Raw genomic sequence first — 55,941 nt, 5'->3', positions numbered from 1 at the left:
GCCAGTTGACGGGTCACGCCACGATCCAGGTCCAGCCCCGGCTGCGGTCTGGTGGGGACCACGCAGCGGATGGTCGGGATCGTGACGCGCAGGGTGGCCGAACCGATCTCGACGTCCCCGCCCGCCCAGGCCGTCTCGGGGAACTCCGCGTCCGACTGGCCTACGTCGACGAGGACGTTGGGCCGGAACCGCCGCACGTCGTAGGCCTCGGTGGTCGCCGACAACGACGCGAGGCTTGTCGCGCTCATCAGATGCACGGGCGCCAGATCGACGAAAGTGCCTGGCGGCGTTGAGAACCGGGCGAGGGTGATGATGTCCTTGGTGCTGAACACGGAGGTGTCCGGCAGCGCCTCGGCATCGTCGAGCCCGAAGTCCTTGCGCACCTGCGCTTCGCGGAAGTTCGCCAGCGAGTCCGCCATCGTCATCCGGTGCTGGCTGGTGTCGTCGAGCGGCGGCAGCGCGACCAGTCGCACCTCACGGCCGACAAGCTCGGACAGCAGCGCGTGCACCGCGTCGTCGGAGCTCGAGCACTCGGTGCCATCCGGGAAGGTGACGGTCACCTCGGGCACGTTGCCAGGCCCGGCGTCAGGCCCCGGTTCGGACACGTACGCGGCCGAGCAGCCCAACAGCTTCGGCACTCGTCGCGCCGACGCGGTGACACCGTTCTCGAGGTCGCGGACCGCCCACAGTCGGTCGGCGTGCACACCGCGCCGGTCGACGCGGACCGCGTCGACCCGGTGTCCACCCATGGACTTCACCGGGAATCGCCACAACTGGGATACCGCGACGTCCGCCATCGCGCCTCCTAACGAGATGAAACCACCTGCCGCAGTTCGGAATAAACCTCGGACTCGGTGTCGTACACCCGCACGATCGCTTCGTCGCCGGGTTGCAGGAAGGTCGACTCGCCGAGCTCCGTGTAGCGGGTAGCACCGATGCCGATCAGCACGTTCGCCGGATGTCCGGCCGCCACCATCAGCGCCCCGACGTCTTCCAACGGTGTTTCGGGCGAGCCCTTTTGGTTGGCGAGACGCTCGGTGACCCAGTCGAGGAGCACCTCCCCGTAGTACGAGTAGCCGAGCAGTGGGCTGTCGACGCCGTAGCCGTGCTCGTTGCCGTCGGCGGTGCGCAGGTCGCACACCAGCCGCAGCGTCGACGTCGGCCCGTCGGGCGTGAGATCGCCGACGTCGAAGAACTGAGCGGCCACCCCCTTGGAGGCTGGGCCCCAGTTCTTCTTGTGACTGATCTTCAGGGCGCCCGGCCGACGGATCGAGCAGTCGTTGAATGCGCCGAGGGCAAACGGCTGCAGCGAAACCACCGTGTCGCCCTGCCACGCCACGTGGCAGGCCAGCCCGACCTCGGGTTCGATCTGCAAGTTCAGCGGCGTGTCACTCTCGGGCAACAGAATGCTGTCGTCGGACAGCGGAAACTCACCGAGGAAGCCGTCGTAACCCGGTGCGTACCAAGGGAAGATGCCCTTGGGCGCCGCCCCTTCACTGGACACGTTCACGAAGTCGGCGGCCTCGCCCGCCTGCTCGAGGTGTCCGGCGAAGTTGCCAGCCACCCCAAACCCGAACCAGGACCGGAGTTCCTCCAGGTCGAGGTCGATCGTCTTGAGTTCCGGGACACCCTGACTCATGGCGTAAGTACCGACTTTCCGACGTAGGGCACCAACGCGTCCGGGACGCGGACACTGCCGTCCGGCTGCTGGTGATTCTCCAAGATGGCGACGAGCCAGCGGGTCGTCCCCAGCGTTCCGTTGAGCGTCGCGGCGATCTGCGGCTTGCCGTTCTCGTCGCGATAGCGGATGGACAGGCGTCGCGCCTGGAACGTGGTGCAGTTCGACGTCGACGTCAGCTCGCGGTAGGTCTTCTGCGTGGGCACCCAGGCCTCGCAATCGAACTTGCGGGCCGCCGAGGAGCCCAAATCGCCTGCGGCGGTGTCGATCACCCGGTAGGGCACCTCGATGAGGGCCAGCATCCGACGCTCGAGGTCCAGCAGGCGCTGATGCTCGGCTTCGGCGTCCTCCGGCTTGCAGTAGACGAAGGCCTCCACCTTGTCGAACTGGTGAACGCGGATGATGCCGCGGGTGTCCTTGCCGTAGCTGCCTGCCTCGCGGCGGAAGCACGACGACCATCCCGCGTAGCGTCGCGGCCCTTCGGAGAGGTCGATGATCTCGTCGGAGTGGTAGCCGGCCAGCGGGACCTCCGACGTACCGACGAGGTACATGTCGTCGGCCTCGAGGTGGTAGATCTCGTCGGCGTGCGCGCCGAGGAATCCGGTGCCGGCCATCACCTCTGGGCGTACCAGGACGGGCGGGATGACGAGGGTGTGGTCGTTCTCGGTGGCCAGCTTCACCGCGAGCTGCATGACCCCGAGCTGGAGCAGCGCGCCGTCACCCGTCAAGAAGTAGAAGCGCGAACCGGACACCTTGGCGCCGCGCTCCATGTCGAGCAGGCCCAGTGATTCCCCGAGTTCCAGATGATCCTTCGGATCGTCGATCGAAGGCGGCTCGCCGACGGTGTCGAGCACCACGAAGTCGCTTTCGCCACCTGGCGGGACACCGTCGACGATGACGTTCGGAATCGCCATGTGCGCCGAGGTGAAGGCCGCCTCGGCCGCGGCCTGCTCCACTTCGGCGGCCTTGACCGCTTCGGCGAGCTCCTTGGCGCGCGCCAGAAGTGCGGGTCGCTCGTCGGCGGATGCCGCTCCGACGGCCTTGCTGGCCGCCTTCTGCTCGGCTCTCAGATCGTCGGCGGCGGAGATCGCGGAGCGCCTCGTCGCGTCGGCGTCGAGCAGCACGTCTACGAAGGCGGGATCTTCACCCCGGGCCCGTTGCGACGTGCGAACCCGGTCGGGATCTTCACGCAGCAGCTTCAGGTCGATCACGTATGAAACCCTACGTTTGGCGGGATGCCACCCCAACCCCGGGGCACAGCCTCATAACGCTACAACTGCATCTCTTGTCACACGACTCGGCTCGCCTGTCACAATGGACCAGATGTTGGACGCACCCCACGACGCCGCACAGAGCGCAGACGAGGCCGCCCCGCCGTCGCGCCACCCGGCGTGGTGGCGGAGTCTTCAGGCCGAGTCGACGCGGCGAGCGCTGCTGCTGACGGCGCTGGGCGCACTTCTCATCGCCGGCGTCATCACCGCGATCCCGGGCGGTGGACACGGCGGCCTCCCCGTCGGACTCAACGCAGGCAAGTCCGTCCTCGGCGGCGGTTCGCGCGGAAACGCCACGTTCGACCACGCGGTTCGCGGTACGTGCCTGAACTGGCCAGAGCAGGTTCCTGACGCCGCACAGATCGTCGACTGCTCCGACGAGCACCGCTTCGAGGTCGCCGACCGCATCGACATGAGGACGTTCCCCGGTACCGAATACGGCCCCGACGCCGCCCCACCGTCGGAGGCGCGCATCAGGCAGATCAGCCAGGAGCAGTGCCAGGCCGCGGCCCGGCAGTACCTCGGGGCGAAGTACGACCCCAACGGACGGTTCAGCGTGAGCCTGGTCTGGTCCGGCGACAAGGCGTGGCGGCAGGCCGACGAACGCCGCATGCTGTGCGGCTTGCAGCTGGCCGGACCCGACAACCACCAGCTGGCGTTCGCGGGCAAGGTCGCCGACGTCGACCAGTCGAAGGTGTGGCCTGCCGGGACGTGTCTCGGCATCGATCCGGTGACCAATCAGCCCACCGACATTCCCACCGACTGCGCCAAGCCACACGCCATGGAGGTGACCGGGGCGGTCAACCTCGCCGAGAAGTTCCCTGGCCCCGTGCCGCCGGACGGCGACCAGGACCAGTTCGTCAAGGACGCCTGCACGCGGATGACGGACGCGTACCTCGCGCCCGTCGCGCTGCGCAAGACCACCCTCACTCTGATCTACAGCACCATCTCGCTGCCGAGCTGGACCGCCGGAAGCAAACAGGTGTCGTGCAGCATCGGCGCCACTCTGGGCAACGGCGGCTGGTCCACCCTGCTCAACAGCGCCAAGGGGCCGTTGCTCATCAACGGCCAGCCGCCGGTCGCGGTGCCCGACATCCCCGAGGAACGGTTGGACATGGCGCCGATTCCGCTCCCTCCGGTGGACACGTCGTCCCAGGTGTCGTCGCAGATCGACCTCAGCGACCAGAGCAGCTCGAGCAGCTCCAACAGCCAGGGCAACAACCACCTGCCCGGGCAACAGGCCACCCCCACTCAGACTCAGAGCACGCAAACCCAGAGCACCGAGGCTTCGACTTCGACTTCGACCGCGGGCGCGCCGCCCCCGCCGCAGGGCAACACATTCCTCAACGGTCCGCCGCCCCCGCCGGGACCTCAGGGCGACGGCGGTCTGCCGCCGCAGGACGGACCGGCTGTTCCTCCACCCGCCGGAGATCCCGGCGCGCCGGCGCCCGCCCCCGTCGTTGGCGACCCCGCACCCGTGATTCCGGTCGTGCCGGTTCCGCCGCCAGGGCAGTAGCCGCGGTGCCCGTTCGGATGAGCTCGCACCGGTTCGACGAGCTGGTGTCCGACGCGCTCGACGAGATCCCGCCCGCGCTTGCCAAGGCGATCGACAACGTCGTCGTGCTCGTCGAGGACCGTCATCCCGAGGAGCCCGATCTGCTTGGGCTCTACGAGGGTGTCGCGTTGACCGAACGCGACTCGACGTACTTCGGGTCGTTGCCCGACACCATCACGATCTTCCGTGACGCGTTGCTCGACATCTGCGAGACCGACGGCGACGTGGTTCACGAGGTGACCGTGACGGTGATCCACGAGATCGCCCACCACTTCGGCATCGACGACGATCGTTTGCACGAACTCGGTTGGGCCTGAATCACTTCAGGCGCGGCATCGCGGCTTCGTCGGTGGGCGGTGCTAGAACTAAGGCATGTCCGATGTCTGTCGCGAGTGCCGGGAGGACCTCGACCACTGCCACGGCACCCTGGTTCACCACGCCTCGTTCTTCGTCGAGTGCACCGATGACTGCGCCACCCCAGACGGTCTGCACTCCTTCGCCGTCGACTGCGACGCGGTCGGGTGCACGTGCGCGGTGACGTTCGTCGCCTCGGCCGTGTCCTGAAACCAAGCCGTCCTAGCCCATCGGGTCGGCGCTGTGCGCCACGTCCTCGACCGGATGCTCGACCGGTTCGAACGGCGGCGTGAACGGCCCCCACTGCAGGCAGCTCCAGCGGCCGTCGGTGATCGGGCTCAAGACGACGCACTCGGTGTTGGCGAGGTGATGTTCGATGGCGAAGCCGGGGTCGACGCCCGAGAGCGCGGTGCTGACCAACCGGATCGCGGCGCCGTGGCTCACCACCACGACGTCACCCACCCACGCGTGATCGTCGAGGAAGCGCAGGCGCAGCTGGGTCACCACCGGCAGATAGCGGTCAAGCACCTGCTGGGCGCTCTCGCCGCCGGGCATGGGAACGTCGAGATCGCCCTTCTGCCATAGCCGGTAAGTGGCGTTGAACTCCTCGTGGGCGTCGTCGTCGCTGCGGTCTTCGAGGTCGCCGGCGTGCACCTCGTGGATGCCGTGCAATTCGACGGCGTCCAAGCCGAGGTGTGCACCGATCTCGGCTGCCGTCTGGACCGCACGCAGTGCGGTGGAGTGCGCCAACAGGCCGACGGGATGTTCGAGGGAGCGGCCGAAGGCCCGCGCTTGTTCGTGGCCAAGGTCGGTGAGCGCGGCTCCTGGCGGGCGGGTGTCGAGCCGCCGGGCGACGTTTCCATGCGACTGGCCGTGCCGAACGAGTATCAGTCGACCTGTCATCGGGCGCGCCCCTCTCGAAGTGCGGCCAACCAGTCGGATGCCTCGTCGGTGGCCGGCGGTGTCGCACCGACGGCGGTGCCTGTCGACCATGAACCCAGATATCTCACGTCTGCACAACGTCTGTGAAGCGCTCGGAGTGCCTCGGCGACCGGATCGTCGTCGACGTGCCCGACGAAGTCCAGGAAGAAGAAGTACGTCCCCAATTCGACTCGAGTGGGCCGCGATTCGATGCGAACCAGGTCGATATCGCGGATCGCGAGTTCGGTCATCGCAGCGACCAGGGCACCTGGCACGTTGTCCAGCCGCAAGACGACCGACGTGCGATCCGCGCCGGTGCGCGCGGGCGGCACGCCGGGCGGGCCGACGAGGACGAATCGGGTTCTGGCGTTCGGCTCGTCGACCACCCCGTCGGCCAGCGTGGCCAGTCCGAGCCGCCGGGCGGCGAGCGCGGTGCTGACCCCTGCGTCGGCCCGGCCATCGGCGACGTCGTGCGCCGCGGCGGCGTTGGACGTGGTGAGCACCGTGTGGGCGGTGGGGAGGTGCTCGGCCAGCCACCGCCTGACCTGCGCCTCGGCCACCGGGAAGGCGGCGACGGTCTGCACGGCGGAGGCTGAGGTGCCGGGCCGGACGGCGATGCTGAAGGCGACGTCGAGGGTGTGCTCGGCGAAGATCTGGAGCGGCGTGCCCGCGGCGAGGCTGTCCATCGTCGGCACCACCGAGCCCTCGATCGAGCTCTCGATCGGTGCGCAGGCGTAGTCGGCGGCTCCGCTGCGAACGGCGGCCAGCGCGCCGCCTGCGCTGTCGCACGTCACCGGCACCAGCGGCGACGAGTCGGGGATGACGCCGGCGTCGGCCATCTGCAACAAGGCCGCCTCGGTGAAGGTCCCTTGGGGACCCAGGTAGGCGACGCGTGGCACGGGTCAACCCTATCGGCACCGGGCCCGTCGCCCACCGACCCGCGGCGCCCATTTCGGTAATACTTGCACCGTTCGGTGAGGCTAGCCTAAGTTAGGGTTACCTCATCCGACGGAAGGCAGGCGCGATGATCGGCGACGCAACGGCAGGAACGGCCCTGGTGGCACCCACGACGGCCGAACGGATTCGCAGCGCGTGCGCCCGCGGCGGCGGCGCGATGCTGGCCGCGGAAGGCGCCGATCCCACCCCCACCCCCGTGCACCACCTGCTCGACGACGGGTCGTTCGCGATCATGGTGCCCTCCGGGGCTCTGCTGGCCGGGATGATCGTCGCCTCGGGCGCCTCGGGAATTCAGGCGGTACTCGAGATGACCGACTACGCGCCGCTTCCCCTGCGCGAGCCGGTGCGTTCGCTGGTCTGGATCAGCGGCCGACTGTTCCACGTCCCGCCGTCCGGCCTGTCGGGACTCCTGGACATGATCGCCGAGCAGAACCCGAATCCTGCACTGCTGCAAGTGAACACCGGCTCCGAGCAGGCCGAGGGCGGCGACACGCCGTACACCCTGGTGCGGCTCGAGATCGACTCCGTGGTGGTGGCCGACTCGACGGGAGCCGAGTCCGTCGGCGTCAGCGCCCTGCTCGACGCCCAGCCCGATCCCTTCTGCGCCATGGAATCGGGTTGGCTGCAGCACCTCGAGTCCGCCCACCGGGAAGTGGTCGACCGCTTGGCCAACCGACTGCCGACGCCGCTGCGTCGCGGCCACGTCCGACCGCTCGGGCTCGACCGCTACGGCGTCCAGCTCCGTGTCGAGGCCGAAGACGGTGACCACGACGTGCGGCTGCCGTTCGCCAAGCCGGTCGACGACGTCACCGGGCTCAGCCAGGCCATCCGGATCCTGATGGGGTGTCCGTTCCTGAACGGGCTGCGCGCCCGCCGCATCTGACGGCAGCTACCGTAGCTCCGGTGACGGGCGCGACGGACGAGCTGCTGCCCGACCCTCGCAAACGGGCGATCCGCCTCGAGATCGCCGTCGTCCTCGCCGTCACGTTCGGACTCTCCGCCTACACGGCCTTCGTCAGCCTGACCGAAGCCGTCCTGCTTGGGCTCTCCGGCCAGAAGGTGGCGCTCAACCGCAGACTGTCGCCGATCGACCTGATCAACTTCGCGCTGAACCTTGCGTCGGTCTTCCAGCTGATCGCGTGGGGCCTGCTTGGCCTCTACCTGCTGTGGCGCAGCGGATTTGGTCCCAGTCGCATCGGTCTCGGACGCTTCCGCTGGCGCCCCGACCTGCTGGGCGGCCTTGGCCTCGCGGCGCTGATCGGCGTTCCCGGCCTCGGCCTCTACGTCGCGGGCCGGGCGTTGGGCATCGGGGTCGACGTCGTCCCGTCCGAACTCGGCGACACGTGGTGGCGCATCCCGGTCCTCCTCGCGGTGGCCTTCGCCAACGGCTGGGCCGAAGAGGTAATCGTCGTCGCGTTCCTCATGACGCGGCTGCGTCAGCTCGGCTACTCCCCCGTCGCCGTCCTGGTGGCCTCCAGCCTGCTACGCGGCGCATATCACCTGTACCAAGGCTTCGGCGCGGGCGTCGGAAACATCGTGATGGGTCTCGTCTTCGGGTACGTGTGGCAGCGGACGGGACGGCTGTGGCCCCTGATCGTGGCGCATGGCCTCATCGACGCCGTCGCCTTCGTGGGGTACGCACTGCTCGCCGGGCACCTGAGCTGGCTGGGGATCACGTCCTGACCGCGGGCATCTCCTGCCCGTACATTCAGATCCGTGAGCGACAACCGGCCCGATCCGCGGCAGCCCCGGCCACCGGTGGAGGCGTCGCAGGTCATCCGGCGCGACCCGAACTACCGGCCACCGCCCGCTCCGCCGAGGCGTCCACCCGACGCCACCCAACCGATAGCCCCGCCGCGCGCCCCGGCACCTCGTCTTCCTCCTTCACCGCCACCGCCCCCGCCGAAGTACCGCCCCGCGCCGCCGCCGGCCCGTCGACCTCCGCCGCCCCGTCGGCCACCACCACCGCCCCCCGCTGCCGCGCCGAACACCCGCGCACCCAAGCCCAAGCGCAAGCGCCACTGGGGACGGATCCTGATGGCGGTCCTCCTCCTTGCCGTCGCGTCGACGATCGGCGCGGCCGTCTGGATCGACACCTCGCTGCATCGCGTGCCGGCACTGACCGCGCTGCCCGACCGCCCGCCGGCCGGTAGCGGCACCACGTGGCTGCTGGTCGGATCGGACAGCCGCCAAGGCCTGACCGACGAGCAGCAGTCCGAGCTCGCGACCGGAGGGGACCTGGGCAACGGCCGCACCGACACGATCCTGCTGGTCCACGTGCCGGGCCTCGGATCGAGCGCCCCGACCACGATGGTGTCGATCCCCCGTGACTCCTACCTTGCGATTCCCGGATACGGCGAGGACAAGGTCAACGCGGCCTTCGCACTTGGCGGTGCGCCGCTGCTGGCGCAGACGGTCGAGCAGGCGACGGGACTCCGGCTCGACCGCTACGCCGAGATCGGCTTCGACGGATTCGCCGCCATGGTCGACGCCGTTGGCGGTGTCTCGATGTGTCCGTCCGAGCCCATCAGCGATCCGCTTGCAGGCATCGACTTGCCCGCCGGGTGTCAGGACCTCGACGGCCGCAGTGCGCTCGGGTACGTCCGCTCCCGGGCGACGCCGCGCGCCGACCTCGACAGGATGACTCACCAGCGGGAGTTCATGGCCGCGCTGATGCAACGCGCGGCCAGTCCCACCGTCTTCCTCAACCCGCTGCACTGGTACCCGATGGCGCATGCGGCGTCGGGCGCGGTGACCGTGGACTCCGGCGCGCACGTGTGGGATCTGGCCCGGTTGGCGTGGGCCCTTCACGGGCCCGTCACCACCACGACCGTGCCGATCGGCGAGTTCACCGGCAGCGACTCCGGCTCGGTGGTGGTGTGGGACACGGAGGCGGCGACGCGTCTCTTCCACGCGATGGCGACCGACAGCGCGGTGCCTCAGGACGTTCTTGACACGGGCAACAGTTAGCCAACCCTCGGTTTACTTAGCCCCGCAGCAAACTCGCCCCATCGCCGGCTTCCGCCGCCCGTCAATTAGGGCAACCTCGCCTTAATTAGTCAGACCTTTGATGACAATGGGCACTGACCTGCACTATCGTTCCCCGCATGAGCGAAGCAACAACCCACGACACCAAGTTCCACCACCTGCTGCAGGAGCAGATCCGCATCGAGTTCACCGCGTCGCAGCAATACACCGCGATCGCCGTTCACTTCGACTCCGCCGACCTGCCGCAGCTGGCCAAGCACTTCTACGCTCAGGCTCTCGACGAGCGCAACCACGCGATGATGCTCGTCCAGTACCTGATCGATCGCGACGTCGAGGTGGAGATCCCCGGCACCGATTCCGTCCGCAACGCGTTCACCACGCCGACCGAGGCGCTGCGCCTTGCACTCGAGCAAGAGCGGACCGTCACCGACCACATCAGCCGCCTTGCCGCCGTCGCGCGCGACGAGGGCGACTACCTCGGCGAGCAGTTCATGCAGTGGTTCCTCAAGGAGCAGGTCGAGGAAGTCGCACTGATGACCACGCTGGTCCGGGTCAGTGAGCGCGCGGGCGCCGACCTGTTCCACCTCGAGGACTTCGTCGCTCGCGAGATCGGCGCGGAAGAGGCCGACGCGACCGCCCCCAAGGCCGCAGGCGGCAAGCTCTAAGAGCCGTCAGGTTGGGCTTCGGTCAACCCGTTCTGCAACCAATCCTTGGTGCGGCCCGGGTGATTCGTCGCCACCCAGGCCACTCCGACGTCGCGGCAGTACCGCACGTCCTCGTAGTGGTCAACGGTCCAGCAGTACAACGCCCTGCCATGGGCGGCAGCGCGGTCGACGAGTTCTGGATGCTCGCGCAGCGTGGCGATCGACGGTCCCACCGCGGTCGCACCGACCGTCGTCGCCGCGCTGCCGCCCAGGTACCGGGACGTATCACCCAACAGCACCGTCGGGAGCATGGGCGCCGCCCGGCGAATCCGCCACACCGCGGCCGCAGAGAACGAGATCACGACGGCGCGGGACAAATCGGCCGACGCCGGTGAGGCGATGCCGTACCGGTGCAGCAGCGCGAGAACCTTGCTCTCCACCAATGCGCCGTAGCGCACGGGATGCTTCGTCTCCACGAAGATCTTGACGGGACGCTTCCAGTCGAGGACCAGCGAGATCAGGTCGTCGAGGGTCAGCAGTCCGGTCTCGCCTTGGCCGCCGCCCGCCTGTGCGCTGGAATGCCAAGCGCCGTAGTCGAATTCACGCAACTCGGCGAGCGTCATGTCGCTTACCAGGCCGGTGCCGGTCGACGTGCGGTCGATTCGTCTGTCGTGGACGCACACCAGATGACCGTCGCGCGTGAGCCGCACGTCGCACTCCACCCCGTCGGCGCCCTCCTCGAGGGCGAGCTCGTAGGCGGCGATGGTGTGCTCGGGGCGTTCGGCCGACGCGCCCCGGTGCGCCACCACGAAGGGGTGCCCACCCACTGCCCCGTCGGCCGAAGTCATGCGCTGATGATGCCTGACGCCGCCGGTTCCTTCCGGTCCGACTCAGCGGGTTCCGGGTCGCGGTCTTGAGGTTCGGCGTCCTCGGGGACCTCGACGTCGTTCTCCTGGGTCTTGGCGTCGTCGACGACGACCCACCGCTTCGTGGGCCGCTGGTCGACGGCCCGATGCTCGAACCCCTGATACATCCGCACGGTCAGCAGGAGTGCGGCGAGAGCTGCCAGGAAGGCGATCGTGACGACCATCGTGTTGTTGGCGATGCCCTGCGCGTCGGTGGTGAAGCTGGTCGCGAAGGCGAACGCCGACACCAGGAAGCTGACCCACCACCCGCACCACCACACCACGATGGGGGTGCGCAGCCATGACAGCCGTCCCTCCGCTCTGGCCAACTCGATGACGAACACCGGTGCCCAGAAGAGGTTGACCAACGGCAGCAGGCAGCACACCCACAGCTGCCACGCCGGACGCGGATCCTCGACGTTCGAGCGCGCGTAGGTGTTGGCCCGCCGAACGACCAGCCAGTTGGTCAACACCACTGCGGTGGCGATCAGCGTGAAGAACACCAACACGCTGGCGGCGACACCCGCCCACGTCGCGATACCCGCCACGATCGGGTTGAGCAGCCTCGAACGGTTGTAGAGCAGTAGTCCGTAGTTGGCGATGTGGACCACGATGGCGAAGACCAGCGCCAGCATCGTGACCAGAAGCGTCATCTGGACCATGCGCGTCGCCGTCTTGGGCGGTTCGGCCGCCGGCTCGGGTGCGGCCAGCTCGAACCGGTCCTGCAGCCCCCAGCGCGGAATCACCGAGTACCTGGGCGTCGGTCCCAGCGGCCGGGGCTGACGGCGGGCAGGTGGGGCGGCGCCAGGACGCACCGCGATCCAGCGGTAACCGGCGGGGAGTCGCTGACCCGATCCGGTGGCTCCCGGCTTCGTGCCCGCGGCGGGCCGCGTCGACCACTGCGGTTCCGGCTCCGCCGACGGTGCAAGCAGCGAGCCCTGGCAGCGGGGGCACCAGACACGCTGGCGGTCCCGCACATTCCACCGCGTGCCACACCGTGAACAAACCTGGATCACGCGACCAGCCTACGGTTCCTCAGACGCTGCCCGCAGAGCCGTCGTCGGTGACGACGGCGCGTCCGGCTCCGGCCCACGCGAGCATGCCCCCCGCCACGTTGAGGGGCTCGTACCCGTTGCGGGCGAGGTACTGCGCCACGCGGAGCGACCGGCCGCCCGCATGACACATCACGTAGAGCGTGGCGTCGGTGTCGATCTCAGAGATCCGGGCCGGCACGTCGCCCATCGGAATGTGCTGCGCGCCCTCGGCGTGACCGCGCTGCCACTCGTCGTCCTCGCGGACGTCGAGCAGAACCACCGATTCGTCGAAGGCGACGGGGACGTCGGCGATTTGGGCCTCTCCGACCTGGTCGTCAGTCACTGCGCACTCCTCGTTTCGTCGCGGATCTCACCCCACCAATGCTGGCACGGCGAGAACAGCAATCAGAGGCCTATCCACAGTTTCCACAGGTTCATGCACAGGTACCGAGGCTCGGAAACACCCCTGACCCGGCAAATCCGTCGATGACCCGAAATTGACTGTGGATAACTCAAGACCGCGACGCCCGCTGATCAACAGGGCCCGCGACGCCGAGCGAAAAACGACGCCGAGCTAACGATCCCTGGCAGACGCACGGCGTCTGCGGCAGCAGATTTTCCTGGCCGATCCACAGGCGCTATGATCGCGACCACAAGCAACGTTGTGACAGATCTCACTGGGGCAACAACGTTGATCGCGCAGGTCAGGAGCTTTTGATGGCATCTCATCCACTGGGACCGGGGGCTGTCCCGCCGTCGGAATGGCATACGTCCGCACACGTCTACACGCACAGCCATTTGATGGCGTGCCTGCGGGCGGGACTGATCGCCCTCGCCCTGCTCGGCGTGCTCGCGCTCATCGTCTTGACCTGATCACCCCTGCTACGAAAGAAGGCCGGCTCCGCGCTAAGCGCTGAGCCGGCCTTACTTCGTTGGAGGGGTGATCAGGCGGGTGGGTACACGCCCATGTCCTTGGCCTTCTCGGTCTGCCAGAAGATGTCGGAGATCTCGTCGATCGTCTTGAGGAGCTTCTCGGCGACGGCAACGTCGGTCGACTTCTTCACGTCGCCCGCGCCGTGAACGCCGTCCCAGAACAGCTGGTGCAGGTTCGGGAACTGCTCGAAGTGATCCTTGGTGAAGAAGTCCGCCCACAACACCATCAGGTGGTGCTTGACCTCTTCGGCGCGCTGCTCCTTGATGATGATGGCGCGCGTCTTGAAGTGGTCGTCGTCGGAGTCGTGGAACTTCTTCAGCGTCTTGAGGCAGGACAACGCCTCGATCTTGGCCTGAGCCGGATCGTAGACACCGCAGTACAGGTCGCAGTGGGCATGGGCGGGAGTTGCGTTAGGTAAGAGTCGAGGAAGCATGTATGCAACTTACCCTTTGAGGATGAGCGGCAATCAAGCTCCGCGAGGCTGGCCCCTTCGGATCTTTCGAGTCGACGGCGAGTCCATGCGCCCGACGCTTGGCCCTGGCGAATGGTTGGTCGGATTCCGCGACGGCCGTGAGCCCGAACGAGACCAGATCCGGGTGTTCCGCGATCCGTCGAAGTCGACCCGGTGGCTCGTCAAGAGGGTCGGCGACGTCCACCCGTCCTCCCACGGCGCGGTATTCGAGGCCCGTTCGGACAACCCGAGAGCGCGGTATGCCTCCGACTCCCACGACTTCGGTCCGGTCAGGGCTCGGGGGTCCTATCGCGTCGTGTGGAGGTACGCCGGACGGCAGCCGCGCTGACCTCGCCGGTTTCGGTTGCATTACTGGCACTCGTGTCCTATTGCGTGCTAGCTGCTACCTGCCGCAAGCTTTCGGGACTGACCCACAGCCGTGTCGGGCGGCAATCATGCGCACCGAACGGAGGCAGTGATGGATACCGGATCTCATGGAGCCATCGAAGTCGCACCCTTCCACTCCGGTGGATCACTCAAGGGTTTCGTCGTCTCGGGCCGCTGGCCGGACTCGACGAAGGAATGGGCCCAACTGCTGATCGTCGCGGTCCGGGTGGCCTCGCTGCCCGGCCTGCTGTCCACCACGACGATCTTCGGCGTGCGTGAGGAGCTTCCCGACGAACCAGCGCCGGGGACCGTCGGCCTGGTCATCGCCGAGGGCACCGTGGTCGGCGACGCCGCGATCCCGCCGGGGTACTTCGCCCGCAGGCAGCCACCGGCGTTGTTGATGCTGCACCCACCGTCGGAGACGATGCCGTCGCTTCCGGAATGCGCGGGTGCCGCGTCGGGATGCGTTCTGCTTCCCGGACTGCCGCACCTCGGTCTCGATCACCGAGCGGCGTGGGTGGAGGCGGAGTCCGACGGCACGATCACCTCGATGGTCAGCAGGGTGGGCGTCGACCCGATCACGCATCCGGACACCGCAGTCCTGGCCATGCTGCTCGCCGCCTAACCTGGCCTCCAGCGCTCCCGCCGGCGGCCTTCGGGGCCGCCGCGTACTCGTTTCGTCGACCGATTCGACGGAACCAACCATTGGCTACTGTCACCGCGACGACTGACGCCGCGAAGGATGCTCGCCTCCGTCGGGGACTGACGTGGGCGAAGGCAGCCTCGGTAGCTGCGCCCGTAATCGGCAGCCAAATTCAGGAGCAAATTACCGATGTCGTCGGAGCCGAGCGTTGAACCGATTTCTCAAGGCCGATACGGCCTCCCGCTATTTGGTAGCGAGCACGCCGAGAGACAGGGCAAAACAACTCGAGCGTTATTTTTGGCTTAGCGGCGCTTCGGTTCGGCGCAGTCCGAGCCAGGGATAACCGCTGCTAGAGCACACAGGTAAGGGTAGTAACGTGGGGTGCAACGGACTTTAGGGTGGTTTGCACTTGGTTGTCGGCGGAACTCTCGCTACGATGATCAGCAAATACGCCTCAAGGGACGCCCGCTCGTAACGCTAAGTGGAGGACAGATCGATGAGCATGACTTTTTCCGCCAGGCTGAACCGCCTATTCGACACCGTCTACCCCCCGGGACGTGGCCCCCATACGTCGGCTGAAGTCATTGCCGCCCTCAAGGCTGAGGGCGTCACGATGTCTGCGCCGTACCTCTCCCAGTTGCGTTCGGGCAATCGCACCAACCCCTCGGTGGCGACCATGGCGGCCCTGGCCAATTTCTTCCGCATCAAGCCGGCGTACTTCACCGACGACGAGTACTACGAGAAGCTCGACAAGGAACTCACCTGGCTGGCGAGCATGCGCGACGAGGGCATCCGCCGCATCGCGGCCCGCACCGTCGGACTCTCTCCCGAGGCGCAGCAGGACATCGTCCAGAAGGTTGACGAACTCCGTCGCCAAGAACACCTCGACGACTAGCTCGACGCGACGCTCACCTTGTTCTCGAGCGTCCGGTACTGATCGGCAATCGCGAGGATCCACTCGCGATCCGAATACGACGGCGGCTGGCGTAGCCAATGTGGCCCGGGGAAGGCGGCGTTCGCCGCGTCCCCGGGGTTATCCCTGCCGGCGTTGATCCACTCTGCGATGCGCAGCGCCTGTTCGTCCGGCTCGACGTCGGGCGAATCCGGGTGCTCGTCGTCGGTCGACGCGGCGGCGTCCTCACCGCCGAGCGCGCGGGTGGCCTCGAGGTACAGCGCGTCGGAGATCATCGACATCTGCTCGGCGACCCGGAACAGCAGCGGCCCCCGCGGCCGGACCCCGATGCCGACGTTGGGATGCCGTCGACTCAGCTCGTCGAGCAGGGGCTGGATGATCCGCAATTCGTGACGCGCGCCGAACCAGTCCTCGACGCTGGGGAGCAGCGACCCACTGGCCACGACGAGCATCGCGCAGCCCAGCAGTGTGGCGGCGGCACCGACACCGATGAAGTCGGTGGTGCCGACGGCGCGCAGCAAGAAGAACGCGCTGGCCAGGACCATGAGTACGACACCGATGGTGAACACGAAGAGCGCGCGTCCACGGCGGGTTCGGTTCGAGTGACGTACCCCGGCCCAGACGACCAGGGTCAACGCGAGCATGACGTAGAGCAGCGGCAACAGCCACGACACCGTCATCGCACCGGACCCGAGGTTGCGCCGCAAGTACTCTTCTGGCGCCATCTCGGGCTGCTGCGGCGAGGTGAAGAACGCCACCATCGTCAGCGCCGCGATGAGGGTCGCGATCCCGTACTGGATGACCGCGATGCGGCGAATCGTCGCGGGTTTGCGCTCGGAGGCGGCCGACGTGATCATCACGCAGCTGCCTGCGGCGCAGGCGATCAACGCGACCTGGCTGAGCACCGTGGACACGTTGGGCCATCGGACCAGGGTGTCGATCAGGAGCGTCAGCGGTTCCCAGTTGAGTGCGGCCACCAGTCCGAGGCTGCCGAGCGCGAGGATCATCGCCGCGCTGACCAGGGACTGCTTGTTGACGAGTGCCCAGCCGATGCGCAGGCCGGTTGCCAATCCGAGGAGACCGGCGATCACCCAGATGATCAACCAAACGCCTCTCCGAGGCGCACCTGCACGATCGAGGCGCGGTCCGACGGCAGTCGACCCAACCGATAGATGAGCAGCGCGGCGAAGTCCTCGGCCTCCTGTTCGAGGTCCTCCCCGCTGGGACCCATGCAACCGGTCCGTTGGTTGAGCATGTAGCCGATGAGGTCGGAGCTGGCGAATTCGGTGTGGTCCCTGGCCGCTTCCACCACGGAAATGCCTTCGTGGCCGAGGACGAGGTGACCCAGTTCGTGCGCGAGGGTCCGGTCTCCGGCGGGCAGGCCCTGCTGGATCAGGAACACGTCTCGATCGGCGTACTGCCGCCACTGGCCACACACACCCGACGGCAGGTCCGCCATCTTCAGCTCGATGGGTCGGCCGCGGCTTTCTGCCACCGATTCCACGAGGCGGGCAAGCGATACTTCGCCCCGCCGGGGCGCTAGATCGAGAACCTCACTGACGGCGCGCGTGACGCGACGACTGGCTGGCATCGGATTCCCCTCTCGATGAGTCCACTATTCCCGTCCTTTCGTGCCGAAGCACGGCGAATTCGATCAACTGGTGAACCTGGCGGTGCCGTTGGCGCGCAATGCCTGGCCGGCGCGGGCCTGCCGGAACCCGAGCAGGCCTCCGGCAATGGTGAGACCGAGGATGCCCGTGACGCCGGGCACCGCCACTGCCGCCATCTCCCCGATGCTTGCGGTGCGCAGGTATTCGCCATAGCCGGCTCGGTAGGTCGCGGGCATCGTGCCGTTGCTCGCACTGAAGGCGGGCGGGTTCCGTTCCTGGGCTCGGGGTGGCGGCGCCGGGCTCGCCGTCGCACCCGTTCGGGGTACCGCCGGCCCCGGTCGCGGTGCGACGCCTGGCCCACCCGCTCCACCCACTCCGACGCCGCCAGCGCCGAGCGGGGCGACGACGGCGGGTAGCGCGACCGGCGCGAGGGGCAATTCCGCTGCGGCGGTTGCCAATCCGCCGATCACGTCGGCGGTGGGATCGACGGGCACGACCGGTAGCGCCGGTGACCGCGGGATGCCGACACCGGACGGCGGTGTACCGATGCTGATGCCGCCGCCACCACCGTTGCCGGTACTGCTGCCGTTTCCTGGCGGAAGGGCGGGTCCCGGCGGCATCGGCCAGCACCACGGCCACCACTTCCACCCCGGATGTTCTTCGGGTTCGTCGGCGTCCGAGGCGGGTTCCTTCTCGTCGGACGGCGGGTCGGGCGTCGGAGTGTTCTGGGTTTCGGTTTGCGGCGACGCCGTACCGGTGGGGTTGGCGTCTTTGCTGGGGGCCGTCGGGGTGCGGGTGGTTCCGGTGCCGCCCAGCGGGATGCCGCCACGGCCGTCACCGATTTGCGACGTAGGCCTCGGCGGTTTCGCCTTTGGAGTGGCCGTTGCGGTGGGCGTGACGGTGGCAGTCGCCCTTGGCTCGGAAGGCCCGGAGGGTAGTGCCGGGCTGCCCGCGTCCGTTGGATCGGCCGGTGCGCTTCCGCTGTCGTCGCCCTGAACAGCATCGGGGTCGGCAAAGGCCAGCGCGGCACCGGCACCGCTGACGAACAACCCCGACACCATCAGACAGGCCGCCGCGGCGATGCGAACTCGCGTAGCCACGTGACAACACCCCTCACGACTCCGCAGGGACGCCCCTGCGGCATCCCCGATCGGTGTCGCCGATCAGGGGCAATTCTTGCACAATTACGCCTTGTCGTTTGCTGGCGCTCAGAGACCCACGTCTGGAGATCGGGGCCGGACCGGGACGTCGACGCGAGCGGCGATAGTGTTGGCGACACCAGCGCAGCCACGAGCGCCAGATCACGACGAAATGACCGGGAGGCAGCCGGGATGGGCCTGTTCAGACGGCGGAAGAGCCGGGCTACTCGGCGTGCCGAAGCCAAGGCGATCAAGGCCAAGGCGAAACTCGAGGCACGACTCTCCGCGAAGAACGAAGCGCGGCGCATCAAGGCCGACGGACGACGTCAGGTCAAGGCGATGAAGGCGACCCTCAAGGCACAGCGGGCCAGCGACCGAAACGCCCTCCGGGTGGCCGAGGCCCAGCTCAAGGCGGTCCACGAGGGAAGGCTGCTCTCGGCGTCCCGCATTCGCCGGGTGTTGACCGTCTCACGGATGCTGGCTCCGGTCGTAGTGCCGATCGTCTACCGCGCCTCCGTCGCCACGCGTGGTTTCGTCGACGAGCGGCGCGCGGACCGACTGGGTGTCTCGCTGAGCCAACTCGGTCAGTTCTCCGGAGCGGGTGGAGCACTTTCGGCTCGCATCGCCGGCGCCGAGCACACGCTGTCCCAGGTGGCCGCGAAGAAGCCGAAGGACGCCGAAACCAAGCAGTTCGTGGCGGCGGTGACGGATCGGCTCCGGGACCTCTCGGCGGCCGTGACCGCGGCGGAGAACATGCCGACCCCGCGTCGCAAGGCCGCGCACGCCGCGATCAGTGACCAATTGGACGGAGTCGACGCGGACCTGATGGCCCGTCTCGGAGTGGTCTGATCGGTACCCAACCCCGCCGACGTACGCCTCCGGCGGCGCGCCTCGTTCCAGGGGCCGCGGCGGGGGCGTTGACGGCGACGCTGGCGGTCGCCGCGCACGGGACCGCAGGTGGTGGCCTGCCGTCGGGACCCACCGCGGCCCTGCTGGCCCTGCTGTCGATCACCCTTGGCTCGCTGGTGGCGACCATCCGGGCCACCCCCGACTTCCGGTCTCTCCTTGCCGTCCTCGCGGTCGGACAACTGCTGGGGCATGCCTTGCTCGGCGTCGGCGGGCACTCGCACCCGTCGGTCGAGGGGGCGCCGTCGCTGCTGATGCTCGCCGCTCACCTCGCGGCGGTCGTGGTCGGCTCGGCCCTGATCGCTGCGGGAGGGCGGCTCGCCGCAGCGGTGTCACGCGTGCTCGTCGCGGCAACGCGGTGCGACCGTCACCCCGTCGCCGTGACGTCCTCGACCCCGTTCATCAGTGCCGATCAGCCCTTGCAGTCCTTGCGCTTCCTGTCGGCGACGTTGTCGCATCGCGGTCCACCGGTCTTTCTCGCCCGCTAGCCGAAACGACCATTCGACCCTTTCGACCCTCGAAGGCAACAACCCATCATGAGATCTGCTCACCGGGCGTCCTCGCGCGCCCTCATCACGACCGCCGCCACGGGCGCGGTCATGTCCATCGCACTGCTTGCCGGTGCGGGAACCGCCTCGGCACACGTTCACGTCGACGCCGACGGCGCGGCCCCGGGCAGCACGTCCGTGCTGACCTTCCGCGTCCCCGGAGAATCCGAAACAGGCGCTCTTACAACCGCATTCAGTGTCGCGCTACCCAATGTCGCTTCCGCGCGCACGGAGGTCATGCCGGGGTGGACCGCCCGGCTGGACCGCGACGCCGCCGCGGGCACGGTTCGGTCGGTCACCTGGACGGCCGCGCCGTCGGTCGGCATCTCGTCAGACCAGTTCGCGCTGTTCAACGTCTCGGTGACCCTGCCCAACCAACCGACGGTGACGCTGCCGGCCACCCAGACCTACTCGGACGGCACCGTCGTGCGGTGGGACCAGCCGCCCCTGCCCGGCGGTGGCGAGCCCGAGCACCCCGCACCCGAGCTGAAGCTGACCGGAGCGTCGGCCGAAGGCCACGACGACCACGAACAGCCCGCGGCCCCGATGGCCACGGCAGCCGCAGAGCCGGCCGCCGAACCGGCGTCGGCCCGCCCCGACGACACCGCGCGCTGGTTGGCAGGCGGCGCCTTGGTGCTGGCCGCCGTGGGGGTCGTCGTGGCGCTCACCGGACGCCGCCGGACGTGATCCGACGGTTGACGGCCGCGGCGCTGATCGGTGCGGCGCTCGCGATGGCCGCACTGGCGGGCGCCGGCGTCGCGTCGGCGCACGCCGTTCGCGTGGCTGCCGATCCCGCACCCGACAGTTCCGTCGGCAGCGGTCCGGCGCGCGTCAGCGCGACGTTCAACGAGCGGTTGCAAACCGACTTCGCGGCCATGACCGTCGTCGGACCGGACGGCAACCTGTGGTCGACGGGGCCGGTGGACGTCGCGGGTCCCGTCGCCAGCGTCGCGTTGCTGCCGCTGGGCCCGACGGGCGCCTACACCGTGAACTACCGCGTCACCTCGGCCGACGGCCACGTGGTCAGCGGCTCTTGGTCGTTCACCCTGACGGTGGCGGGAACCGGTTCCCCAGGTCCCAAGGTCGGGAAGTCCTCCGACGAGTCGGACGGGATGCCCGTGTGGCCGTTCGTGGCGCTGGCCGCGGCGATCGTCGGCGGCGGCGCGTGGGTGGCGGTGCGGCGGCGCACGTGAGCAGACGGCGAGCGGCACTCCTCGGCGCCCTGTGCGTCGGGGGTGCCGCCGCGTTGGCGTTGGTGCTTGGTTCGCCTGCCTCGAGCCTGGTTCGCGCGGTCTGCGACGTGGCGGCGGTGGTCACCCTCGGCCTGGTGGTCGTGCCCGCCGTCGACGTCGAGCGCTACCGCGACGAGTTGGCGGCGCGCGCCGCCCGCCCCCTGGTCCTGGTGTCGGCGGTGTGGACGGTCGCCGAATTGGTCCGGCTCGTCGTCGGTGCCGCCGAGGCAGCGGGCTGGTCGGCTGCCCGGGTCGGCGTGCGCACCACGGTCGCGTTCGCCACGGACACCGCGGTGGGCCGGGCGGGGTTGGTGTGTCTGAGCGCAGCGCTGGTGGTGTGCGTCGTCGCGCTGTCCTCGCCGAGGGGCACCCGGCCGGTTTCGGCGCCGGGCGTGCTCGCCGTTGGCGCGGCTGCCATCGGGGTCGCCGGGCGGAGCCTGGTCGGCCATCTGTCCGAGAGCCCGCTGGGTGGGATGGCGGTGGCGGTCCACGCGCTGGCTGCGGCGGCGTGGTGTGGCGTTCTCGCAGGGCTGGTCCTGGTGGTGACCCACCGCGGACAGTGGGCCAGGGTCTTGCCACGGTTCTCCCAGACGTCGACGTGGTGCGTGGTGGTTCTGCTGGTGTTCGGCGTGGTGGGCGCGGCCGTCACGCTGACGTCGCCGTCCGACCTCTACGGCACCGCATACGGGCGCGTGCTGTCGGCGAAGGTGGTCGTCACCGCCGTCCTAATCGTGCTCGCGGCGCGGAATCGAGCAGGCTGGCTGCCTGCCGCACGCTCTCACCGCGCCACGGTCGACGTGTCGCGGAGCCGGTCGCGGGTCGAGTTGGCGGTGATGGCGATCGCCCTGACCTTGGCAGCCGCGTTGGCGGTCACGGGTTAGCCAAATCCGTCAACTGGCATGATGGTCACCGCTGCCGACTACCCATCGCACTGCAAAGGAGCAGCCACTATGGCCGACGAGCAAGATCGACAGGGCCAGTCGCCCGACGATCGATCGCCGGACGCTGTCGCCGAACCGGCCCCGAAGGCACCCGCCACGCCGCCGGCGAAGACGCCGCCAGCCAAGGCAGCCAAGAAGGCCCCGGTGAAGAAGGCTCCCGCCAAGAAGGCCGTACCTGCGAAGAAGGCGCCCGCGAAGAAGGCCACACCGCCGCCTGCCGCGGTCACTCCTCCGCCGCCCGTACCACCCGTACCGTCCCCACCGTCGCCCGCGCCGAATCCTCCAGCGGAGGCCAACGGCGATCGCGCACCGATCTCGCCGGCGAAGGAAGTTGCGGCTCAAGCGAAGTCGACGGTCGCGAGCGCTCCGACGCCCATCCCGCTGCCCGGTCCGGAGTCGTCTCGTCTGCCACTGGTCGTCGCCGTGGCGGCGGGCGCGCTGGCCCTGCTGGTCGTGTTGCTGGCGCGTCGCAGCTCCGACGACGACTGAACTGGTATCCAGCCGTGACCATCGAACCTCGCGCCACCGCCGACCTCGTCGACGAGATCTACCCCGACGTCCGCAGCTGCGATCTGCAATTGCAGAACCTCGGCGGCGCGACGATGTTCGCCGGACCGGTCACCACCGTCCGGTGCTTTCAGGACAACGCGCTGCTGAAGTCCATCCTGTCCGAGCCGGGGCACGGGGGCGTGCTGGTGGTCGACGGCGAAGGATCGCTGCACACGGCGTTGGTCGGTGACGTCATCGCCGGTCTCGCCGTCGAGAACGGCTGGGCGGGCGTGATCGTCCACGGCGCGGTGCGCGACGCCGCCGCGCTACGCACGATGAACCTCGGCGTCAAGGCGCTGGGCACCAACCCTCGCAAGGGCACCAAGACCGGGGCCGGTCAGCGCGACGTGGCGGTGACCTTCGGCGGCGTGACGTTCACCCCGGGAGAGATTGCGTACTGCGACGACGACGGGATCGTCGTCGTCAGCGGCTAACCTCGCCGAGCAGACGTAAAGGGCCCTGACACGCGGCGCGTCAGGGCCCTTTGCGTCTGGTCGCGGGAGTGTTAAACCCCAACGGCCGCAAGGTGTTTGGTGAAGTGCAGAGCCTCGTCGTCGACCTTGCCCTGACGGATCAGCCGGAGGTCGAGCAGGTAGTTCTGCTTGAGCCGCCACGGTGCCCGTGAGCCCGACTTCGGCAGCTGGTCGATGGCCCGCAGGAAGTAGCCCGGCGCGAAGTCCATGAACGGCAATTCGCTGACGGCTGCGCCTGGGTGCTCGGGCACGACTCGGTCGAAACCGTTGTCGTCCATGTAGTTCAGCACACGGCAGACGAATTCCGAGACCAGGTCGGCCTTCAGCGTCCACGACGCGTTCGTGTACCCGAAGGTGATGGCGAAGTTGGGGATGCCGGAGAACATCAGCCCCTTGTAGGTCATCAACGACGTCAGGTCGATCGGCTGACCGTTTAGGGTCGGAGCCAGACCGCCGAGCAGTTGCATGTTCAAACCCGTTGCGGTGACGATGATGTCGGCGTTCAGCACCTCGCCGGAGGCGAGCTTGATACCCTCGGGGACGAAGGTGTCGATCGTGTCGGTGACGACGTCGGCATTGCCCTTGCGGATGGTCTTGAACAGGTCGCCGTTGGGGGCCAGGCAGAGTCGCTGATCCCACGGGTTGTAGCTGGGGCCGAAGTGCTTCTCGACGTCGTAGCCCTCGGGCAGCCGGCGCTTGGCCATCGTCATCAACGTCTTGCGCATGTAGTTCGGGAACTTGCGGGCGAGCTGGTACTGCGCGGTGCTGAAGATGATCGCCTTCCAGCGGTTGACCACGTGGGCCACGTTTTCGGGAAGGTACTTGTTGGCGGCGACCGCGACCGGGTCCACGTCCGGCAACGAGCCGACGTAGGACGGCGAGCGTTGCAGCATGGTGACGTGCCCGGCGCCGCTTTTGACCAGCGCGGGGATCAGCGTGATCGCGGTGGCGCCGCTTCCGATGACGACGATCTTCTTGCCCGCGTAGTCGAGATCCTCCGGCCAGTGCTGCGGGTGCACGATGGTGCCTGCGAAGTCGGCGGACCCGGGGAACTCCGGGGAGTAGCCCTCGTCGTAGTTGTAGTAACCGGTGGTGGCGAAGAAGAACGAGCACGTCTTGGTGACCTCTTCGTCGCCGGTGTCGACGGTGACGGTCCAGCGGTTGTCGGCGTCGGACCAGTCGGCGGCGACCACCCGGTGGTTGTAGCGGATGTTCTTGTCGATGCCGTTCTCTGCGGCGGCGTCCTTGATGTAGGACAAGATTGACGGGCCGTCGGCGATCGCCTTGGCCGACGTCCACGGCTTGAACCGGAAGCCGAGGGTGAACATGTCCGAGTCCGAGCGAATGCCGGGGTACTTGAACAGGTCCCACGTGCCGCCCATGCTCTCGCGGCGTTCGAGAATCGCGTAGGTCTTCGACGGCGAGCGGTCCTGCAGATGCCAGGCCGCGCTGATACCGGAGATGCCGGCGCCGACGATCAGGACGTCGAGGTGTTCAATCATGGCGACACGTTATCAACAGGGTGTCGAGTCAGTCAACACCCTGTCGAATATTTCGACATGCAGTAAAGTGCAGGCCATGACCACTGCCAGCACGGCCCGATCCGGGCGGGGACGTCGCTCGACGCGCCCGTCGGGCGACGAGCGCGAGGCAGCCATCCTCGCGACGGCCGAGCGACTGCTCGAGGACAAGAAGTTCGCCGACATCTCCGTCGACGACCTGGCCAAGGGTGCCGGCCTGTCGCGTCCGACGTTCTACTTCTACTTCCCGTCCAAGGACGCGGTGCTGCTTGCCCTGATCGACCCGCTCATCCAGCAGGCCGACACCGGGTTCGACGGAGCCACGCAGCATCTGCCGACCGATCCGCGACGGGCCTTCCGCGAGGGCATCCGTACCTTCTTCACCGCGTTCGGCTCGCACAGCGTCGTGGCCCGGGCTGGCACCGAGGCCCTGGCCAGCAGCCCGGACTTCCGCGCCGTCTGGTCGGCGTTCATGCAGAAGTGGATCGACCAGACCGCCGCGCTGATCGAGGCCGAGCGGGCCCGCGGCGCCGCGCCCACCACCATCGACGCGCACGACCTCGCCACGTCGCTCAACCTGATGAACGAGCGGACCATGACGGCGACGCTGGTCGCCGAGCCGGGCTCGGTCGCTCGGGATCGCGTCGTGGACACCCTGGTGCACATTTGGCTGACCAGCATCTATGGGGACAGCCAGTAGCTTTCGTCGGGCGTCGATGCGAACATGTGTTCGTGTCCGGTGCGCAGGGGGTGGGCGAGGCGAACATCCTGCACGCCGATCTCGACTCCTTCTACGCGTCCGTCGAACAGCGTGACGACCCGTCGCTGCGCGGCAAGCCGGTGATCGTCGGAGGCGGCGTGGTGCTGGCGGCCAGCTACGAGGCCAAGGCGTACGGCGTGAAGACCGCGATGGGCGGGCGCCAGGCCAAGCAACTCTGCCCGCACGCCATCGTGGTGCCGCCCCGAATGGCGGCCTACACCGACGCCAGCGCCGCGGTGTTCGAGGTCTTCCACGACACCACTCCCCTGGTCGAGCCACTATCGGTCGACGAGGCGTTCCTCGACGTCAGCGGGTTGCTGCGGGTGTCGGGCACCCCGGTACAGATCGGTGCCCGCCTGCGGGAGCAGGTGCGCGACCAGGTCGGCCTGCCGATCACGGTTGGCATCGCCCGCACCAAGTTCCTCGCGAAGGTGGCCAGCCAGGAGGGCAAGCCCAACGGGCTGCTGCTGGTGCCGCCCGACCGCGAGTTGGAATTCCTGCATCCGTTGCCCGTACGGCGACTGTGGGGAGTGGGCGCCAAGACCGCCGACAAGCTGCACGCCCACGGCATCCACACCGTGGCCGACGTGGCGGAGCTGAGCGAGTCCATGCTCGGGTCGATCGTCGGCGGCGGGATGGGCCATCAGCTGTTTGCGTTGTCGCACAACATCGATCGCCGCCGGGTCGTCACCGGTGTCCGACGCCGCTCGGTGGGAGCCCAGCGGGCACTTGGCCGATCGGGAAATTCGATGTCGCACAGTGAGATCGACGCCGTAGTGGTGAACCTGGTGGATCGCATCACCCGACGGATGCGCAAGTCCGACCGCACCGGACGCACCGTCGTGCTGCGCCTGCGGTTCAACGACTTCAGTAGGGTCACCCGGTCACACACCCTGCCGCAAGCCACCGCGTCGACCGAGGCGATCCTTTCGGCAGCAAGGGATTTGGTGGCCACCGCGGGTCCGCTGATCGCCGAACGCGGCCTGACGCTGGTCGGCTTCGCGGTGTCCAACATCGACCGCGACGGCGCGCAGCAGCTCGAGCTGGAGCTGCCGTTCGAGTCCTCCGGCGACAAGCGCAGGACCACGGGCACGCCGGAGCATCTGTTGGCCGTCGACTCAGCGATGGACGAGGTTCGCCGCCGGTTCGGCAGCGCGTCGGTGACGCGCGGTGTGCTCGTCGGCCGGGACCCTGGGCTCGAGATGCCGATGCTGCCGGACTAGCCCTGGAACTAGCCCGCCGTCGTCCAGGCCAGGAGCTTCTCCACCGGCCAGGTGTTGACGATCCGGTCGACGGGGACGCCGTTGTCCAGGGCCCGTTGGGCGCCGTAGCCGAGGAAGTCCAACTGGCCGGGCGCATGAGCGTCGGTGTCGATGGAGAAGTCGCAGCCGATCTCCAGTGCCATGGCGAGCAACCGGGTGGGTGGGTCCCGGCGCTCGGGCCGCGAGTTGATCTCGACGGCGGTGCCGTGGTCGCGGCAGGCGGTGAAGACCTTTTCGGCGTCGAACGCCGATTCGGCCCTGGTTCCGCGGCCGCCCTCGACCAGCCTGCCGGTGCAGTGGCCGAGGACGTCGGCCTGTCCACCCGACACCGCTCGCACCATCCGGCGGGTCATCGCCGCGGAGTCCATCTTCAGCTTCGAGTGCACGCTGGCGACCACGACGTCGAGCCGCTCGAGCAGGTCGTCGTCCTGGTCGAGGGTGCCGTCGTCGAGGATGTCGACCTCGATGCCGGTGAGAATTCGCATGGGCGCGAACGTGTCTCGCAGTTCGTCGATGACGTCGAGCTGCTCGCGGAGCCGGTCGGCGGACAGGCCGTTGGCGACCGTCAGCCGTGGCGAGTGGTCGGTCAGCGCGCAGTACTCGTGGCCGAGAGCCTTCGCGGCGGCCATCATCTCCGAGATCGGGGCCGAGCCGTCCGACCAGTTGGAGTGCAGGTGCAGGTCGCCCCTGAGCGCCGCCCGAATCTCACCGCCGCCGAGATCCATGGCGTTGGAACGTAATTCGACCAACACGTCGGGCTCGCGGCCGGCCCACGCCTGCGCGATGACGGCTGCGGTCTTGGGGCCGACGCCGGGCAGCGACTGCCAACTGTTGGCCTTGCCGTGCTTGTCGCGTTGCGCGTCGTCGAGGTGCTCGACGACGTCGGCGGCCTTGCGGTAGGCCATCACCCGCCGGGAGTCCTCCCGGGCACGGTCCTTGTAGTACGCGATTTGGCGCAGCGCTGCGACTGGGTCCACGAGTCCAGTGTGCCCTTGAGCGAGGACGTCTACTACACCCAAGGGCGCTCAAAATGCCGCGCTGGGCCTCGGCCTGCGGGCGATAGGCTGTATCCGGGAAAAGGGGAGAGAAAACGTGAGCTTGCTCGGGGAAGCGATTGACCTGCTGCGCAAGTATGGCGACGTCATCGGCGACAAGTGGAGCGATCCACCCGGTCCGCTGGACCGCCAGCTCCCCAATAGCGACGCTCTGGGAGCGATAGCCAATTTGGCGGAGTCACCAATAATCATGGCTGCTCAGCTCGCCATCTACGGAATGAAGGTCACGACGGGTTCAGGAGAACCTGAGACTGGCGAAGCATTCGTCACGTCTGAGAAGAAGTACAGGGAGGCTGGCGAACTGCTGGAAAAGACTGAGATCTACGACCCCGATCAGTGGGACGGCACGGCCGCGAATGCATATCAGGCCAAGGCTGCCGACCACCGACATCAAACCTTCGAAGTCGCCGAGGGCGAGAAGGAGATGCGGCCCTTGCTGCAGGCCTTGGGTCAGAAAGTCAAGGAAACCCGTGACGGCCTGCAGGGTCTCATCGACTTCCTCGCACACTACGACACCGCAACCTCCTGGATGAACAGCATCCCCGGCGGTGCAATCCCGAAGGCAATCGCCGACGCGGGCGTTGCCTCGACGCAACTCAGCATGGCCCAGGTGAGCATGGCTGCACTGGTCGCCGAGTCCTATGACAAGGCCGACAAGATACGGGCGGTCGCCAGCCGTTACGAACGCGCCTCTGCGCAGCAGTTGTTCGGAGAGCAAACGGACCCGGAGGGAAATCGCATCGAACTCCCCTGTGGAGAGCCCTTCGGCGATGAGCGCACGAATGGGACCTTGCCGTCGCGCACCGATCCCGACGCAGCCTATAAGCCACCGTTCTATCCGGAACCGCCCGTCTTGCAGCCCAAGTAGATTGACCGACGCCACAACGTGAACGGAGAAGCGCGATGACGAACAACTTGTCGGTGCTGACCGACTTCATCGACGACATCTCAACTAAGCACGGAACTGCCGCCGGGGAGCTCAAGGTCGCCGGCGAAACGGTCAACGATCTGGGGGCAAATGTTCTGGCCACGCACGGCGTCGTGTGTGCGTTGAGCAATATGGCCGTTTCAGAGGTGGAAACAGCAAGAGACGCCGCCGCTGAGAAGCTATGGAAGATGTCACATGACCTTTCGGTGCGGTTGGCGGAGGCGTCGGCGAATTACCAAAATGCGGACTGGCTCGCGGGTCGCGACATCGATGCCTGCCAGATGTGACGCGCCGCGGCCGCACTGGAGGTGCTCGTGATCGCTGAGGGCTCATGGGATGACGAAGACGGAATGGACGACAGCCAAATTGGCAACCGTTCGAATGCACTTTATGAACCGACAGAAATGGAGAGCGACGATCCGAGCCCTACGGTGACATTCACGGCGGCAAATCCTCAAGGCAGTGTCGCGGCGACCGCTGGCCTTGGCGGACGGATTCAGCGAGTCGAACTGACTGCGCGTGCGATGGACATGACGGCAGCCGAATTGGCCGAGGAGATCGTCGTCATTGCGGGCCTGGCCTCGGAGAAGTCGCAAGCGGCTCAACACGCAGTCGCCGTAGAACTCATGCGCTCGATGGGCCACGATCGCGTCAGCACCAGCGGGTACCTCGAATACACCGTCGGGTTGCCGTCTCCCAACACCGCAGAAGCGCGTGCCGCTGAAATCTTCGCGACCCGGTACGCGCGTGACTCCGATTAAAGCAGTCCTGCACCCGGTTGCCTCGATGCTCACGAATTCGACTGTCCCTGAACGCGATCCGCGTGATTCATCCCGTGCCACCTACAGGGGCGTGGATGTCTCGCGCAGCCTTCCGGCATGAGCACGCCACGGGGTGCGCAGCCGAGCCAGCCTAAGCGCCGCCGAACGTGGTACGTGCTGATTGCTCTGGTCGCCGTCACTGCCTTGGCCGTGTGTGTCTTCGTCTGGTGGAAACACGACGGACGTCTCGCTACCCGCGGAACTTGGCACAACACGGGGAATGCTCTCTCCTCGGCGATGCGAGAACAGCCCGTCCCAGGATGGCGCACCTCCGCCACCGATCTCGGACTGCCCGAAACAGGTGACGGAGCTGAACCGAGTCGAATTGCAGAGAGCAACGACACCTTTGGCCCTCGGCCGTTCATCGGCCGGATCGGTGACAAGGCCTTCTTCCTCGCCCGAAGCGGCAGCGCATCGAGCACCCAATGGTGGTTGACCGGAGTCGACGTAAATAGTGGTCAGCCAGTCTTTCCAGCCGTACCGCTGCTCACCGACGTTAAGTTCCCACGGTGCTTCATCAACGGACCAACCGACGTGTTGTGTCTGAGCTATGAACTCTCCGCTACGGCTTGGGTCGTCGATGCCCAGTCGGGCACGGTCCTCTACAACGGACCGACCGACTTGGGCGCCCTTCCCGGGCCCCTCGTCGTCAAGCAGATCGCAAATCACGCCGTCGCCAGCGCAGCCCGCCAAGGTGTCTACGGCATCGGTCACCGCGCAGAGACCACGTGGTTCGTGCCCGGTGATGGAACCGTCGTGGGAACGGCCGACGTCGACACCACTCTGGCCACCCAAGGCTCGACAGACAGGTCGGATTGGAACACGACGGTGTTCGACGTCCGCGACGGCCGCGTGTTGAAACCCGAGGGGCAAGACGGCACCAAACTGGAGACCACCGTGCTCTACCCGGGCGGCTTCGCCGCCGTCGCTGAGGTCGACGACAAGCTCACGGGCGTCCAGTTCTTCGACGAAACTGGAAAGCACCTCGGCGGAGGAATCGAGGGAAGACCCACCACGGACCAATCGGGGACGATCCCGATCGTGGCAGGCTCCGAGGTCAAACAGTCGGCCGTGTTCTCTCCTGGCGGCGGATTGTTGCTCGACATGCCGTCGGGAAACAAATATGTCGTAGGCGATTCGATCCTGTTGAACGAGAGCAACAGTGATGTCTTCTCGATGTGGCGGCAATACGATTTGAACACTGGAATGAAGGGTGCTGCGTGCGACTTCAACATGGGTAACTTCCTCGGAAGTGACGGCACGGTGTTCGTGTTCGAAGTCACCAACCGGATGGCTGGCCTAGTAGCCAAGGCCCGCGACCGCAATACCTGCGAGACGCTGTGGACGCTGCCAGCCGCGGTCGACTCACTTGCTCACGTCTGGCGGGTCAACGACACCCTCGTCCGACTGTCCGACGACGGAACCGAATTGACCTCGCTCGTCGCGCCCGGCTAGCCATGCACCGTGCGGGCGTATATCGCCGGCGCTATCAAGTTCCTGGGTGCATCATGCCGCCGCTCCCGGCGCCGAACGCGTCTCCGAGCGGGGCTACACCCCGGGAATGCCCCTCAGCATTCCGCCCTGCTCGGACCGGCGATGGAAGTACTCCGCCAGCGCCACGACGAGGCACAGGCTTCCGACCGGTTCGTAGGGTGGATACTCGAATTCCACTGTGTAGTCGTAGAAGTCGTTGCCGATGAACTGCATGGTCGTTCGCCGTTCGGTGATCCCCGCGACGACACGGTCGTTCACGTCGAGAATCGTGACAGTCCGCCGGGCATTCTCGCCGAAGGCGCCGTCGACGCGTTGCCAGTCGTCGAACGTCGTGCGCCCCAATTTCTTACCACCGCTCTGAAGCTCGAACGTCCGCAAGCCCGACAGATAGCCGTTGTTCTGCAGCAGCCGACCTACGTCGCGACCCCAGGCGTCGCGCACCTCGAATCGCTCGTGGCGGTCCGACCAACCCTTCACCCGGGGTCGGTGCACGTATAGGAGCGGGGTTCTGTCCGCCCTCAGGATGACGAACTCCCACGACGCCGCCGAGCCACTGCCGAGAATTTGGGCGAGCTGCTGCCACCCGCTGCTCTTTGACGGGACTACTTGCACGCTGCCGACTTCGCGACCGTGCCCGTCCTCGATCGTGCACGCGAGATCGGCGTCCACCCTGGACGGGGTCGACTTCAGCACCAACGTCGATCCGCCCATCGGGTAGCCGTCGCGTCTGCTGCGACGCCAACTCGGTTCGGGGACCGTCACGCTTACAAGACTAGGCCCGCACCCGGGGATCCCGACCACTCAGGGCAACAGCACGCTCCAATACCGTTGCATCCGGGCCGATCTCGACGGCGGCGTCGAAGAGCCCCTCCACCGGACCGGCCGCGGTGAAGCTCGCCAGATGCGCGTGCACCGCCTCGGCCACGTCGTCGTCGACCTCGTAGTCCTGGCCCGTTGCCACAGCCACGTCCCAGCCGTGCACCACGACCTCGGTCAGCCCCACCATGCCGCATACCTCGCCGGGCAGGTCGACGCCGCCGACGCGGGTCATGCCGTCCCACGCGGCGGGATCACGCCACGCGTTGGCGAGGGAGGTCAGGTTCGCCGGGTACTGCGAACGCCAGTCGGCATCCAGCTGGTAGCCGCCGTCGCCGGGTGGACTGTCGGTCAGCTCGCCGAAGTCCTTGCGCGCCGCCGCGGCAAACGCCACGCCGAGCCCGCCCACGTGCGCCACCAACTCGCGCACCGTCAACTTCTCGCACGGAGTGGCCGCGTCGAGCTGGTCGTCCGTCACGCCGGCCAACACGTCGGTGGTCCGCGTACACGCCTTCGAAACCAAGGGGGTCATGTCGTTCATGTCCATACCGACCCGTGCCGCCCAAGAAACTCATCGACGCCATCCAGGATCCGGGTCTAGGGTTGGTTGAGTGCGATTCGCCTTCAAGACATCCCCCCAAAACACCACGTGGTCGGAAATGCTGCCCATCTGGCAGACCGCCGACGACATCGACGTCTTCGAGTCCGGCTGGACGTTCGATCACTTCTACCCGATCTTCTCGGACTCCTCCGGCCCCTGTCTGGAGGGCTGGATCACCCTGACCGCGCTGGCCCAGGCCACCAAACGGCTCCGGGTCGGCGTGCTGGTCACCGGCATCCACTACCGCCACCCCGCCGTGCTGGCCAACATGGCCTCCGCGCTCGACGTCATCTCCAACGGGCGCCTCGAACTCGGCATCGGCGCCGGGTGGAACGAGGAGGAGTCCGGCGCCTACGGCATCGAGCTCGGCACCCTCAAGGAGCGCTTCGACCGCTTCGAGGAGGCATGTGAGGTGCTCACCAGCCTGCTGAGCAACGAGTCGACGACCTTCGACGGCAAGTACTACCAGCTCAAGGACGCCCGCAACGAGCCGAAGGGTCCGCAGCAGCCGCATCCCCCGATCTGCATCGGCGGCAGCGGCGAGAAGCGCACCCTTCCGCTCACCGCCAAGTACGCCGACCACTGGAACTTCGTCGGCGGGACGCCCGCGGAGTTCGCCCAGAAGCGCGACGTGCTCGCGGCCCGCTGCAAGGACATCGGCCGGGACCCGAAGGAGATCACCCTTTCGGCGCACGTCCGCCTCGGCGAGGATCGCAATTACAAGGCGCTGGTGGAAGATTGCGTCGCGTTGGGTGCCGAGGGTCTCGACCTCGCGATCATCTACCTGCCGCCGCCGTACGATCCGGCCGTCCTGGAACCCCTGGCCGAGGCCATCCGCGATTCGGGGCTGCTCACCACACCGTAAGCGTTACGCGTCGTCGTCGACCGCCACGACGTGGACGTGCACGCCCGCGGCCGCAATGCGTTCCAGCTGTTGGGGATTCGCGGTCGAGTCGGTGACCAGATGGTGAATCTCGCTCAGCGGCACCATCTTCGCGAGGGTCACCTTCCCGATCTTGGAGCCGTCGACGGCGACGACGACGCGTTGCGCGTTCGCGGCCATCGCGATCGCGGTGCGCGCCTCGGCCTCGTCGTAGGTGGTGGCGCCGATCTCCGCGGACATGCCGTCGGCACCGAGAACGGCGGTGCCGACGGTGATCACCTGGAACGCGTGCTCTGACATCGGGCCAACGGCCTCAAGGGTATTCGCGCGCACCAACCCTCCGGTGGCGATCACCTTCATGTGCGCGTCGACGGCGCAGTCGGCGGCGATCGTCAGCGAGTTCGTCACGATGGTCATGTTGGGCCGACCCTTGAGCGATCGGGCCACCTCGCCGGTCGTGACGCCGCCGGTGAGCGCGACGGCCTGCGGGCCCGCCGGTATCAGCGCGGCCGCGCGGTGGGCGATGCGTCGCTTGATGGCGACCATGCGATGGTCGCGCAGCCGCACCGGGATCTCGCTGCCGCTGGGGTCGAGGGCCCGTGCGCCGCCGTGGGTGCGGACGAGAAGCCCCTGCTCCTCGAGTTCGTTGAGGTCGCGGCGCAGCGTCGCCACCGACACCTTGAGCTCGCTGCACAGCACCTGGGACGCAACCTCGCCGCGGTCCCGCAGCAGGGACAGCACCTCGCGCATCCGGTCAGTGCGCTTGATCGACATCGCTGAACACTCCTTGGGCCAGGGCGGTCACAATCAGTTTTACTGATCGTTTTGCCCGCTTGTATTGCGCGCTTTGAGCGAGCTTCCCATGATCGATAGATGTTCCGCACGTCACACCCCAGTCAGCGAGTGAGCCAGTGAGCCTGGTCGCCACCGCCGACCTCGTCGCGTCCGCCGTCGCCGGACACACCGCCGTCCTGGCCTTCAACGTCGTCACCGTCGAGCACGCCGAGGGCATCGCCGAAGGCGCGGAGCGTGCCAGCGTCGCAGCGTTGTTGCAGATCAGCGAGAACACCGTCCGGTTTCACGGCGGGCGCATCGCGCCGCTGGTCTCGGCGTGTGCACGGATCGCAGGGCAGTCGTCGGCCCAGTTGGCGATACACCTCGACCACTTCCAGAACGTCGCGCTCATCGCCGAGGCCATCGATGCCGCCGCCGGTCTCGGGGTCACCTCGATCATGGTCGACGCCGCACACCTGTCCTACGGCGACAACGTCGACCGGACCCGGGCCTTCGTCGAACGCGGTCACCGCGTCGGGCTCTGGGTCGAGGCCGAACTGGGCGAGGTCGGCGGCAAGGGCGGAGCACACGACTTCGGCGTCCGCACCGATCCGGCGGAGGCGGCGTCCTTCGCCGGCGCCACCGGGGTCGACGGCCTCGCCGTCGCGGTCGGCAGCTCGCACGCGATGACCACCCGCGACGCCGAACTCGACGTCGCGCTGATCCGCCGGCTCGCCGCGGCGGTCCCCGCACCCCTGGTGCTGCACGGCTCCTCGGGAGTGTCCGACGACCAGCTCCGCCTGGCCACCGAGGCGGGCATTCGGAAGGTCAACGTCGGAACCGCACTCAACGTCGCCTACACCGGAGCGCTGCGCGAGTCACTCGCGGCGAATCCCACGGCGAGCGACCCGCGCCGAGCCTTGGCCGCCGCACGCACCGCGATCGCGGACACCGTTGCCGAGCTGTGCCGTGCGGTCGCACCGCGGCCCGTGCCGAGCGGTGATGCCCGATGACCGACACACTCCGACGCGTCGACTGGTTGGCCAAGACGGTCGCCAGTCACAAGGCCGGTCACCCGGTCGGCGTGTACTCCGTCTGCTCGGCCCACCCCACCGTGGTGGAGGCCGCCATGGTGCAGGCCGCCGCCGACGGCAGCTACGTGCTGATCGAGGCCACGTCGAACCAGGTCGACCAATACGGCGGGTACACGGGGCTCCGGCCGGCCGAGTTCCGCGATCTGGTGCTGCGCATCGCCGACGACACGGGTTTCGCGAGGGACCGCGTCGTCCTGGGTGGTGACCACCTCGGCCCCAACCGCTGGCAACACGAAACATCCTCTGCCGCAATGGACAAGGCCGACGTTCTGATCGCCGCCTACGTCGAGGCGGGGTACTCCAAGATCCACCTGGACTGCAGCATGTCGTGTGCGGACGATCCCGACGTTCTTGCCGACGAGGTGGTCGCCAGCCGGTCGGCACGACTGATGCGCGTCGCCGAGGACACCGCGCACCACATCGGATCACCTGGCCCCGTGTACGTCATCGGCACCGAGGTACCGGTCCCCGGCGGCGCACACGAAACGCTCGACCACCTCACCCCGACACCTGCGGACAGCGCTCGCCGGACCGTCGACGCGCACCGGTCGGCCTTCGCCGAGCTCGGCCTCGGCGACGTCTGGCCCCGTGTCGTCGCCCTCGTGGTGCAGCCCGGCGTCGAATTCGACCACGTCAACGTGTTCGACTACCGCCGCGACGCGACGGTGGAACTGCGCACCGTGCTCGACACCGAGGCCAACCTCGTCTTCGAGGCGCACTCCACCGATTACCAACGCCCCGAACAGCTTCGGGAGCTCGTCGAAGACCACTGGGCGATCCTCAAGGTCGGACCCGGCCTGACGTTCGCGATGCGGGAGGCGCTGTTCGCGCTGGCGATGGTCGAGGCGGAGCTGGTGCCGCGCACTTCGCGGTCGAACCTGGTGGAGGTCGTCGAGCGCCGGATGCTGGCCGAACCCAAGTACTGGGAGGGCTACTACGAGGGCAACACGCGTGAGCAGCGAACCGCCCGCCGATACAGCTACAGCGACCGGCTGCGCTACTACTGGGCCGATCCCGAAGTAGACGCCGCCAGGCTCACCCTCCTGCAGAACTTGGAACGCACGGGCGTGCCCTTGCCCTTGATCAGCCAGTTCCTGCCCGGCCAGTACGAACGCATTCGAGCAGGCCAGCTCGAGCCCGTCCCGCAGGCTCTGGTAATCGACCGGATCCGCGACGCCATTCGACCGTACGCACGTGCGTGCCTGACCACTGGAGCAGCCCAATGACCACGATTCCCGCCCAAGAAGACGGCGGCGCAACCATTCTCGAGATCGGGCAGCAGCCCGACGCCTGGCGCGAGGTGGCCGGGCGTACCAGCGAGGACGCCACCCGCTTCCTCGACGAACTCGTCGCCCGGCCGGACTTGCGGATCATCTTGACTGGGGCGGGCAGCTCGGCTTTCGCCGGTGAGATCGCCGCGCCGGCGCTCCGCCGGCACCTGAAGCGCCGCGTCGAGGCCATTCCGACGACCGACATCGTCGCCGGGCCGCTGAACTTCCTGGAACGCGAAACCCCCACATTGATGGTCTCCTTCGGCCGCTCAGGCAACAGCCCCGAGAGCCTGGCGACCACGGCGTTGGCCGACGAACTGGTCGACGAGGTGTGGCATCTCGTCCTCACCTGCGACCGCGACGGCAAGCTGGGGCAGGCTCACGCCGGCCGGGCCAACTCACTGGTCGTGTTCATGCCGGAGCGCACCAACGACGTCGGCTTCGCGATGACGTCGAGCCTGACCTCGATGCTGTTGTCCTGCTTGCTGTTACTTGGACCCGCTTCTCCCCGTGACGCCGACGTGCTTGCTGCCGCCGCCCAGCAGGTGGTGGACCTTCAACCCGACATCCGCGCGCTGGCCCAGACCAAGAAGCAGCGCTTCGTCTACCTGGGCAGCGGACCGTTGGAGGGCCTCTCCCGTGAGTCCGCCCTCAAGCTGCTGGAGTTGACCGCGGGCGAGGTGGTGACCTACTTCGATTCACCCCTGGGTTTCCGCCACGGGCCCAAGTCCGTTCTGGACGCCGACACGCTCGTCGTGGTCTACGTCTCGACCGACCCCCACACCCGCCTCTACGATCTCGACATCATCGCCGAGATCCGAGGCCAGCTCGGGCAGGACGCCGTCACCGTGCTCAGCACCGAGCCGATTCCGGCCAAATATGGCCCGGCCGTTGTACTTTCCGGCCTGGCCGGGCTTGACGACGCACTGGTGGCGCTGCCCTACATGGTGTTCGCGCAGTACCTCGCGCTGTTCACCTCCCTGGAGTATCGCAAGACTCCGGACAACCCGTTCCCGTCCGGTGAGGTCAGCCGCGTCGTGAAGGGTGTCACCATCCACCCGATGACGGGCGGTGCCGGCCATGCTTAGGTATCTCGGCGTCGACGGCGGAGGATCCAAGACCGCGTTCGCCCTGATCGACGACGACGGTCGGATCCTGGCCCGTGCCACCGCGCCACCGTCGTACTACTTCAACTCCAACTTCGACGTCGTGGAAAGTTCACTTACACAGGGCGTCACGGATGTCTGCGCGCAGGCGGGCATCCTGGCGTCGGACGTCACGGCGGCCTTCTTCGGTCTCCCTGGCTACGGCGAGGCCAGCGCCGACGTCGACAAGCTCGACGCGGTCCCCAGCCACGTCCTCGGCCACGACCGGTATAGCTGCGACAACGACATGGTCTGTGGCTGGGCGGGGTCGCTGGCCGGTGAGGACGGCATCAACGTCATCAGCGGTACGGGCTCCATGACCTACGGAGAGCGCGAAGGCAAGGGCCACCGAGTCGGTGGCTGGGGCGAGCTGTTCGGCGACGAGGGATCGGCGTATTGGGTTGCCACCCAAGGCCTCAACGCCTTCAGCCGGATGAGTGACGGCCGGCTCAGCCGTGGCCCCCTCTACACCCTGCTCACCGAGCGGCTGCAACTCGCAGGCGACCTCGACGTCGTGAGCCTCGTGATCGACACCTGGGGCGGTAACCGCACGTCCATCGCCGCCCTCGCGACGACGGTCTGCCAGGCCGCCCGCGAGCACGACGCCTTGGCGGCGAAGATCCTCGTCGACGCGGTCGACGAACTGGTCACGCTGGTCGACACCACCCGCACCCTGGTCGGGTTCACCGACGAGGAAACCGTGCCGGTGTCGTACTCCGGCGGGATGTTCTCCGACGACGACTTCCGTGAGTTGTTCGTCGGCGCGATGGCGGGCCAGCCCGCCAACTACGACCTGCGACGTCCGCTGCTCGATCCCGCGCTTGGCGCCGCGCTGTACGCCGCCAAACACCGGGGTCAGCCGCTGAGCAGCGATGCGGTGCGCCAATTAGCCGTCAACGCAACGACCTTCGACGAAGTGAGAACGCCATGACCACCACCCCCGCCACCGGTCACACCCGCAGCTGGATCTTCTACGCGACGCTCCTCGTCCTGTTCTGGGGCGTGTGGGGCGCGTTCTCCGCACTCCCCGCGACGAGGTACGGCTATCCCGACGAGATGATCTACGCCATCTGGGCCCTGACGATGATCATCCCCGCCGCGGTCATCCTGCGCGGCCAGCGGTGGGACCGACGCCCGGCCGCCACGATCTACGGCTTGCTGATCGGGCTCACCGGTGCGGGTGGCCAACTCGCGCTCTTCCAGGCACTGACCATGGGCCCCGCCTACCTGATCTTCCCGATCATCTCGATCTCCCCGGCCATCACCGTCGTGATGGCGATGGTGCTTCTCCGCGAGCGCATTCCGGTCCTCGCCGTCGTCGGTCTCGTGATGGCACTCGCGGCGATCGTGCTGTTCACCATCACCGGCGGTGAATCCGAGGGATCGTCGGGGCCGTGGCTGCTGCTGGCGATCGTGATCTGCGTGGCGTGGGGCGTACAGGCGTACTTCATGCGAAAGACCGCGACGCTCGGCATCAACGAGGCCACCACGTTCGGGTGGATGACCATCAGCGGCCTGCTCCTGATCCCAGTCGCCCTGATCTCGCTCGGCGGCATCCCCACCGACTTCCCCTGGCAGGCACCCGCATTGGCCGCAGGCACGCAGGTCCTCAACGCCATCGGCGCGCTGTTCCTGGTGATGGCCCTCGCCCGTGGCAAGGCCTCCATCGTCGCTCCGACCACGAATGCTCTCGCCCCGGCGCTGACCGTGATCATCTCGCTGATCGCATACCAGACGCTGCCGACCCCGTACGGCGCGATCGGAATCGTTCTGGCGCTGGTGGGTTCGACGCTGATGGTCTACGCCGACGAGCGACGAGGTGAGGCACCGACGCCGGCCGTCCTCGAGCCCTCGGCCGACCTTCACGCAGACACGAGGAACCAACGATGAAGCCCACCATCGTCATCATCGGCGCAGGTAGCGTCGAATTCACCCGCGAACTCCTCGGCGACGTCTTCTCGTTCCCCGAACTCGGTTCCGTGCGCGTGGTGCTGCACGACATCAATGCCGAGCGTCTCGAGACGGCCGAGGCGATCGCCAGGGCCACCGCCAGCGCGGCAGGTGTCCAGCCGGAGGTGGTGGCCGTCGCCGACCGTCGGCGGGCACTGGCAGGTGCCGACTACGTCATCAACGTGATTCAGGTCGGCATGCACGACGCGACCGTGCGGGACTTCGACATTCCAGAGAAGTACGCCCTGCATCAGACCATCGGCGACACCATCGGCATCGGCGGCATCTTCCGCGGCCTGCGAACCTTCCCCGTGCTGGCGGGCATCGCCGAGGACATGCTCGAGGTGTGCCCCGACGCGTGGCTGCTGAACTACACCAACCCGATGGCCATGAACGTGACGTACCTGCATCACGTGGCGCCAAAGCTCAAGGTGCTGGGGTTGTGCCACTCGGTCTACTGGACGATGGTGGGGCTTTGCGAGCTCGTCGACGTGCCGTTCGACGAGGTGTCGTATTGGTCGGCCGGCGTCAACCATCAGGCCTGGGTGCTGCGCTGGGAGCGCAACGGCGAGAGCCTGTATCCGCTTCTGGACCAACGCATCGCCGCCGATCCGGAGCTGCGCAGGAGAGTGCGGGTCGACATGTACCGCAGGCTCGGCTACTACCCCACCGAGACCAGCGAGCACTCCAGCGAGTACGTCCCGTGGTACCTGCGCCACCCCGAGGAGGTCGACAGGCTGCGCCTCGACGTCGGTGCCTACGTGCGCATCAGTGAGGCCAACCTTGCCGAATACGCCAGGGTGCGTTCCGAACTCGCCGGCACCTCGACGCTGGACATCGACACCGAGTCGACCGAGTACGCACCCCAGGTGATCCACTCCTTCGAGACCGGAACGCCGCGCGTCATCTCCGCCAACGTGGTGAACGACGGCCTGATCACCAACCTCCCCAACGGGTTGGCCGTCGAGGTGCCAACCCTGCTGGACGCGCTCGGCGCCCACCCCACGAAGGTGGGCGACCTGCCTCCGCAGTGCGCCGCGCTCAACCGAAACTTCCTCGGCCCAGTCGAACTCGCGGTCCGGGCCGCAGTCGACGGGGATCCCCGGTTGGTGCGGGCGGCGGCCATGGTCGACCCGAACACCGCAGCGACGCTGACCGTCGACCAGATTTGGAAGCTGTGCGACGACCTCACCGTCGCGCACGGTGACCTGCTTCCCGAACCGCTTCGCACCACGCTCGCGCCATGAAAATCCAACAAGGAGTGCCGCACATGACCCGATCACGGCTCTGCATCGCATTGGTCGCCATCCTCGCCTTCGTGCTCACGGCGTGCGGTGGCGGCGGCTCGTCGCCGTCGGGCCCGACCGAGATCGCGGTCTGGCACGGCTATCAGGACACCGAGGGTGAGGTGTTCAAGGGCCTTGTCGCCCAGTACAACAAGGACCATCCCGACGTGAAGGTCAGCGAGTTGTACTCCAGCAACGACCTGGTGCTGCAGAAGGTGCTCACCGCAGTGCGCGGGGGTAGCCCGCCCGACGTCGCCTACATGTTCGGCTCGTGGTCGCCGAACATTGCCCAGATCCCCCAGGTCGTGGACATGGCCGACGAGGTCAAGAACCCCGACTGGAAGTGGGACGACTTCTACCCGGCCGAGCGGGAGGCGGCAACGGTCGGCGACAAGGTCGTCGGCGTGCCCGCCCTGGTGGACAACCTCGCGATCGTCTACAACGAGAAGCTGTTCGCCGACGCCGGTGTCGCACCTCCGACGAAGGATTGGACGTGGGACGACTTCCGGGCCGCCGCCGCCAAGCTGACCGACCCGACGAAGGGGCAGTACGGCTGGCTGATTCCCGCCGACGGCAGTGAAGACACGGTGTGGCACTACCTTCCGATGCTGTGGGAGGCCGGCGGCGACATCCTGAACTCGGACAACACCAAGGCGACGTTCAACTCCCCGGAGGGCGTCAAGGCGCTGACCGTACTGCAGCAGATGGCGGTCAACGACAAGTCGGTGTACCTCGACACCACCAACGAGAACGGGCCGAAGCTGATGAACAGCAGCAAGGTCGCGATGCTGATCACCGGTCCATGGGATCTGAGCCAGCTCTCGGACATCTCCTACGGCGTGCAGGTGATGCCGACGTTCGCCGGGGCGAGCGGTGGCCATCAGACGATCGCGGGCCCGGACAATTGGGTCACGTTCGACAACGGCGACGCGAAGAAGAAGGCAGCCGTCGACTTCGTGAAGTGGCTGTCGGCACCCGAGCAGGTCAAGACGTTCTCACTGGGCACCGGTGATCTGCCGATCCGCACGTCGGTCGGCCAGGACCAGTCGGTGCTCACCAAGCTCAACGAAAACGTGCCGGGGACGGCGACATTCGTCGAGAACCTGTCCAACGTGCAGAAGGTCAGGCCTACTGTCGAGCAGTACCCCGACGTCTCAGAGGCGCTGGGACAGGCGATCGTGTCGGTGATGCTCGGCAAGGAACAGCCCGCAGACGCGCTGAATTCCGCTGCCACGGCCGCCGACACGGCGCTGGCCGAGAAGTAGGACGGGAGAGGGCATGCCGTCACTGCTGGGACGACTAAGCCGTACGGACACCGCGGCGGGATGGGCGCTGGCCAGCCCTGCGGCGGTACTGATCGGCATTTTCGGGCTGCTGCCGGTGCTGATGTCTCTGCAGCTGTCGTTCCAGCAGTCCGACCTCTTGCGGCCGCAGACGCCGTGGGTGGGCCTCGCCAACTATCGAAAGCTGGCCGAGGACCCCGTCTTCGTGGAGGCGATCAAGCACACGATCGTCTACACCGCCCTGTTCGTTCCCGGCACGATGCTCGTCGGTCTCTTCGTCGCCGCGGCGATGAACCGGTCGGTGCGCTTCATCTCGGTGTACCGAACGGCCGCCTACATCACCATGGCGGTCTCGACGATCTCGCAGGGCATCATCTTCCTGTGGCTCACCGACCGTGACTACGGGCTGGTCAACGCCGGACTCAACGCCGTCGGGATCTCGTCGCAACCCTTTTTGGCGTCACCGTCGCAAGCGCTGTACGTCATCGTCGCCATGACGATCTGGGGGTGGACGGGGTTCTCGGTGATCGTGTATCTCGCTGCACTACAGGGTGTTCCGGCTGAGCTGCACGAGGCGGCGATGATCGACGGTGCCAGCGCGTTCACCCGGTTCCGCACGATCACGGTGCCGCTGCTCGGTCCCGCGAACCTGTTCCTGCTGGTGTGGCTGACTATCAACGCGCTGCAACTCTTCGACGAGGTGTACGCCACGACTCGGGGCGGACCCTTGCGCGCGACCACCGTCATCGTCTACTACCTGTGGGATCGCGCCTTCGTGCACTTCGACGCCGGATACGCCGCGGCGATGGCCTACGCCCTGTTCGTCGTCATCCTGATCATCACGGCCGTCCAGTTCCGGCTAGCACGGAAGCACGTGCACAACTGATGACGACGACAGAGCTGCCTCCGACGGAAGCCGTTGCGCGCGAGTCGTCCTCGCCCCAGCGTGAACGCAAGTTCAAGCTGCCGTTCAGTCCGTGGCATCTGGTGCTCATCCCGATGACCTTCGTGCTGATTCTGCCGCTGCTGTGGATGCTCGTCACGTCGCTGGAGACCGAGAGCGAAACCAACCGCTTCCCACCGGTGCTGCTGCCCGAGCGGCCGCGGTTCGAGAACTACTCCGAGGCCTGGGCGGCGGCACCGTTCGGACACTTCTTCCTGAACAGCGCGATGGTCACGGTGGTGGTGCTGATCAGCAACCTGGTGGTCTGCAGCCTCGCCGGCTACGCCTTCGCCCGCATCCGATTCCTCGGCCGTGGAGCGCTGTTCGTCACGCTGATGGCGACGCTGATGGTGCCGTTCCAGGTCACGATGATTCCGGTGTTCCTCATCGTGAAGTGGTTCGGCGACAACGTCTGGGAGGGCCTGGGGATCGACCACATCGGGGCGTTGATGCTGCCCAATCTGGCGACCGCGTTCGGCATCTTCTTCCTGCGTCAGTTCTTTCAGACCGTTCCGGTGGAGCTCGAGGAGGCCGCTCGGGTCGACGGAACGTCGCGGCTCGGCGTCTTGTTCAAGATCGTGCTGCCGTTGTCGCTGCCTGCGATGTCCACCCTCGCCGCGCTGACGGTGTTGACGTCGTGGAACGACTTCCTGTGGCCGTTGATCGTCATCACCTCCCAAGATCAGATGACGATCCCGTTGGGGCTGAGCTACTTTCAGGGCGCCCACCGGGTCAAGTGGCCACTGCTGATGGCCGCGAACGTGATGAGCCTGCTGCCGATGCTGCTGGTGTTCATCGGCGCGCAAAGGTACTTCGTCCAGTCGGTCGCCAGTACCGGAATCAAGGGTTGAGGGGATTACGTTGGCAGAAGTCGAGTTTCGAGACGTCGTACGGAAGTACGCGGGCGACGTGGTGGCACTCAAGGGCCTGAACCTCACGGTCGGCGACGGCGAGTTCCTGATCTTGGTAGGGCCGTCGGGGTGTGGCAAGAGCACTGCGCTGCGCCTGCTGGCGGGGCTGGACAAGCCCACCTCGGGCGAGATCAGGATCGGCGGCTCGGTGGTCAACGGGTTGGCGCCCGGTGAACGCGACATCGCGATGGTGTTCCAGAACTACGCGCTGTATCCGCACATGACGGTGTATCGGAACCTGGCGTACGGGTTGCGGCAGCGCCGGACCCCGCGGGCCGAGATCGAGCGGCGAGTCCGCGAGACGGCCGACCTGCTGGAGATCGGCGAGCTCCTCGACCGCAAGCCCGGCCAGCTCTCGGGCGGGCAGCGTCAGCGCGTGGCGATGGGGCGGGCGCTGGTGCGCAAGCCGCAGGCGTTCCTGCTCGACGAGCCGCTGTCGAATCTGGACGCGAAGCTGCGCAACCAGGTGCGCGGCGATCTCAAGCGGCTGCACAGGGAGCTTCCCGTCACGTCCATCTACGTCACCCACGACCAAGTCGAGGCGATGACGCTCGGAGACCGGCTGTGCGTCATGTCCCGTGGCGAGGTGCAGCAGATCGGCACCACCGACGACATCTACAACCGGCCAGCCAACACCTTCGTCGCGGCGTTCATGGGCAGTCCGCCGATGAACCTGCTGCCCGGCGTCGTCAAGGACGGCACGTTGCACGTCGGCGGCGCGGCCATCACCGAGGTGGCGACGCCGAACGGCCCGGTGACGGTGGGGGCGCGGCCGGAGCACCTGGAGGTGCGCACGACCGTGGCCGACGGCACGGTGCCCGCCCGCGTCGACTTCGTCGAGCCGCTGGGTAGCCACGCGCTGGTCACCGCCATCGTCGAGGACGAGCACCGGGTGATCGTGCACGCGCCGGCGGGCACACAGCTGGATCCGGGGACGCGCGTCGGGTTGGCGTTGCCGCGGGAGCGGACCTACTTCTTCGACGCGGTGACCGGCGACGCGCACCGCAGTCGCGAGCGCATCACTCTGTAGATACTGACGGCCAGGTAGATAACTCGGCTAAGCAAACTTTCGCGCTGCAACTACGGCGCGATGGGGTCGAGTTAGACGCCGTACCGGACGAGTTCGGCGGCCGTCACGAGACGCTCGTGCTTGGCCGGAAAGTCGCGGCTGCGGACCGGGTGGCGGAACAGTGACCAGGCCATACGGCCCATTCGCGAGCGAGCGATTGGATTGATGTACACGGTGTTACTCCTGCGGTCGTCTTGCTTCACCGTGGGCCCACACTAGTGCACGAACCCCGAGAATCATTAGACACCTGTGATCTGGCTAACACCAGAGGGCGCGCCGACAAAAGATCGGATGTTTCTGGTGTGACTGGAGTGGTTACTGAGGCGTCCACCGGCGCCGAGATCTGCGTGTTGGTCGCGATCAGCGACCAACCACGACCCGCACGCAGAAGTCGGCGAGCAAAAGCTAGCGCTGGGGAGCGGCCGTCGGCTTGATCGGCGCCGGGAGTGCCGTCCGGCCCATCAGGTGGCGGTCGACGCCCGCGGCGGCAGCCCGGCCCTCGGCAATCGCCCACACGATGAGCGATTGCCCGCGACCCATGTCACCGGCAACGAAGACGCCGGGCACCGAGGTCTGGAAGTCGTCGTCGCGCTTGACGTTGCCGCGGTCGGTCAGCTCGACCCGCAGATCGGTCAGCAGACCCTGCTTCTCGGGGCCGACGAAGCCCATCGCCAGCAGAACCAGGTCGGCCTCCAGCTCGAAGTCGCTGCCCTCGACCTTGGCGAACTTGCCGTCGCGCATCTCGACCTCGTGCACCTTGAGCGCGGTGACGTGCCCGTCGACGCCGATGAACTCCTCGGTGTTGACCGAGAACACCCGCTCGCCGCCCTCTTCGTGTGCCGAGGCGACCCGGTACATCAGGGGGTAGGTCGGCCACGGCGTCGAGTCCGCGCGCTCCTCAGGAGGCCGCGGCATGATCTCGAACTGGTGCACGCTGGCCGCGCCCTGCCGGTGCGACGTGCCGAGGCAGTCGGCACCGGTGTCGCCGCCGCCGATGATGACGACCTTCTTGCCCTTGGCGGTGATCGGCGGTTCGCCGTCCTCGCCGACCACCTGGTCACCGTTCTGCACCCGGTTGGCCCAGGGCAGGTACTCCATCGCCTGATGAATGCCGTCGAGTTCGCGGCCGGGGATCGGCAGGTCACGCCAGTCGGTCGCGCCACCGGACAGCACCACGGCGTCGTAGTTCAGCCGCAGTTGGGCCGCGGTGAGGTCGACGCCGACGTTGACCCCGGTGCGGAACGTCGTGCCCTCGGCCGCCATCTGCTCGAGGCGACGGTCGATGTGGCGCTTCTCCATCTTGAACTCGGGGATGCCGTAGCGCAGCAGACCACCGATGCGGTCGGCGCGTTCGAACACCGTCACCTGATGTCCTGCCCGCGTCAGCTGCTGCGCCGCAGCCAAACCCGCGGGGCCCGATCCGACGACTGCGACCTTCTTGTTGGTCAGCCGATGCGGCGGAAGGGGAAGCACCCAGCCTTCGTCGAAGGCGTTGTCGATGATCTCGACCTCGACCTGTTTGATGGTCACCGGGTCCTGGTTGATGCCAAGGACGCACGACGCCTCGCACGGTGCCGGGCACAGCCGCCCGGTGAACTCCGGGAAGTTGTTGGTGGCGTGTAGCCGTTCGATGGAGTCGCGCCACCGGTCCTTGAAGACCAGGTCGTTCCACTCGGGGATCAGGTTGCCGAGTGGACAACCGTTGTGGCAGAACGGAATACCGCAGTCCATGCACCGGGCCGCCTGGTCCTGCAGCACGTCGTGGGGGAAGTCCTCGTAGACCTCGTTCCAGTCGCGAAGCCGCAGCGGGACTGGCCGACGCTGAGGCGTCTCGCGGTGGGTGTGCTTGAGGAAGCCGCGCGGGTCAGCCACGAGCCGCCGCCATGATCGCGGTGTTGACGTCTTCACCGTTGCGTTCGGCTTCGGCGATCGCGGTCAGGACCGACCGGTAGTCGCGTGGCATGACCTTCACGAAGTGCTTCAGTTGAGACTCCCAATCGGACAGAACCCGTTGGCCGACGGCCGAATCGGTGGCGTCGACGTGCGCTTGGAGGATCCCCTGCAACCACTCGACGTCGTGGTCGTCCAGCCGCTCGAGTTCCACCATCTCGCCGTTGAGGTTGTCGGACAGCGTGCCGTGCAGGTCGTACACGTAGGCGATGCCACCGGACATTCCCGCGGCGAAGTTGCGGCCGGTGGGTCCGAGGATCGCCACCTTGCCCCCGGTCATGTACTCGCAGCCGTGGTCACCCACACCCTCGACCACCGCGTGGGCGCCCGAGTTCCGCACTGCGAAGCGCTCGCCGACCTGACCCCGCAGGAAGGCCTGACCACTGGTGGCACCGAACAGCACCACGTTGCCCGCGATGATGTTGTCCTCGGCGGTGAACTCTGCCGGCGCGGACTCCGACGGCCGCACCGCGATGCGTCCGCCGGACAGACCCTTGCCGACGTAGTCGTTGGCGTCACCGTAGACGCGCAGCGTGATGCCCTTCGGCAGGAACGCGCCGAAGCTGTTGCCCGCCGACCCGTCGAAGGTGATGTCGATGGTGCCGTCGGGAAGTCCTTGTCCGCCATGAATCTTCGTCAGCTCGTGGCCGAGCATGGTGCCGACCGTGCGGTTGACGTTGGCGATGCTGGTCCGGAACTTGACCGCAGACCCGGTGTCAAGGGCCTCGCGGCTCTGCGCGATCAGCTGCTGGTCGAGTGCCTTGTCCAGCCCGTGGTCCTGCTGCGAGCTGCAGTACAGGTCCTGATTCATGAACGCCGAGTCGGGTTCGACCAGCACGGGAGACAGGTCCAGCTTGTGGGCCTTCCAGTGCGCGGCGGCCTGCTTGGTGTCCAGCGCGCCGACCTGGCCGACCATCTCGTTGACGGTGCGGAAGCCCAACTGCGCCATGAGTTCCCGCACTTCTTCGGCGATGAACCGGAAGAAGTTCTCGACGAACTCGGGCTTGCCGTTGAACCGCTCGCGCAGCAACGGGTTCTGGGTGGCGACTCCGACCGGGCACGTGTCGAGGTGACACACCCGCATCATGATGCACCCGGCCACCACCAGAGGGGCGGTCGCGAAGCCGAACTCCTCGCCGCCGAGCAGGGCGGCGACGACGACGTCGCGGCCCGTCTTGAGCTGACCGTCGACCTGCACCACGATGCGATCGCGAAGTCCGTTGAGCAGCAACGTCTGCTGCGTCTCGGCAAGCCCCAACTCCCACGGAGCACCCGCGTGCTTCTGCGAGGTGAGCGGGGTGGCGCCGGTGCCGCCGTCGTGACCGGAGATCAACACGACGTCGGCGTGCGCCTTGGAGACGCCCGCCGCGACGGTGCCGACGCCGTTCTCGGACACCAGCTTCACGTGCACCCTGGCACTGGGGTTGGCGTTCTTCAGGTCGTGGATCAGCTGCGCGAGATCCTCGATGGAGTAGATGTCGTGGTGCGGCGGCGGCGAGATCAGCCCGACGCCAGGCGTCGAGTGCCGCACCTCGGCGACCCACGGGTACACCTTGTGACCCGGAAGCTGGCCGCCCTCACCGGGTTTCGCACCTTGAGCCATCTTGATCTGGATGTCGGTGCAGTTGGTCAGGTAGTGGCTCGTCACGCCGAACCGGCCCGACGCGACCTGCTTGATGGCACTGCGGCGCCAGTCGCCGTTCGCGTCGTGGTCGAATCGGTCGACGGATTCGCCGCCCTCACCGGAGTTGGAACGGCCGCCGAGTCGGTTCATCGCAATGGCGAGCGTCTCGTGCGCCTCGGCGGAGATCGAGCCGTAACTCATTGCGCCGGTGGAGAATCGCTTGACGATCTCCGAGACGGGCTCGACCTCGTCGATCGAGACGGGCGGCCGGACGGCGTCGTCACCGGTGCGGAACTTGAGCAGCCCACGTAGCGAGGCGAAGCGCTCGCTCTGGTCGTCGACCATCTTGGTGTACTCCTTGAAGATGGAGTACTGACCGGTGCGGGTGGCGTGCTGCAGCTTGAACACGGTGTCGGGGTTGAAGAGGTGGTACTCCCCCTCCCGCCGCCACTGGTATTCGCCGCCGACCTCGAGCTCGCGATGCGCGCGCTCGTCGGGGCGATCCAGGTAGGCCAGGGCGTGCCGCGACGCGACGTCGGCGGCGATGTCTTCGAGGTCGATGCCGCCGACCGGGCAGTGCAGCCCGGTGAAGTAGTCGTCGAGCACCTGCTGGCTGATGCCGATGGCCTGGAACAGCTGGGCGCCGGTGTAGGACGCGAGGGTGGAGATGCCCATCTTGGACATCACCTTCAGCACGCCCTTGCCCGCAGCCTTGGTGTAGTTGGCCTTGGCCTGGTCACTGGTGATGCCGGTGATGATGCCGCGGTCCACCATGTCTTCGATGGACTCGAACGCCATGTACGGGTTGATCGCCGCGGCACCGAAGCCACACAGGGCGGCCATGTGGTGCACCTCGCGGGCGTCACCCGTCTCCACGACGAGCCCGACCTGGGTGCGGGTCCGGTCGCGGACCAAGTGGTGATGGACGGCCGAGACGCTCAGCAGCGACGGGATCGGCGCCAGCGAATCGCTCGACTCGCGGTCCGACAGCACGATGATGCGGGCGCCTTCGCGGATGGCCGCGGAGACCTTCGCCCGGACGTCGTCGATCGCTTCCTTCAGGCCCTGCCCACCGCGGGCGACGGGGTAGAGGCAGCGGATGACGGCAGCGCGCAGGCCGTGCTTGTGGCCGCGGATCTCGTGGTCGGGGTCGACGCAGATCAGCTTCGACAGTTCGGCGTTGCGCAGGATCGGGTTGGTCAGCACGATCTGACGACAGGAGTCGGCGTTCGGGTTGAGCAGGTCGCCCTCGGGGCCGACGGTGCCCTGAAGGCTGGTCACGACTTCTTCCCGGATGGCGTCCAGCGGCGGGTTGGTCACCTGCGCGAACAGCTGCTGGAAGTAGTCGTAGAGCATCCGGGGCCTGGCCGAGAGCACGGCCACCGGGGTGTCGGTGCCCATCGAGCCGAGCGCCTCGGCGCCGCTGCGCGCCATCGGCGCGACCAGGAGGTTGAGCTCCTCGTAGGTGAATCCGAAGGCCTGCTGCCGCAGCACCACGCGGTGGTGCGGCATGCGCACGTAGTCGCCGGGGGGCAGGTCGCCGAGGTGGAACAGGCCGGCTTCGAGCCACTCCTGGTACGGCTTCTCGGCGGCCAGCTCCGCCTTGACCTCTTCGTCGGAGACGATGCGGCCCTGGGCGGTGTCGACCAGGAACATCCGGCCGGGCTGCAGGCGCATCTTCTGCACCACGGTCGACGGGTCGAGGTTCAGCACGCCGGCCTCCGAGGCCAGGACGACGAGGCCGTCCTCGGTGACCCAGATGCGCGACGGCCGCAGACCGTTGCGGTCGAGGACCGCACCGATCACGGTGCCGTCGGTGAAGCACACCGACGCCGGGCCGTCCCACGGCTCCATGAGCGAGGAGTGGTACTCGTAGAACGCGCGACGCGCGGGATCCATGCTTTCGTGCCTCTCCCACGCCTCGGGAATCATCATCAGCATGGCGTGGGGCAGGCTGCGGCCGCCGAGGTGCAGCAGCTCGAGGACCTCGTCGAAGCGTGCGGTGTCAGAGGCACCGGGGGTGCATACGGGGAAGATCTTGTCGACGTCGGCGTGGGAGCCGAAGACGTCGGTCTTGATGAGCGCCTCACGCGCCCGCATCCAGTTTTCGTTGCCGGTGACGGTGTTGATCTCGCCGTTGTGGGCGACCCGGCGGAACGGGTGCGCCAGCGGCCACGACGGGAAGGTGTTGGTCGAGAAGCGGGAGTGCACGATGCCCAGCGCGCTGGTCATCCGCTCGTCCTGCAGATCCAGGTAGAACGCCTTGAGCTGCGGGGTCGTCAGCATGCCCTTGTAGGCGAACGTCTGACCCGAAAGGCTTGGGAAGTAGACGGTTTCGCGACCGGGGCCGTCCTGTCCAGGACCCTTGGTGCCGAGCTCGTGTTCGGCACGCTTGCGCACCACGTAGGCACGCCGCTCCAGGTCCATTCCGGAGGCACCGCCGATGAACACCTGACGGAACGTCGGCATCGCGTCACGGGCGAGGGCGCCGAGGGAGGAGTCGTCGGTCGGAACGTCACGCCAGCCGAGGAAGGTCAGGCCCTCGGCCTCGATGATCTTCTCCACCGATTCGCACGCCGCCGCGGCGTCGCGGGACGACTGCGGCAGGAACGCGATGCCGGTGGCGTAGCTACCCTCGGCGGGAAGTTCGAAGTCGACCACCGCACGGAGGAACGCGTCGGGGACCTGCAGCAGGATGCCTGCGCCGTCGCCGGTGTTCGGCTCGGCGCCCTGGGCGCCACGGTGCTCCATGTTCAGCAGTGCCGTGATCGCCTTGTCGACGATGTCGCGGCTGCGACGGCCGTGCATGTCGGCCACCATCGCCACGCCGCAGGAATCGTGCTCGTAGGCCGGGTTGTAGAGGCCTTGTTTGCGGCCTCCCTGCCTCGAGCCATGGTCGCTGGGCGCCATTCCCACCTGCCCTTCACACCTCTACGGAAGCCTGATGCTGACAGCCGTCATGCACGGCTGTTGCCGGCGGGCGATGGGTCGAGCTACGTGCAGCATTGAACGACGGGACTTCCCACTCGCCACGAATGGGGAAACGATATGACAAACCCCGCCTGACATGCCAACTTAGTACAGCCTAACGTGGGAGTTTGCCGAGACGTGCGGGTTCGGCGACGGATTCTGCCGGGCGACGACGAAATCCGTTGTTGCGGTGCGTCGGTGACGGAGTTGGGGTCCGGCTGGGCCGGGACGGCGGCCTGCAGCGGTCATTTCGCGTACCGCCATCTTGATTTGCCATCTAAGGTCATAACGCCGTTGGCGTGCGTAGACACTTCCATGAAAATTTGCTGGCAACCAATTTCGAGCCCTACAAGACCCGTCGGCGGCGCTCCACGGGCGCAGCGGCGCCCCGCCGACCGTGGCGAACGCCGACGCCGTCGCAACGAATACCGCGCACCTGGCCTCGGCCACCCGTGCGGGCACGCGTAGTCCGGTCACCATCGGGACAAGATTCGGCATCGGCTATACCGAAAGCGTTTGGCCGCGTGCGACCCTCGAATGACTGGTAGCGCAACGACGCCCTGCCGAGGAGGCACTCCCATGACCGCACCCACGATGTGGCATCGACTCGCAGCCGAGTTCATCGGAACGTTCTGGCTCGTCCTCGGCGGTTGCGGCAGTGCCGTATTCGCCGCGAAGTTTCCCTCCGACGGCACGGCCCTGGGCATCGGATTCCTCGGCGTCTCACTGGCATTCGGATTGACCGTCCTGACCGGCGTCTACGCGTTCGGCACCATCTCCGGAGGTCACTTCAACCCCGCCGTGACGCTGGGGGCCGCCATCGCCAAGCGCGTCGAATGGAAGGCGTTGCCCGCCTACTGGATCACCCAGGTTGTCGGCGGCGCCGCGGCCGGTGGCGTCATCTACGTCATCGCCTCGGGCAAGGCCGGCTGGACGGCCGAGGGAAACATGGCGGCCAACGGATTTGGCGACCACTCCCCCGGCGGCTACTCGATGGTGGCCGTGTTGGTCGCCGAGGTCGTGTTGACGGCGGTCTTCCTGCTGGTCATCCTCGGCTCGACCGACGATCGTGCACCAAAGGGTTTCGCGGGCTTGGCAATTGGCCTGACGCTCACCCTGATCCACCTCATCTCGATCCCGATTTCGAACACGTCGGTCAACCCGGCACGGTCTACGGCGGTGGCGTTCTTCAACGGCGACGGCGCCCCGGCGCAACTATGGCTTTTCTGGCTGGCGCCCCTGGTCGGTGCGGCGATCGCAGGGGCCGCATACCCGCTGCTGTTCGGCCGCAACGAAGAACTCGCTGATCGACCGGTCCGCGACGACGCACTGGAGGAGGTGAACTGAGCGCACACGTGACTCGGGCCCGCATCCCAAAGGGGATGCGGGCCCGCTCGCGGCTATTTGCTTAACCGAAGATCACTTCTTCTTTGCCTTGGCGGCGGCACCCTTTTCCGAGGTCGCGCCTTCATTCGACAGTTCGCCACCGGCGTTCTCCAGATGCGCACGAACGAACCACTGGAACTTCTCGAGTTCTGCGGCGTGGCCGATCAGCATGTCCTGCGACACCGGATCGAGGTCCTCAAGGGTGTGGATGGCCTTGCGGGTGTCCTCGTTGACTCCGGTGTACACCAAGTCGAGCGCCGCCAAGTGCGCCAGCACCAGGTCACGGCCAACTGAGTAGTCGTCCCAGGTGCGGTCCTTGATGATCGCCCCGGGAGTGCCCTGCGGTGAGACACCCAGTGCGGCGATGCGCTCGGCGGCCTCGTCGGCGTATCCGCGGACCAATTCGACCTGCGGGTCGATCATTTCGTGGACGCCGATGAAGTTGGGTCCCACGACGTTCCAGTGCACGTGCTTCAGGGTCAGGTGGAGGTCGTTGTAGGTGCTGAGCTGCTTCTGCAGCAGGTTGGCGACCTCTCGGGCGTCCTTGTCCGACATTCCTGGAATCGTGAATCCTGCCATGCGTTGTATCTCCCTTTCTCGTGCTTACCAAGACACCTACCCGCCTCCGCCGAGGGTTACACCCCCGCGGCGGTACGCGATCACATCGCTACGCTCGCCACATGACTGAGTCGGCGCGCGGGTTCACTGGTTTTCCAGAAGCCGCCCTCGACTTCTACGACGATCTGGAGATCGACAACACCAAGTCGTTCTGGGAGGCGCACAAGGACGTGTACCTGACGTCCGTGAAGGCTCCGACCGCCGCACTGGTCGCGGCGCTGGAACCGGAGTTCGGCACCGCGAAGGTCTTCCGCCCGTTCCGCGACGTCAGGTTCGCCAAGGACAAGACGCCGTACAAGACCCACCAGGGTGCGTACGTCGGGGCTGGCCCGGCGTGCGGCTGGTACGTGGAGATCGCCGCCCGCGGGGTCCGCACCGGGGCGGGGTTCTACGACGCGAGCTCGACGGATCTGGCCAGGATTCGCGCGTCCATCGTCAACGACCTCACCGGCGACCAGCTCGGCAAGATCCTGGCGAAGCTGACCCGGGCCGGCTTCACGGTCGGCGGCGACCGCCTGAAGACGTCACCTCGCGGGTTCAACGCCGACCACCCGCGCATCGATCTCCTGCGGCATCGCTCGCTGACCGTCACCAAGGAATACGGCTTCGAGCCGATCATCCACACGCCGGAGTTCGTCGACGCGGTGCGTGCCGACTGGCGGGCAGCCCGGCCACTGGTCGAATGGGTCGCCGCCCGACTGGGTGACTAGAGCGCGCGCAGGTTGGGGATCGCCATTCGCGCGCCGAAGCGGGGGTTGCGCGCCAGCCCGCTGACCTCCAGCAGGCGAACCGCCCGAAACCGGTGCGGCCGAAGGGGTTCCAGCAGTTCGAGCATCTCGTCGTCGTCGATCCGATGGCCCAGCAGCGTCGACCCGACGACATTGGACAGGTGGTAGTCGCCGACGGACAGCGCGTCGGCGTCGCCCCAGGCCCGTTGGGCGACCTCGGCGGCGGTCCAGATCCCCACGCCGGGCAGCGTCATCAGGGCGGTCCTGGCGTCCTCCGACGGACGGGCCGACAACTGCTCCAACGCGTCCGCCCGCTGTGCGCAGCCGACCAGCGTCCGCGCGCGCCCCGGGTCGACGTTGGCGAGGTGGAATTCCCACGACGGGATGCGCCGCCACACCTCGGCAGGCGGTGGAACGCGCATGCGTTCCGGGGCAGGACCGGGCGCTGGCGCGCCGTACTTCGTCACCAGCAACCGCCAGGCCCGAAACGCGTCCTTGCCGGCGACGCGCTGTTCGAGCACGGCGGGGACGAGGGCCTCCAGTACCCGACCGGTGCGGCCCAGTCGGAGGTGCGGGACGCGACGGTGCGCGGCGGCGATCGTCGGCTCCTCGGGCGCGAAGCCGGTCGCGTCGTCGTGCACGCCCAGCAGCGCAGGCAGCCGCTCGAGGAACTCGGCGGCACCGTCACCCCACGCCTCGCATTCGACCGTGGTGCGCGCCGACGTGACGATGCGCGCGGTCACCGGCCCGCTGGGCAGCAGGCTGGTCTTCCAGATCGCACCGTCGACCACCTGGTAGCACGGGTCGCCGGGACCGCGGCGCTGCGGGGACAGCGTCGTCGACGGGCTGGCGGGCCCTTCGAAGGTGACGCTGGCGCAACTCGACACCGCCAAAGGCTAACCGACCGAGACGTCGGCCTTGGTGCTGTAGAACGCCACGTGACCTGCGATGGCGTCCACCGCGTCGTACGGCTGCTCGTAGGTCCAGATCGCGTCGTCGACGGTCTGTCCGGCGGCGCTGAGGTGGTAGTAGTTCGCCTCACCCTTGTACGGGCAGTAGGTGGTGGTGTCGCTGCGCGTCAACGCCGACGGCACCACGTCGGCCAGTGGCACGTACTGCACGGCGGGGTAAGTCGACTCCTGAAGGGTCAACGCGGCGTCGGTCTCGGCGACCACCTCGCCGTTCACGCGGACGACGACGTGCTCGCCGGTCGGCGTGACGGTGATGGGATGCGCTTCGGTGGGCTGGAGGACGGTTCGTTCGCTCATTCCCTACCCAACGTTCTCGGACCGTGCCTTGTTTCCGGCGCCGGTCGCTACCATCGCGCCATGACTGAACCCTCGGCGCAGGCGTCTGTGACCATCTCGGCCAGCTGCGCCGACGTGTACGCCCTCGTCACCGACCTCCCCACGATGGCAATGCTCGCCGAGGAAGCCAACGCCATGCAGTGGCACCGGGGTGACGGCGCGGCGCCCGGTGCGGTGTTCAAGGGTCGCAACGCCAACGGCGGCAAGTCGTGGACCACCACGTGCACGGTCACCCACGCCGAGCCCGGCCGGGTGTTCGCGTTCGACGTCAAGAGTTTCGTCGTCCCCGTGGCGCACTGGCGCTACGACATCGAACCGGTCGACGGCGGCTGCCGGGTCACCGAGCAGACCTGGGACCGGCGACCGGGCTGGTTCCTCAAGCCCGCGCGGATCGCCACGGGCGTCTCCGACCGCACGTCGGTCAACGCGAAGAACATCGAGCTGACGCTGCAGCGGTTG

The 55,941-nt window shown here is 67.4% G+C and carries 61 protein-coding genes (2 of these 61 running past the window's edge); 38 read left to right on the top strand and 23 right to left on the bottom strand.

Annotated elements, in window-relative coordinates:
- The 3 genes in view from B1790_RS25635 to serS are tightly spaced (at most 8 nt apart) and all read right to left on the bottom strand, a layout consistent with a single transcriptional unit that may run on beyond the window.
- Positions 1–797, bottom strand: partial view of an MOSC domain-containing protein gene (locus B1790_RS25635; RefSeq protein WP_079926098.1) — the 5' portion only. 196 nt of this gene lie to the left of the window's left edge; the window shows 797 of its 993 coding nt (coding positions 1–797); it begins with the start codon at positions 795–797; its stop codon lies beyond the left edge, outside the window.
- Positions 798–805: 8 nt separating this feature from the next.
- A complete protein-coding gene (locus B1790_RS25630; RefSeq protein WP_079926097.1) occupies positions 806–1,639 on the bottom strand; it encodes a DUF5718 family protein in 834 nt (277 codons plus the stop codon).
- Positions 1,636–2,889: a serine--tRNA ligase gene (gene serS / locus B1790_RS25625; protein ID WP_079926096.1), complete on the bottom strand. Its 1,254-nt coding sequence runs from the start codon at positions 2,887–2,889 to the stop codon at positions 1,636–1,638. Before serS ends, B1790_RS25630 begins: the two co-directional genes overlap by 4 nt.
- 103 nt (positions 2,890–2,992) lie before the next feature.
- On the opposite strand from serS, the gene B1790_RS25620 reads away from it, so the two are divergent.
- Genes B1790_RS25620 through B1790_RS25610 form a run of 3 tightly spaced genes read left to right on the top strand, consistent with a single transcriptional unit; the run spans position 2,993 to position 5,068 of the window.
- Positions 2,993–4,465, top strand: a complete 1,473-nt coding sequence (locus B1790_RS25620) for a septum formation family protein (RefSeq protein ID WP_079926095.1) — start codon at positions 2,993–2,995, stop codon at positions 4,463–4,465.
- Between the two features lie 5 nt (positions 4,466–4,470).
- The gene (locus B1790_RS25615; RefSeq protein ID WP_079926094.1) at positions 4,471–4,821 is read left to right on the top strand and encodes a metallopeptidase family protein; all 351 of its coding nucleotides are present in this window, start codon (positions 4,471–4,473) and stop codon (positions 4,819–4,821) included.
- Positions 4,822–4,876: 55 nt separating this feature from the next.
- Positions 4,877–5,068 carry a hypothetical protein gene (locus B1790_RS25610; RefSeq protein ID WP_079926093.1) on the top strand — a complete coding sequence of 64 codons (192 nt, stop codon included), beginning with the start codon at positions 4,877–4,879 and terminating at the stop codon, positions 5,066–5,068.
- A gap of 12 nt (positions 5,069–5,080) precedes the next feature.
- Here the strand turns inward: B1790_RS25610 and B1790_RS25605 are convergent, their stop codons facing one another.
- Both B1790_RS25605 and pheA read right to left on the bottom strand, forming a co-directional pair.
- The gene (locus B1790_RS25605) at positions 5,081–5,761 is read right to left on the bottom strand and encodes a histidine phosphatase family protein (protein ID WP_079926092.1); all 681 of its coding nucleotides are present in this window, start codon (positions 5,759–5,761) and stop codon (positions 5,081–5,083) included.
- Positions 5,758–6,678 (bottom strand): prephenate dehydratase, encoded by a 921-nt coding sequence (gene pheA, locus B1790_RS25600; RefSeq protein ID WP_079926091.1) that lies wholly within the window; start codon positions 6,676–6,678, stop codon positions 5,758–5,760. Before pheA ends, B1790_RS25605 begins: the two co-directional genes overlap by 4 nt.
- Before the next feature lie 125 nt (positions 6,679–6,803).
- Here pheA and B1790_RS25595 point away from each other — a divergent pair, with 125 nt between their 5' ends.
- The 4 genes from B1790_RS25595 to B1790_RS25575 all read left to right on the top strand — a co-directional run bounded on the left by B1790_RS25595 (position 6,804) and on the right by B1790_RS25575 (position 10,389).
- Complete coding sequence (locus B1790_RS25595; protein WP_079926090.1) at positions 6,804–7,619, top strand: DUF2470 domain-containing protein; 816 nt, start codon at positions 6,804–6,806, stop codon at positions 7,617–7,619.
- A 20-nt stretch (positions 7,620–7,639) separates the two neighbouring features.
- The gene (locus B1790_RS25590; protein WP_079926089.1) at positions 7,640–8,419 is read left to right on the top strand and encodes a CPBP family intramembrane glutamic endopeptidase; all 780 of its coding nucleotides are present in this window, start codon (positions 7,640–7,642) and stop codon (positions 8,417–8,419) included.
- Positions 8,420–8,452: 33 nt separating this feature from the next.
- Complete coding sequence (locus B1790_RS25580) at positions 8,453–9,706, top strand: LCP family protein (protein ID WP_255407306.1); 1,254 nt, start codon at positions 8,453–8,455, stop codon at positions 9,704–9,706.
- A gap of 137 nt (positions 9,707–9,843) precedes the next feature.
- Positions 9,844–10,389 (top strand): ferritin, encoded by a 546-nt coding sequence (locus B1790_RS25575; protein WP_079926087.1) that lies wholly within the window; start codon positions 9,844–9,846, stop codon positions 10,387–10,389.
- Here B1790_RS25575 and B1790_RS25570 read toward each other — a convergent pair.
- From B1790_RS25570 to B1790_RS25560, 3 genes are read right to left on the bottom strand one after another with little or no spacing between them, the layout of a single operon-like run.
- Complete coding sequence (locus tag B1790_RS25570) at positions 10,386–11,216, bottom strand: glycerophosphodiester phosphodiesterase (RefSeq protein ID WP_079926086.1); 831 nt, start codon at positions 11,214–11,216, stop codon at positions 10,386–10,388. The genes B1790_RS25575 and B1790_RS25570 overlap by 4 nt on opposite strands.
- The gene (locus B1790_RS25565) at positions 11,213–12,289 is read right to left on the bottom strand and encodes a DUF4328 domain-containing protein (RefSeq protein WP_079926085.1); all 1,077 of its coding nucleotides are present in this window, start codon (positions 12,287–12,289) and stop codon (positions 11,213–11,215) included. The genes B1790_RS25570 and B1790_RS25565 overlap by 4 nt, the downstream gene beginning before the upstream one ends.
- Positions 12,290–12,308: 19 nt before the next feature.
- Positions 12,309–12,650 (bottom strand): rhodanese-like domain-containing protein, encoded by a 342-nt coding sequence (locus B1790_RS25560; protein ID WP_079926084.1) that lies wholly within the window; start codon positions 12,648–12,650, stop codon positions 12,309–12,311.
- Between the two features lie 374 nt (positions 12,651–13,024).
- On the opposite strand from B1790_RS25560, the gene B1790_RS35105 reads away from it, so the two are divergent.
- Positions 13,025–13,180: a hypothetical protein gene (locus B1790_RS35105; protein WP_185934890.1), complete on the top strand. Its 156-nt coding sequence runs from the start codon at positions 13,025–13,027 to the stop codon at positions 13,178–13,180.
- 71 nt (positions 13,181–13,251) lie between these two features.
- Here B1790_RS35105 and sodN read toward each other — a convergent pair whose 3' ends face one another.
- Positions 13,252–13,674 carry a superoxide dismutase, Ni gene (gene sodN / locus B1790_RS25555; protein ID WP_079926083.1) on the bottom strand — a complete coding sequence of 141 codons (423 nt, stop codon included), beginning with the start codon at positions 13,672–13,674 and terminating at the stop codon, positions 13,252–13,254.
- Positions 13,675–13,696: 22 nt separating this feature from the next.
- Here sodN and B1790_RS25550 point away from each other — a divergent pair, with 22 nt between their 5' ends.
- From B1790_RS25550 to B1790_RS25540, 3 genes are all read left to right on the top strand, one after another.
- Positions 13,697–14,041: a S24/S26 family peptidase gene (locus B1790_RS25550; RefSeq protein WP_079926082.1), complete on the top strand. Its 345-nt coding sequence runs from the start codon at positions 13,697–13,699 to the stop codon at positions 14,039–14,041.
- Between the two features lie 129 nt (positions 14,042–14,170).
- Positions 14,171–14,704 (top strand): peptidase, encoded by a 534-nt coding sequence (locus B1790_RS25545; protein WP_079926081.1) that lies wholly within the window; start codon positions 14,171–14,173, stop codon positions 14,702–14,704.
- A 514-nt stretch (positions 14,705–15,218) separates the two neighbouring features.
- Positions 15,219–15,617 (top strand): helix-turn-helix transcriptional regulator, encoded by a 399-nt coding sequence (locus B1790_RS25540; protein ID WP_079926080.1) that lies wholly within the window; start codon positions 15,219–15,221, stop codon positions 15,615–15,617.
- Here B1790_RS25540 and B1790_RS25535 read toward each other — a convergent pair.
- The 3 genes from B1790_RS25535 to B1790_RS25525 form a co-directional block, all read right to left on the bottom strand.
- Positions 15,614–16,738, bottom strand: a complete 1,125-nt coding sequence (locus tag B1790_RS25535; protein WP_079926079.1) for a hypothetical protein — start codon at positions 16,736–16,738, stop codon at positions 15,614–15,616. The two genes, B1790_RS25540 and B1790_RS25535, sit on opposite strands and share 4 nt — an antisense overlap.
- Positions 16,735–17,226 carry a DUF955 domain-containing protein gene (locus tag B1790_RS25530; protein ID WP_079926078.1) on the bottom strand — a complete coding sequence of 164 codons (492 nt, stop codon included), beginning with the start codon at positions 17,224–17,226 and terminating at the stop codon, positions 16,735–16,737. The genes B1790_RS25535 and B1790_RS25530 overlap by 4 nt, the downstream gene beginning before the upstream one ends.
- Positions 17,227–17,289: 63 nt before the next feature.
- Positions 17,290–18,345 carry a hypothetical protein gene (locus B1790_RS25525; protein ID WP_142271501.1) on the bottom strand — a complete coding sequence of 352 codons (1,056 nt, stop codon included), beginning with the start codon at positions 18,343–18,345 and terminating at the stop codon, positions 17,290–17,292.
- A gap of 231 nt (positions 18,346–18,576) precedes the next feature.
- Here B1790_RS25525 and B1790_RS25520 point away from each other — a divergent pair, with 231 nt between their 5' ends.
- The 7 genes from B1790_RS25520 (at position 18,577) to rraA (ending at position 22,994) form a co-directional block, all read left to right on the top strand.
- Positions 18,577–19,233, top strand: a complete 657-nt coding sequence (locus B1790_RS25520; RefSeq protein WP_079926076.1) for a DUF6474 family protein — start codon at positions 18,577–18,579, stop codon at positions 19,231–19,233.
- A gap of 68 nt (positions 19,234–19,301) precedes the next feature.
- Positions 19,302–19,778, top strand: coding sequence for a hypothetical protein (locus B1790_RS25515; RefSeq protein WP_233165311.1), 477 nt, complete (start codon positions 19,302–19,304; stop codon positions 19,776–19,778).
- A 48-nt stretch (positions 19,779–19,826) separates the two neighbouring features.
- The gene (locus tag B1790_RS25510) at positions 19,827–20,525 is read left to right on the top strand and encodes a YcnI family protein (protein WP_079926074.1); all 699 of its coding nucleotides are present in this window, start codon (positions 19,827–19,829) and stop codon (positions 20,523–20,525) included.
- On the top strand, positions 20,525–21,031 hold the full coding sequence (locus tag B1790_RS25505; protein ID WP_079926134.1) for a copper resistance CopC family protein: 507 nt from the start codon (positions 20,525–20,527) through the stop codon (positions 21,029–21,031). The genes B1790_RS25510 and B1790_RS25505 overlap by 1 nt, the downstream gene beginning before the upstream one ends.
- On the top strand, positions 21,028–21,951 hold the full coding sequence (locus tag B1790_RS25500) for a CopD family protein (protein WP_079926135.1): 924 nt from the start codon (positions 21,028–21,030) through the stop codon (positions 21,949–21,951). The genes B1790_RS25505 and B1790_RS25500 overlap by 4 nt, the downstream gene beginning before the upstream one ends.
- Before the next feature lie 69 nt (positions 21,952–22,020).
- Entirely contained in the window at positions 22,021–22,500 is a 480-nt protein-coding gene (locus B1790_RS25495) for a hypothetical protein (protein ID WP_079926073.1), read from the top strand.
- A 14-nt stretch (positions 22,501–22,514) separates the two neighbouring features.
- Positions 22,515–22,994: a ribonuclease E activity regulator RraA gene (gene rraA / locus B1790_RS25490; protein WP_079926072.1), complete on the top strand. Its 480-nt coding sequence runs from the start codon at positions 22,515–22,517 to the stop codon at positions 22,992–22,994.
- Between the two features lie 71 nt (positions 22,995–23,065).
- On the opposite strand, the gene B1790_RS25485 is transcribed toward rraA, so the two are convergent.
- The gene (locus tag B1790_RS25485) at positions 23,066–24,535 is read right to left on the bottom strand and encodes an NAD(P)/FAD-dependent oxidoreductase (protein ID WP_079926071.1); all 1,470 of its coding nucleotides are present in this window, start codon (positions 24,533–24,535) and stop codon (positions 23,066–23,068) included.
- A gap of 76 nt (positions 24,536–24,611) precedes the next feature.
- Here B1790_RS25485 and B1790_RS25480 point away from each other — a divergent pair, with 76 nt between their 5' ends.
- Positions 24,612–25,253: a TetR/AcrR family transcriptional regulator gene (locus B1790_RS25480; RefSeq protein WP_079926133.1), complete on the top strand. Its 642-nt coding sequence runs from the start codon at positions 24,612–24,614 to the stop codon at positions 25,251–25,253.
- A gap of 26 nt (positions 25,254–25,279) precedes the next feature.
- Positions 25,280–26,536 carry a DNA polymerase IV gene (gene dinB, locus B1790_RS25475; RefSeq protein ID WP_079926070.1) on the top strand — a complete coding sequence of 419 codons (1,257 nt, stop codon included), beginning with the start codon at positions 25,280–25,282 and terminating at the stop codon, positions 26,534–26,536.
- Positions 26,537–26,544: 8 nt separating this feature from the next.
- Here dinB and B1790_RS25470 read toward each other — a convergent pair whose 3' ends face one another.
- Entirely contained in the window at positions 26,545–27,552 is a 1,008-nt protein-coding gene (locus tag B1790_RS25470) for a PHP domain-containing protein (RefSeq protein WP_079926069.1), read from the bottom strand.
- A 115-nt stretch (positions 27,553–27,667) separates the two neighbouring features.
- On the opposite strand from B1790_RS25470, the gene B1790_RS25465 reads away from it, so the two are divergent.
- The 4 genes from B1790_RS25465 (at position 27,668) to B1790_RS25450 (ending at position 30,834) form a co-directional block, all read left to right on the top strand.
- Positions 27,668–28,498, top strand: coding sequence for an EspA/EspE family type VII secretion system effector (locus tag B1790_RS25465; protein WP_079926068.1), 831 nt, complete (start codon positions 27,668–27,670; stop codon positions 28,496–28,498).
- Positions 28,499–28,533: 35 nt separating this feature from the next.
- A complete protein-coding gene (locus tag B1790_RS25460) occupies positions 28,534–28,845 on the top strand; it encodes an ESX-1 secretion-associated protein (protein ID WP_079926067.1) in 312 nt (103 codons plus the stop codon).
- Between the two features lie 27 nt (positions 28,846–28,872).
- A complete protein-coding gene (locus B1790_RS34430) occupies positions 28,873–29,319 on the top strand; it encodes a YbaB/EbfC family DNA-binding protein (RefSeq protein WP_142271500.1) in 447 nt (148 codons plus the stop codon).
- Positions 29,320–29,616: 297 nt separating this feature from the next.
- The gene (locus B1790_RS25450; protein ID WP_079926065.1) at positions 29,617–30,834 is read left to right on the top strand and encodes a hypothetical protein; all 1,218 of its coding nucleotides are present in this window, start codon (positions 29,617–29,619) and stop codon (positions 30,832–30,834) included.
- A gap of 93 nt (positions 30,835–30,927) precedes the next feature.
- Here the strand turns inward: B1790_RS25450 and B1790_RS25445 are convergent, their stop codons facing one another.
- Both B1790_RS25445 and B1790_RS25440 read right to left on the bottom strand, forming a co-directional pair.
- Complete coding sequence (locus B1790_RS25445; protein ID WP_142271499.1) at positions 30,928–31,635, bottom strand: hypothetical protein; 708 nt, start codon at positions 31,633–31,635, stop codon at positions 30,928–30,930.
- Positions 31,636–31,645: 10 nt separating this feature from the next.
- Complete coding sequence (locus B1790_RS25440; RefSeq protein WP_079926132.1) at positions 31,646–32,230, bottom strand: TIGR03086 family metal-binding protein; 585 nt, start codon at positions 32,228–32,230, stop codon at positions 31,646–31,648.
- A 70-nt stretch (positions 32,231–32,300) separates the two neighbouring features.
- Between B1790_RS25440 and B1790_RS25435 the strand changes: the two genes are divergently transcribed.
- On the top strand, positions 32,301–33,155 hold the full coding sequence (locus B1790_RS25435) for an LLM class F420-dependent oxidoreductase (protein ID WP_079926063.1): 855 nt from the start codon (positions 32,301–32,303) through the stop codon (positions 33,153–33,155).
- A gap of 3 nt (positions 33,156–33,158) precedes the next feature.
- On the opposite strand, the gene B1790_RS25430 is transcribed toward B1790_RS25435, so the two are convergent.
- Positions 33,159–33,947 (bottom strand): DeoR/GlpR family DNA-binding transcription regulator, encoded by a 789-nt coding sequence (locus tag B1790_RS25430; protein WP_079926062.1) that lies wholly within the window; start codon positions 33,945–33,947, stop codon positions 33,159–33,161.
- Positions 33,948–34,084: 137 nt separating this feature from the next.
- On the opposite strand from B1790_RS25430, the gene B1790_RS25425 reads away from it, so the two are divergent.
- The 10 genes from B1790_RS25425 to B1790_RS25380 are packed head-to-tail and all read left to right on the top strand — an operon-like array spanning position 34,085 to position 44,860.
- Positions 34,085–34,960 (top strand): class II fructose-bisphosphate aldolase, encoded by an 876-nt coding sequence (locus B1790_RS25425; RefSeq protein WP_079926061.1) that lies wholly within the window; start codon positions 34,085–34,087, stop codon positions 34,958–34,960.
- Positions 34,957–36,267, top strand: a complete 1,311-nt coding sequence (locus B1790_RS25420; RefSeq protein WP_079926060.1) for a D-tagatose-bisphosphate aldolase, class II, non-catalytic subunit — start codon at positions 34,957–34,959, stop codon at positions 36,265–36,267. Before B1790_RS25425 ends, B1790_RS25420 begins: the two co-directional genes overlap by 4 nt.
- Positions 36,264–37,400: an SIS domain-containing protein gene (locus tag B1790_RS25415; RefSeq protein ID WP_079926059.1), complete on the top strand. Its 1,137-nt coding sequence runs from the start codon at positions 36,264–36,266 to the stop codon at positions 37,398–37,400. The genes B1790_RS25420 and B1790_RS25415 overlap by 4 nt, the downstream gene beginning before the upstream one ends.
- Positions 37,393–38,388, top strand: a complete 996-nt coding sequence (locus B1790_RS25410) for an N-acetylglucosamine kinase (RefSeq protein ID WP_079926131.1) — start codon at positions 37,393–37,395, stop codon at positions 38,386–38,388. The genes B1790_RS25415 and B1790_RS25410 overlap by 8 nt, the downstream gene beginning before the upstream one ends.
- Entirely contained in the window at positions 38,385–39,347 is a 963-nt protein-coding gene (locus B1790_RS25405; protein WP_079926058.1) for a DMT family transporter, read from the top strand. Before B1790_RS25410 ends, B1790_RS25405 begins: the two co-directional genes overlap by 4 nt.
- Positions 39,344–40,654 (top strand): alpha-galactosidase, encoded by a 1,311-nt coding sequence (gene melA, locus B1790_RS25400; protein ID WP_079926057.1) that lies wholly within the window; start codon positions 39,344–39,346, stop codon positions 40,652–40,654. The genes B1790_RS25405 and melA overlap by 4 nt, the downstream gene beginning before the upstream one ends.
- Positions 40,655–40,677: 23 nt before the next feature.
- On the top strand, positions 40,678–41,958 hold the full coding sequence (locus B1790_RS25395; protein WP_079926056.1) for an ABC transporter substrate-binding protein: 1,281 nt from the start codon (positions 40,678–40,680) through the stop codon (positions 41,956–41,958).
- Positions 41,959–41,971: 13 nt separating this feature from the next.
- Complete coding sequence (locus B1790_RS25390; protein ID WP_079926055.1) at positions 41,972–42,862, top strand: carbohydrate ABC transporter permease; 891 nt, start codon at positions 41,972–41,974, stop codon at positions 42,860–42,862.
- Positions 42,862–43,770 (top strand): carbohydrate ABC transporter permease, encoded by a 909-nt coding sequence (locus B1790_RS25385; RefSeq protein WP_079926054.1) that lies wholly within the window; start codon positions 42,862–42,864, stop codon positions 43,768–43,770. Before B1790_RS25390 ends, B1790_RS25385 begins: the two co-directional genes overlap by 1 nt.
- A 10-nt stretch (positions 43,771–43,780) precedes the next feature.
- Entirely contained in the window at positions 43,781–44,860 is a 1,080-nt protein-coding gene (locus B1790_RS25380; RefSeq protein ID WP_079926053.1) for an ABC transporter ATP-binding protein, read from the top strand.
- Positions 44,861–44,931: 71 nt separating this feature from the next.
- Here B1790_RS25380 and B1790_RS35100 read toward each other — a convergent pair whose 3' ends face one another.
- From B1790_RS35100 to gltB, 3 genes are all read right to left on the bottom strand, one after another.
- Entirely contained in the window at positions 44,932–45,072 is a 141-nt protein-coding gene (locus B1790_RS35100; protein WP_173007931.1) for a hypothetical protein, read from the bottom strand.
- A 232-nt stretch (positions 45,073–45,304) separates the two neighbouring features.
- A complete protein-coding gene (locus B1790_RS25375; RefSeq protein ID WP_079926052.1) occupies positions 45,305–46,771 on the bottom strand; it encodes a glutamate synthase subunit beta in 1,467 nt (488 codons plus the stop codon).
- A complete protein-coding gene (gltB, locus tag B1790_RS25370; RefSeq protein ID WP_079926051.1) occupies positions 46,764–51,383 on the bottom strand; it encodes a glutamate synthase large subunit in 4,620 nt (1,539 codons plus the stop codon). The genes B1790_RS25375 and gltB overlap by 8 nt, the downstream gene beginning before the upstream one ends.
- A 639-nt stretch (positions 51,384–52,022) precedes the next feature.
- Between gltB and aqpZ the strand changes: the two genes are divergently transcribed.
- Positions 52,023–52,790, top strand: coding sequence for an aquaporin Z (aqpZ, locus tag B1790_RS25365; protein ID WP_079926050.1), 768 nt, complete (start codon positions 52,023–52,025; stop codon positions 52,788–52,790).
- Between the two features lie 72 nt (positions 52,791–52,862).
- On the opposite strand, the gene B1790_RS25360 is transcribed toward aqpZ, so the two are convergent.
- Positions 52,863–53,408 carry a Dps family protein gene (locus B1790_RS25360; protein ID WP_079926049.1) on the bottom strand — a complete coding sequence of 182 codons (546 nt, stop codon included), beginning with the start codon at positions 53,406–53,408 and terminating at the stop codon, positions 52,863–52,865.
- A gap of 101 nt (positions 53,409–53,509) precedes the next feature.
- On the opposite strand from B1790_RS25360, the gene B1790_RS25355 reads away from it, so the two are divergent.
- Positions 53,510–54,157: a DUF2461 domain-containing protein gene (locus B1790_RS25355; RefSeq protein ID WP_079926048.1), complete on the top strand. Its 648-nt coding sequence runs from the start codon at positions 53,510–53,512 to the stop codon at positions 54,155–54,157.
- Here the strand turns inward: B1790_RS25355 and B1790_RS25350 are convergent.
- Positions 54,154–55,062: a DNA-3-methyladenine glycosylase gene (locus tag B1790_RS25350; RefSeq protein WP_079926047.1), complete on the bottom strand. Its 909-nt coding sequence runs from the start codon at positions 55,060–55,062 to the stop codon at positions 54,154–54,156. The two genes, B1790_RS25355 and B1790_RS25350, sit on opposite strands and share 4 nt — an antisense overlap.
- Before the next feature lie 9 nt (positions 55,063–55,071).
- The gene (locus B1790_RS25345; RefSeq protein ID WP_079926046.1) at positions 55,072–55,443 is read right to left on the bottom strand and encodes a DUF427 domain-containing protein; all 372 of its coding nucleotides are present in this window, start codon (positions 55,441–55,443) and stop codon (positions 55,072–55,074) included.
- Positions 55,444–55,503: 60 nt separating this feature from the next.
- Between B1790_RS25345 and B1790_RS25340 the strand changes: the two genes are divergently transcribed.
- Positions 55,504–55,941, top strand: the 5' portion of a protein-coding gene (locus B1790_RS25340) for an SRPBCC family protein (protein WP_079926045.1). The gene runs 24 nt beyond the window's last position; the window shows 438 of its 462 coding nt (coding positions 1–438); it begins with the start codon at positions 55,504–55,506; its stop codon lies beyond the right edge, outside the window.

The organism is Mycobacterium sp. AT1 (assembly GCF_002043095.1).
Classification (GTDB): domain Bacteria; phylum Actinomycetota; class Actinomycetes; order Mycobacteriales; family Mycobacteriaceae; genus Mycobacterium.
Note: the sequence above shows the minus strand (reverse complement) of the source record. Positions and strands in the feature narration are given on the sequence as shown.

Coding starts and splice junctions, on each gene's coding strand:
- aqpZ (WP_079926050.1), top strand. CDS start 52,023: ATGACCGCACCCACGATGTGGCATCGACTCGCAGCCGAGTTCATCGGA.
- melA (WP_079926057.1), top strand. CDS start 39,344: ATGAAGCCCACCATCGTCATCATCGGCGCAGGTAGCGTCGAATTCACC.
- B1790_RS25595 (WP_079926090.1), top strand. CDS start 6,804: ATGATCGGCGACGCAACGGCAGGAACGGCCCTGGTGGCACCCACGACG.
- B1790_RS25510 (WP_079926074.1), top strand. CDS start 19,827: ATGAGATCTGCTCACCGGGCGTCCTCGCGCGCCCTCATCACGACCGCC.
- B1790_RS25440 (WP_079926132.1), bottom strand. CDS start 32,230: ATGAACGACATGACCCCCTTGGTTTCGAAGGCGTGTACGCGGACCACC.
- gltB (WP_079926051.1), bottom strand. CDS start 51,383: ATGGCGCCCAGCGACCATGGCTCGAGGCAGGGAGGCCGCAAACAAGGC.
- B1790_RS25450 (WP_079926065.1), top strand. CDS start 29,617: ATGCGAGAACAGCCCGTCCCAGGATGGCGCACCTCCGCCACCGATCTC.
- B1790_RS25430 (WP_079926062.1), bottom strand. CDS start 33,947: ATGTCGATCAAGCGCACTGACCGGATGCGCGAGGTGCTGTCCCTGCTG.
- B1790_RS25540 (WP_079926080.1), top strand. CDS start 15,219: ATGAGCATGACTTTTTCCGCCAGGCTGAACCGCCTATTCGACACCGTC.
- B1790_RS25570 (WP_079926086.1), bottom strand. CDS start 11,216: ATGACTTCGGCCGACGGGGCAGTGGGTGGGCACCCCTTCGTGGTGGCG.
- B1790_RS25360 (WP_079926049.1), bottom strand. CDS start 53,408: ATGGCAGGATTCACGATTCCAGGAATGTCGGACAAGGACGCCCGAGAG.
- B1790_RS25460 (WP_079926067.1), top strand. CDS start 28,534: ATGACGAACAACTTGTCGGTGCTGACCGACTTCATCGACGACATCTCA.
- B1790_RS25495 (WP_079926073.1), top strand. CDS start 22,021: ATGGCCGACGAGCAAGATCGACAGGGCCAGTCGCCCGACGATCGATCG.
- B1790_RS25405 (WP_079926058.1), top strand. CDS start 38,385: ATGACCACCACCCCCGCCACCGGTCACACCCGCAGCTGGATCTTCTAC.
- B1790_RS35105 (WP_185934890.1), top strand. CDS start 13,025: ATGGCATCTCATCCACTGGGACCGGGGGCTGTCCCGCCGTCGGAATGG.
- B1790_RS25395 (WP_079926056.1), top strand. CDS start 40,678: ATGACCCGATCACGGCTCTGCATCGCATTGGTCGCCATCCTCGCCTTC.
- B1790_RS25610 (WP_079926093.1), top strand. CDS start 4,877: ATGTCCGATGTCTGTCGCGAGTGCCGGGAGGACCTCGACCACTGCCAC.
- B1790_RS25485 (WP_079926071.1), bottom strand. CDS start 24,535: ATGATTGAACACCTCGACGTCCTGATCGTCGGCGCCGGCATCTCCGGT.
- B1790_RS25550 (WP_079926082.1), top strand. CDS start 13,697: ATGAGCGGCAATCAAGCTCCGCGAGGCTGGCCCCTTCGGATCTTTCGA.
- B1790_RS25480 (WP_079926133.1), top strand. CDS start 24,612: ATGACCACTGCCAGCACGGCCCGATCCGGGCGGGGACGTCGCTCGACG.
- B1790_RS25390 (WP_079926055.1), top strand. CDS start 41,972: ATGCCGTCACTGCTGGGACGACTAAGCCGTACGGACACCGCGGCGGGA.
- B1790_RS25575 (WP_079926087.1), top strand. CDS start 9,844: ATGAGCGAAGCAACAACCCACGACACCAAGTTCCACCACCTGCTGCAG.
- B1790_RS25415 (WP_079926059.1), top strand. CDS start 36,264: ATGACCACGATTCCCGCCCAAGAAGACGGCGGCGCAACCATTCTCGAG.
- B1790_RS25520 (WP_079926076.1), top strand. CDS start 18,577: ATGGGCCTGTTCAGACGGCGGAAGAGCCGGGCTACTCGGCGTGCCGAA.
- B1790_RS25410 (WP_079926131.1), top strand. CDS start 37,393: ATGCTTAGGTATCTCGGCGTCGACGGCGGAGGATCCAAGACCGCGTTC.
- B1790_RS25420 (WP_079926060.1), top strand. CDS start 34,957: ATGACCGACACACTCCGACGCGTCGACTGGTTGGCCAAGACGGTCGCC.
- B1790_RS25355 (WP_079926048.1), top strand. CDS start 53,510: ATGACTGAGTCGGCGCGCGGGTTCACTGGTTTTCCAGAAGCCGCCCTC.
- B1790_RS25345 (WP_079926046.1), bottom strand. CDS start 55,443: ATGAGCGAACGAACCGTCCTCCAGCCCACCGAAGCGCATCCCATCACC.
- sodN (WP_079926083.1), bottom strand. CDS start 13,674: ATGCTTCCTCGACTCTTACCTAACGCAACTCCCGCCCATGCCCACTGC.
- B1790_RS25545 (WP_079926081.1), top strand. CDS start 14,171: ATGGATACCGGATCTCATGGAGCCATCGAAGTCGCACCCTTCCACTCC.
- B1790_RS25385 (WP_079926054.1), top strand. CDS start 42,862: ATGACGACGACAGAGCTGCCTCCGACGGAAGCCGTTGCGCGCGAGTCG.
- B1790_RS25630 (WP_079926097.1), bottom strand. CDS start 1,639: ATGAGTCAGGGTGTCCCGGAACTCAAGACGATCGACCTCGACCTGGAG.
- B1790_RS25605 (WP_079926092.1), bottom strand. CDS start 5,761: ATGACAGGTCGACTGATACTCGTTCGGCACGGCCAGTCGCATGGAAAC.
- B1790_RS25530 (WP_079926078.1), bottom strand. CDS start 17,226: ATGCCAGCCAGTCGTCGCGTCACGCGCGCCGTCAGTGAGGTTCTCGAT.
- B1790_RS25620 (WP_079926095.1), top strand. CDS start 2,993: ATGGACCAGATGTTGGACGCACCCCACGACGCCGCACAGAGCGCAGAC.